The sequence below is a fragment of the Paenibacillus aceti genome (assembly GCF_003614185.1).
GTDB lineage: Bacteria > Bacillota > Bacilli > Paenibacillales > Paenibacillaceae > Fontibacillus > Fontibacillus aceti.
Window position 1 is genome coordinate 779,707 of sequence record NZ_KZ987724.1, and the last position, 51,054, is coordinate 830,760.

General features: G+C 49.9%; 53 protein-coding genes and 1 pseudogene. 53 read left to right on the plus strand and 1 reads right to left on the minus strand.

Features of this window, described 5'->3' with window-relative positions; translation table 11 throughout:
• The 3 genes and pseudogenes from BFJ94_RS03515 to BFJ94_RS03530 all read left to right on the plus strand — a co-directional run.
• Positions 1 to 705, plus strand: a pseudogene (locus tag BFJ94_RS03515) (flagellar hook-length control protein FliK); the annotation flags it as partial.
• Complete coding sequence (locus BFJ94_RS03520) at positions 702 to 1,007, plus strand: EscU/YscU/HrcU family type III secretion system export apparatus switch protein (RefSeq protein WP_120461243.1); 306 nt, start codon at positions 702 to 704, stop codon at positions 1,005 to 1,007. The pseudogene BFJ94_RS03515 and the gene BFJ94_RS03520, both read left to right, overlap by 4 nt.
• Positions 1,008 to 1,794: 787 nt before the next feature.
• A complete protein-coding gene (locus BFJ94_RS03530) occupies positions 1,795 to 2,190 on the plus strand; it encodes a YraN family protein (protein WP_120461249.1) in 396 nt (131 codons plus the stop codon).
• A gap of 32 nt (positions 2,191 to 2,222) precedes the next feature.
• Here the strand turns inward: BFJ94_RS03530 and BFJ94_RS03535 are convergent, their stop codons facing one another.
• The gene (locus BFJ94_RS03535) at positions 2,223 to 3,815 is read right to left on the minus strand and encodes a YifB family Mg chelatase-like AAA ATPase (protein ID WP_120461251.1); all 1,593 of its coding nucleotides are present in this window, start codon (positions 3,813 to 3,815) and stop codon (positions 2,223 to 2,225) included.
• A gap of 574 nt (positions 3,816 to 4,389) precedes the next feature.
• Here BFJ94_RS03535 and sucC point away from each other — a divergent pair.
• From sucC to BFJ94_RS03785, 50 genes are all read left to right on the plus strand, one after another.
• Positions 4,390 to 5,550 (plus strand): ADP-forming succinate--CoA ligase subunit beta, encoded by a 1,161-nt coding sequence (sucC, locus tag BFJ94_RS03540; RefSeq protein WP_120461253.1) that lies wholly within the window; start codon positions 4,390 to 4,392, stop codon positions 5,548 to 5,550.
• A gap of 36 nt (positions 5,551 to 5,586) precedes the next feature.
• The gene (gene sucD, locus BFJ94_RS03545) at positions 5,587 to 6,516 is read left to right on the plus strand and encodes a succinate--CoA ligase subunit alpha (RefSeq protein WP_120461255.1); all 930 of its coding nucleotides are present in this window, start codon (positions 5,587 to 5,589) and stop codon (positions 6,514 to 6,516) included.
• A gap of 163 nt (positions 6,517 to 6,679) precedes the next feature.
• Positions 6,680 to 7,768 carry a DNA-processing protein DprA gene (dprA, locus tag BFJ94_RS03550; RefSeq protein WP_188831419.1) on the plus strand — a complete coding sequence of 363 codons (1,089 nt, stop codon included), beginning with the start codon at positions 6,680 to 6,682 and terminating at the stop codon, positions 7,766 to 7,768.
• A 67-nt stretch (positions 7,769 to 7,835) separates the two neighbouring features.
• The gene (topA, locus tag BFJ94_RS03555; RefSeq protein WP_120461259.1) at positions 7,836 to 9,935 is read left to right on the plus strand and encodes a type I DNA topoisomerase; all 2,100 of its coding nucleotides are present in this window, start codon (positions 7,836 to 7,838) and stop codon (positions 9,933 to 9,935) included.
• 61 nt (positions 9,936 to 9,996) lie between these two features.
• On the plus strand, positions 9,997 to 11,319 hold the full coding sequence (gene trmFO / locus BFJ94_RS03560; RefSeq protein ID WP_120461261.1) for an FADH(2)-oxidizing methylenetetrahydrofolate--tRNA-(uracil(54)-C(5))-methyltransferase TrmFO: 1,323 nt from the start codon (positions 9,997 to 9,999) through the stop codon (positions 11,317 to 11,319).
• Positions 11,320 to 11,704: 385 nt separating this feature from the next.
• Positions 11,705 to 12,247: an ATP-dependent protease subunit HslV gene (gene hslV / locus BFJ94_RS03565; RefSeq protein WP_120461263.1), complete on the plus strand. Its 543-nt coding sequence runs from the start codon at positions 11,705 to 11,707 to the stop codon at positions 12,245 to 12,247.
• Positions 12,248 to 12,264: 17 nt separating this feature from the next.
• The gene (gene hslU / locus BFJ94_RS03570; RefSeq protein WP_120461265.1) at positions 12,265 to 13,671 is read left to right on the plus strand and encodes an ATP-dependent protease ATPase subunit HslU; all 1,407 of its coding nucleotides are present in this window, start codon (positions 12,265 to 12,267) and stop codon (positions 13,669 to 13,671) included.
• Between the two features lie 390 nt (positions 13,672 to 14,061).
• A complete protein-coding gene (flgB, locus tag BFJ94_RS03575) occupies positions 14,062 to 14,469 on the plus strand; it encodes a flagellar basal body rod protein FlgB (protein WP_120461267.1) in 408 nt (135 codons plus the stop codon).
• A 6-nt stretch (positions 14,470 to 14,475) separates the two neighbouring features.
• A complete protein-coding gene (flgC, locus tag BFJ94_RS03580; protein WP_120461269.1) occupies positions 14,476 to 14,925 on the plus strand; it encodes a flagellar basal body rod protein FlgC in 450 nt (149 codons plus the stop codon).
• 46 nt (positions 14,926 to 14,971) lie between these two features.
• Entirely contained in the window at positions 14,972 to 15,268 is a 297-nt protein-coding gene (fliE, locus tag BFJ94_RS03585; RefSeq protein ID WP_188831420.1) for a flagellar hook-basal body complex protein FliE, read from the plus strand.
• A 33-nt stretch (positions 15,269 to 15,301) separates the two neighbouring features.
• On the plus strand, positions 15,302 to 16,900 hold the full coding sequence (gene fliF, locus BFJ94_RS03590) for a flagellar basal-body MS-ring/collar protein FliF (RefSeq protein WP_120461273.1): 1,599 nt from the start codon (positions 15,302 to 15,304) through the stop codon (positions 16,898 to 16,900).
• An 11-nt stretch (positions 16,901 to 16,911) separates the two neighbouring features.
• Positions 16,912 to 17,928: a flagellar motor switch protein FliG gene (gene fliG / locus BFJ94_RS03595; RefSeq protein ID WP_120461275.1), complete on the plus strand. Its 1,017-nt coding sequence runs from the start codon at positions 16,912 to 16,914 to the stop codon at positions 17,926 to 17,928.
• The gene (locus BFJ94_RS03600) at positions 17,921 to 18,757 is read left to right on the plus strand and encodes a FliH/SctL family protein (RefSeq protein ID WP_120461277.1); all 837 of its coding nucleotides are present in this window, start codon (positions 17,921 to 17,923) and stop codon (positions 18,755 to 18,757) included. Before fliG ends, BFJ94_RS03600 begins: the two co-directional genes overlap by 8 nt.
• Before the next feature lie 11 nt (positions 18,758 to 18,768).
• Positions 18,769 to 20,088 carry a flagellar protein export ATPase FliI gene (fliI, locus tag BFJ94_RS03605; RefSeq protein ID WP_120461279.1) on the plus strand — a complete coding sequence of 440 codons (1,320 nt, stop codon included), beginning with the start codon at positions 18,769 to 18,771 and terminating at the stop codon, positions 20,086 to 20,088.
• 11 nt (positions 20,089 to 20,099) lie between these two features.
• The gene (gene fliJ / locus BFJ94_RS03610; RefSeq protein WP_120461281.1) at positions 20,100 to 20,543 is read left to right on the plus strand and encodes a flagellar export protein FliJ; all 444 of its coding nucleotides are present in this window, start codon (positions 20,100 to 20,102) and stop codon (positions 20,541 to 20,543) included.
• 48 nt (positions 20,544 to 20,591) lie between these two features.
• A complete protein-coding gene (locus tag BFJ94_RS03615; protein WP_120461283.1) occupies positions 20,592 to 21,527 on the plus strand; it encodes a MotE family protein in 936 nt (311 codons plus the stop codon).
• Positions 21,528 to 21,573: 46 nt separating this feature from the next.
• On the plus strand, positions 21,574 to 23,016 hold the full coding sequence (locus tag BFJ94_RS03620) for a flagellar hook-length control protein FliK (protein ID WP_120461285.1): 1,443 nt from the start codon (positions 21,574 to 21,576) through the stop codon (positions 23,014 to 23,016).
• Between the two features lie 18 nt (positions 23,017 to 23,034).
• Complete coding sequence (locus tag BFJ94_RS03625; protein ID WP_120461287.1) at positions 23,035 to 23,601, plus strand: flagellar hook assembly protein FlgD; 567 nt, start codon at positions 23,035 to 23,037, stop codon at positions 23,599 to 23,601.
• Complete coding sequence (locus tag BFJ94_RS03630; RefSeq protein ID WP_120461290.1) at positions 23,594 to 23,980, plus strand: TIGR02530 family flagellar biosynthesis protein; 387 nt, start codon at positions 23,594 to 23,596, stop codon at positions 23,978 to 23,980. The genes BFJ94_RS03625 and BFJ94_RS03630 overlap by 8 nt, the downstream gene beginning before the upstream one ends.
• Before the next feature lie 89 nt (positions 23,981 to 24,069).
• Positions 24,070 to 24,891, plus strand: coding sequence for a flagellar basal body rod protein FlgG (gene flgG, locus BFJ94_RS03635; protein ID WP_120461292.1), 822 nt, complete (start codon positions 24,070 to 24,072; stop codon positions 24,889 to 24,891).
• A 108-nt stretch (positions 24,892 to 24,999) separates the two neighbouring features.
• Positions 25,000 to 25,224 (plus strand): flagellar FlbD family protein, encoded by a 225-nt coding sequence (locus BFJ94_RS03640; protein ID WP_120461294.1) that lies wholly within the window; start codon positions 25,000 to 25,002, stop codon positions 25,222 to 25,224.
• Positions 25,221 to 25,697 (plus strand): flagellar basal body-associated FliL family protein, encoded by a 477-nt coding sequence (locus BFJ94_RS03645; RefSeq protein ID WP_120461296.1) that lies wholly within the window; start codon positions 25,221 to 25,223, stop codon positions 25,695 to 25,697. The genes BFJ94_RS03640 and BFJ94_RS03645 overlap by 4 nt, the downstream gene beginning before the upstream one ends.
• Positions 25,698 to 25,764: 67 nt before the next feature.
• Complete coding sequence (fliM, locus tag BFJ94_RS03650) at positions 25,765 to 26,763, plus strand: flagellar motor switch protein FliM (RefSeq protein ID WP_120461298.1); 999 nt, start codon at positions 25,765 to 25,767, stop codon at positions 26,761 to 26,763.
• The gene (gene fliY, locus BFJ94_RS03655) at positions 26,753 to 27,991 is read left to right on the plus strand and encodes a flagellar motor switch phosphatase FliY (protein ID WP_120461300.1); all 1,239 of its coding nucleotides are present in this window, start codon (positions 26,753 to 26,755) and stop codon (positions 27,989 to 27,991) included. The genes fliM and fliY overlap by 11 nt, the downstream gene beginning before the upstream one ends.
• Before the next feature lie 27 nt (positions 27,992 to 28,018).
• Positions 28,019 to 28,384: a response regulator gene (locus BFJ94_RS03660; protein WP_120461302.1), complete on the plus strand. Its 366-nt coding sequence runs from the start codon at positions 28,019 to 28,021 to the stop codon at positions 28,382 to 28,384.
• A 9-nt stretch (positions 28,385 to 28,393) separates the two neighbouring features.
• A complete protein-coding gene (locus tag BFJ94_RS03665; RefSeq protein ID WP_120461304.1) occupies positions 28,394 to 28,933 on the plus strand; it encodes a flagellar biosynthetic protein FliO in 540 nt (179 codons plus the stop codon).
• Between the two features lie 11 nt (positions 28,934 to 28,944).
• Positions 28,945 to 29,691 carry a flagellar type III secretion system pore protein FliP gene (fliP, locus tag BFJ94_RS03670; protein ID WP_438803686.1) on the plus strand — a complete coding sequence of 249 codons (747 nt, stop codon included), beginning with the start codon at positions 28,945 to 28,947 and terminating at the stop codon, positions 29,689 to 29,691.
• 84 nt (positions 29,692 to 29,775) lie between these two features.
• Positions 29,776 to 30,045: a flagellar biosynthesis protein FliQ gene (fliQ, locus tag BFJ94_RS03675; RefSeq protein WP_120461308.1), complete on the plus strand. Its 270-nt coding sequence runs from the start codon at positions 29,776 to 29,778 to the stop codon at positions 30,043 to 30,045.
• 12 nt (positions 30,046 to 30,057) lie between these two features.
• Positions 30,058 to 30,846, plus strand: coding sequence for a flagellar biosynthetic protein FliR (fliR, locus tag BFJ94_RS03680; protein WP_120461310.1), 789 nt, complete (start codon positions 30,058 to 30,060; stop codon positions 30,844 to 30,846).
• A 15-nt stretch (positions 30,847 to 30,861) separates the two neighbouring features.
• Positions 30,862 to 31,950 carry a flagellar biosynthesis protein FlhB gene (gene flhB, locus BFJ94_RS03685; RefSeq protein ID WP_120461312.1) on the plus strand — a complete coding sequence of 363 codons (1,089 nt, stop codon included), beginning with the start codon at positions 30,862 to 30,864 and terminating at the stop codon, positions 31,948 to 31,950.
• Positions 31,951 to 31,972: 22 nt separating this feature from the next.
• Positions 31,973 to 34,009: a flagellar biosynthesis protein FlhA gene (flhA, locus tag BFJ94_RS03690; protein ID WP_120461314.1), complete on the plus strand. Its 2,037-nt coding sequence runs from the start codon at positions 31,973 to 31,975 to the stop codon at positions 34,007 to 34,009.
• Entirely contained in the window at positions 34,006 to 35,382 is a 1,377-nt protein-coding gene (flhF, locus tag BFJ94_RS03695) for a flagellar biosynthesis GTPase FlhF (RefSeq protein WP_120461316.1), read from the plus strand. The genes flhA and flhF overlap by 4 nt, the downstream gene beginning before the upstream one ends.
• Positions 35,379 to 36,266: a MinD/ParA family protein gene (locus tag BFJ94_RS03700; protein WP_120461318.1), complete on the plus strand. Its 888-nt coding sequence runs from the start codon at positions 35,379 to 35,381 to the stop codon at positions 36,264 to 36,266. The genes flhF and BFJ94_RS03700 overlap by 4 nt, the downstream gene beginning before the upstream one ends.
• Before the next feature lie 40 nt (positions 36,267 to 36,306).
• Complete coding sequence (locus BFJ94_RS03705) at positions 36,307 to 37,728, plus strand: protein-glutamate methylesterase/protein-glutamine glutaminase (protein ID WP_120465070.1); 1,422 nt, start codon at positions 36,307 to 36,309, stop codon at positions 37,726 to 37,728.
• Between the two features lie 26 nt (positions 37,729 to 37,754).
• On the plus strand, positions 37,755 to 39,821 hold the full coding sequence (locus BFJ94_RS03710; protein WP_120461320.1) for a chemotaxis protein CheA: 2,067 nt from the start codon (positions 37,755 to 37,757) through the stop codon (positions 39,819 to 39,821).
• Positions 39,822 to 39,876: 55 nt separating this feature from the next.
• Entirely contained in the window at positions 39,877 to 40,338 is a 462-nt protein-coding gene (locus BFJ94_RS03715; RefSeq protein ID WP_120461322.1) for a chemotaxis protein CheW, read from the plus strand.
• Positions 40,339 to 40,360: 22 nt separating this feature from the next.
• Positions 40,361 to 40,969, plus strand: a complete 609-nt coding sequence (locus tag BFJ94_RS03720; protein ID WP_438803687.1) for a chemotaxis protein CheC — start codon at positions 40,361 to 40,363, stop codon at positions 40,967 to 40,969.
• Positions 40,962 to 41,459, plus strand: a complete 498-nt coding sequence (locus BFJ94_RS03725) for a chemotaxis protein CheD (protein WP_120461326.1) — start codon at positions 40,962 to 40,964, stop codon at positions 41,457 to 41,459. Before BFJ94_RS03720 ends, BFJ94_RS03725 begins: the two co-directional genes overlap by 8 nt.
• Before the next feature lie 3 nt (positions 41,460 to 41,462).
• Positions 41,463 to 41,885 carry a hypothetical protein gene (locus tag BFJ94_RS03730; protein WP_120461328.1) on the plus strand — a complete coding sequence of 141 codons (423 nt, stop codon included), beginning with the start codon at positions 41,463 to 41,465 and terminating at the stop codon, positions 41,883 to 41,885.
• 15 nt (positions 41,886 to 41,900) lie between these two features.
• Complete coding sequence (locus BFJ94_RS03735) at positions 41,901 to 42,689, plus strand: FliA/WhiG family RNA polymerase sigma factor (protein WP_120461330.1); 789 nt, start codon at positions 41,901 to 41,903, stop codon at positions 42,687 to 42,689.
• 48 nt (positions 42,690 to 42,737) lie between these two features.
• Positions 42,738 to 44,147, plus strand: a complete 1,410-nt coding sequence (locus BFJ94_RS03740; RefSeq protein WP_120461332.1) for a flagellar assembly protein A — start codon at positions 42,738 to 42,740, stop codon at positions 44,145 to 44,147.
• An 18-nt stretch (positions 44,148 to 44,165) separates the two neighbouring features.
• A complete protein-coding gene (locus tag BFJ94_RS03745) occupies positions 44,166 to 44,483 on the plus strand; it encodes a hypothetical protein (RefSeq protein WP_120461334.1) in 318 nt (105 codons plus the stop codon).
• A gap of 63 nt (positions 44,484 to 44,546) precedes the next feature.
• Positions 44,547 to 45,173 (plus strand): DUF6115 domain-containing protein, encoded by a 627-nt coding sequence (locus tag BFJ94_RS03750; RefSeq protein WP_120461336.1) that lies wholly within the window; start codon positions 44,547 to 44,549, stop codon positions 45,171 to 45,173.
• Positions 45,173 to 45,796 carry a hypothetical protein gene (locus BFJ94_RS03755; protein ID WP_120461338.1) on the plus strand — a complete coding sequence of 208 codons (624 nt, stop codon included), beginning with the start codon at positions 45,173 to 45,175 and terminating at the stop codon, positions 45,794 to 45,796. Before BFJ94_RS03750 ends, BFJ94_RS03755 begins: the two co-directional genes overlap by 1 nt.
• 267 nt (positions 45,797 to 46,063) lie before the next feature.
• On the plus strand, positions 46,064 to 46,762 hold the full coding sequence (gene rpsB / locus BFJ94_RS03760; RefSeq protein WP_120461340.1) for a 30S ribosomal protein S2: 699 nt from the start codon (positions 46,064 to 46,066) through the stop codon (positions 46,760 to 46,762).
• Between the two features lie 132 nt (positions 46,763 to 46,894).
• The gene (gene tsf, locus BFJ94_RS03765) at positions 46,895 to 47,545 is read left to right on the plus strand and encodes a translation elongation factor Ts (RefSeq protein WP_120461342.1); all 651 of its coding nucleotides are present in this window, start codon (positions 46,895 to 46,897) and stop codon (positions 47,543 to 47,545) included.
• Between the two features lie 244 nt (positions 47,546 to 47,789).
• Positions 47,790 to 48,518: a UMP kinase gene (gene pyrH, locus BFJ94_RS03770; protein WP_120461345.1), complete on the plus strand. Its 729-nt coding sequence runs from the start codon at positions 47,790 to 47,792 to the stop codon at positions 48,516 to 48,518.
• Positions 48,518 to 49,072, plus strand: a complete 555-nt coding sequence (frr, locus tag BFJ94_RS03775) for a ribosome recycling factor (RefSeq protein WP_120461347.1) — start codon at positions 48,518 to 48,520, stop codon at positions 49,070 to 49,072. The genes pyrH and frr overlap by 1 nt, the downstream gene beginning before the upstream one ends.
• 71 nt (positions 49,073 to 49,143) lie before the next feature.
• Positions 49,144 to 49,932 (plus strand): undecaprenyl pyrophosphate synthase, encoded by a 789-nt coding sequence (uppS, locus tag BFJ94_RS03780; protein ID WP_120461349.1) that lies wholly within the window; start codon positions 49,144 to 49,146, stop codon positions 49,930 to 49,932.
• A gap of 19 nt (positions 49,933 to 49,951) precedes the next feature.
• A complete protein-coding gene (locus BFJ94_RS03785) occupies positions 49,952 to 50,752 on the plus strand; it encodes a phosphatidate cytidylyltransferase (RefSeq protein WP_120461351.1) in 801 nt (266 codons plus the stop codon).
• Positions 50,753 to 51,054: the final 302 nt, after the last annotated feature.

Below are 51,054 nucleotides of genomic sequence, written 5' to 3' on the forward strand. Positions count from 1 at the left end.
GGCGGCAGCGGGCCTATGGCCGCGCCGCAGGAAGGGCCCGCGCTGCCGCATAGCGGCGCGGGCGGGGCAGCGCCCGGCGTGCAACAAGCCGCCGGGGCTGCCGGGCTGGCGCAGCCGGAAGCCATGGCTGCGGCTGCGCATAAGAGCAGCCCCCTCATCGTCAATGACACGCTGAAGGGGCTGCTGATGCAGGTGCTGTCGCAAGACGATGCTCCAGCACCATTGCTGGACACTGCCCGCCAACTGGCCAGCCAATTGACCGGCCAGCAGCTATTGCTGACGACCGATCGCACGGCTCCGTTCGCGCAGGTGACGCTGTTCCTGCCCTTCATCGGGCCAGATGGCGAGCAGACGGCATCGGTGCATATCGAGTCAAGGCGCGGCCGCAGAGGCATGCTGGATGCAGACAATTGCCGCCTCTGGTTCGATTTGCAGATGAAGGCCCTCGGCCAGATCATGGTCGATGTGCATGTAGCTGACAAGAAGGTTCTACTTAAAATATATAGCGAAAATGAGCTCACCGGAACATTCCTTGAATCGCGACAGGATGAGATCAGAGCTTCCTTGGATGCGGCGGGCTACCGTTTATTAGCCTTAAATGCTGAGCCGTTAATTAAAGAGGATCAAGAGGAGGGAGCTAGTGATCTAAGCTTATCTCAGACTTATTCGCCCAGCTCATATAGAGAGGTGGACTATCGGATATGAGTGGCGATAAATCCCAAGAGCTTCCGCTGTCCATGAAAAAGGCGGTCGCCTTGAAATATGAACCATCCAAGGATGCTCCGGTTATAGCGGCTAAAGGCAGAGGCATGCTGGCTGAGCGGATACTGGAAACGGCTCGGGAGCACGGGGTTCCGGTACAGGAAGACCCGGCCCTGGTCGAAGTATTATCCAAGCTGGATTTAGATCAACAGATTCCTCCTGAGCTCTATAATCTAGTCGCAGAAATCCTGACCTTCATCTACCGTTCCGACAAACAGGCAGAGGAAGATTGGTACTTCGACTAGATTCGGAGGTGTTTTGCCACGGATCGCGTGATCACGTTTCGTTAGAGTTCCAAGAGCTTGCGGCACAGCTTCAGTTACTCCAAGAGTTTGCAAATATCAGGCTGTTTGTTGAAAGCATCGGCAAGTTTCCCGGAGCTCTTACGAAACACCATATCGTTATTAGCGCAAAATCAGTACCCACTCCAATCTAACGAAACGCCATGACGCTATTAGAGTGAAAACACGTCGTCTAGCCCCTTTTCTGCCGCAATAGCGATACCAAGTTTCGTTAGAAGTCTAAATTGCTCCTTTTGCAGCAAATAGCGATACGTTACAATCCAGAGTAGCCGCTGATTCAAAGTCCTCGAGGCCATGTGTAAAAGCCATGCGTCCTCAAAGCCTGCAAATATGCAGGAATTCGCCAGTAATTCCAACTCACAAGAGCAAATTCCTGCGAAAATGCATCTTTTTCCTCCTTATCGACCTGGTTTTGCAGAAAAAGGGGAAAAAGCCTGCACTTTCGAAGGCTTTTCCTAAAAACAGCTGATGTGGAGCGAAAAGCCTGCATTTATGCATCTTTTTAGTGACAATAGTAGTCCATCTCAGACTTCAGACCGATCCGCATCCATCCGTGCCAATCCGCACGCACATCTCAGTCCCATCAACTTGAATGAGTATCTAGAAATTTTAAATGCAACGTCGGTGCTGTACACGTCGGGAATATCGTCCTTTTGCGGCAGCAGCACCCTAATTTAGCGAGCAAGATCAAACATGGCGTCGATATCAGTCTATGTCAGGAGCCGATAATATGAGCAGTCCAGGAAATCAAAGAGGGGCAGGAACGGATGAGCGCAAAGCGCGAGGTCAGCGAGCAGAGAGGCTGGCAGCAGAATATTTGTCAGCTCAAGGGTATTCGATACTATCCACCAATTGGCGTTGTCGCAGCGGAGAGCTGGATTTGATCGCCGAGCAGGATGGGGGCATCGTGATCATCGAGGTGCGCAGTCGCAGTAGTCATGCGCTCTCCTACGGCCTACCTTCCGAATCTATAACTCCCCGCAAAATAAGAAAGGTACGTGCGACGGCAGCGGTCTACCTGCAGCAATCCGGGAAGCTGACAGCCCCGGTTCGCTTCGATGTAATTACTGTATTGTTCCAAGCGGATGCTGAACCGAAGCTGGAGCATATAGAGGCGGCGTTCTAGTCGCCGACTGCACCACGACTATCGCAGGCTTCTTAATTCAACTTCACCTGGTGCTGATCTAACTGACGATACTGGATGGCCTCGGCGATATGGGTGGATAATACGCGGTCTGATCCCTCCAGATCGGCGATCGTGCGGGCCAGCTTGATGATGCGGTCATGGGCGCGCATGCTAAGGCCAAGCGCGTCGAAGGAGGCGTGCAGCAGATGGGCGGCTGCGGGATCAAGGGGAGCAAATTTGCGCAGCAGGCGGCCGGATAATTCACTGTTGCGGTTGAATGAGCAATGACGGTAACGGTTGAGTTGGATGGCTTCGGCAGCTTCTACCGCAGCGCGCATTTCAGCCGAGGATAAGGGCTGGGCATCACTTTGCCAATTGGCTGGGCGCGGTACCTCGACATGCATATCGATACGGTCCAGCAGGGGCCCGGATATTTTCTCGCGATATTGGGCGACTCTGGCCGGGCTGCAGGTACATGCAGGAAGCGGCGGTTCGGCCCCGAGATAGCCGCACGGACATGGATTTAATGAAGCGGCGAGCAAAAATCGGGCGGGAAACGTAAAGGAAGCCCGCGCTCTACTGATGGACACGAACCCTTCTTCCAAGGGCTGTCGCAGCACCTCCAGCACGCCTCTTGAGAATTCAGGCAGCTCGTCCAGGAATAACACGCCGTTATGAGCCAGACTGACCTCTCCCGGCTTCGGGATGCTGCCGCCGCCAATCAGCCCCGCTCCAGATATCGTATGATGCGGCGAGCGAAAAGGACGCGCGTTCATTAAACCGCCGCCGCTTGCTTTTAATTTGCCTGCCGAGCTGTAAATCTTCGTCACCTCCAGAGCCTCTTCCTGAGAGAGCGAAGGGAGGATGGAGGGGAGCCGACGAATCAGCATAGTCTTGCCGGTACCGGGCGGCCCGATCAACATGATATTATGTAAGCCAGCGGCTGCGATCGTCAATGCCCGCTTGACATGTTGCTGCCCGAGTACATCGCTGAAATCCTCGCTAGGCGATGGGAATAGCGCAGGCTCGACAAGATCAATCGGCTCCTCTTTATGTATGCGTAAGTGCGTTAAAGAAAGCGGCTGTACAGGGGACGGCGCATCCTTATCATCAGCTTGCTGCCCTGTTTTCAGCTCCTTCAAATGCCTTAATCCGTACACTCTGATTCCGTCCAGTAGCAGCGCCTCAGGTGCATTGTCCACAGGCAGAAGCACTGAATCGAAGCCCTGCTTGATCGCTAGATCCACCATAGCCAGCACTCCGGGAACTGGCCGGAGCGTCCCGTTAAGCGATAGCTCCCCAAGGATCAATAGCCGCTCGATATCCGGCAGTCTGATCTGTCCGCTGGCGGCTAGAAGCCCTAGCGCGATCGCCAGATCGAAGGCGCTGCCCGCCTTGCGCAAATCGGCTGGAGCGAGATTGATCGTAACCCGCTGCAGCGGGAAGGCATAGCCGCAGTTCTTGATCGCTGAACGGACCCGTTCCACCGCCTCGCGAACCGCCGTATCCGGCAGCCCCACCAGATTTACCTGGGGGATTCCGGAAGACAGATCCACTTCGACTTCAATCAACACCCCATCGATACCGTATAGACAAGCGCTATAGAGTTTACTGTATTTTGACATAGAGAAAAACACCCCTTTTCCGTAACCCAATCACAGATTCAATAAGCCAGGCTAGACGAATGAGCCATATCGCTTATGAAGGAAAAAAGGTGCTTCCATATTTTCCGGGAAACTATTCTTTGATCGTATCGTAGAATTTAGTCAGTGAAATGTCAAGGGGGCAAACTTAATTTTCAACCAAAAATATCACATCTTAATATTTGGCGAATGTTTAATATATAGAAGATAAATCAGCTTGTTTTGCGATCGTTAACCTGGATATAATTGGTGTTTAACACCTGCGGATGTATGACGAAAAAGCTCGTAACTATAAATATTTTGCAGTAATATGACGATTTTTGTATAAGGGGAAATATGGCTCTGTAGAAAACCCGAAAAATCCTTGACTTATCTCGAAATGAGATCAAACCGATATCAAAAAGTTGTGTATAATTCATGAACTTTTTAAGGTAAGCGTTTCAAAAACATGATACAATGATTGGGGTTTCAACGATTTGGCCATACCTGTAAGCTTCGAGACTTAGGGTTATGGAACAACTTCTAATACCGCCTGTTGATAGGAGGATTCTAAAGCATGAATATCCATGAATATCAAGCAAAAGAAGTGCTGAAGCAGTATGGAGTGGCTGTTCCGAGAGGACAAGTTGCCTTCACGGTTGATGAGGCCGTTGAGGCAGCGACTGCGCTAGGCAGTCCGGTCGCCGTCGTCAAGGCGCAAATCCATGCTGGCGGACGCGGTAAGGCTGGCGGCGTCAAGGTCGCGAGAGGTTTGGAAGAAGTGCGGGCTTATGCGGAGGAGATCCTTGGCAAGGTGCTGGTCACACATCAGACCGGACCGGAGGGCAAGGAGGTCAAACGTCTGCTGATCGAAGAAGGCTGCGACATTAAGAAGGAGTATTACATAGGTGTTGTGATCGATCGCGGAACTGGCAGAGTTGTTATGATGGCGTCGGAGGAAGGCGGCACGGAGATTGAAGAGGTAGCAGCCGCTACGCCAGAGAAGATTTTTAAGGAAAATGTTGATCCGGCCCTAGGTCTTCAGACCTATCAGGCGAGAAGGCTGGCGTACGCCATTAACATTCCGAATGAACTGGTTAACCAAGCGGTTCAATTCATGATGGCGCTCTATACGGCCTTTGTCGAGAAGGATTGCTTCATCGCGGAGATCAATCCGCTCGTAGTTACGGGAGATGGCAAAGTGATGGCGCTGGATGCCAAGCTGAATTTTGATTCAAATGCTCTGTACCGACACAAGGATATACTGGCGCTGCGCGATTTGGAAGAAGAGAATGAGAAGGAAATCGAAGCCTCGAAATTCGATCTTAGCTACATTGCCTTAGACGGAAATATCGGCTGTATGGTTAATGGGGCCGGGCTCGCGATGGCGACGATGGATATTATTAAATATTATGGCGGAGACCCTGCCAATTTCCTCGATGTAGGGGGCGGGGCGACAGCTGAAAAAGTTACAGAAGCGTTCAAGATCATCCTCTCGGATGATAAAGTTAAGGGGATTTTCGTTAATATTTTCGGCGGAATTATGAAGTGTGATGTCATCGCTGCAGGTATTGTCGAAGCAGCTCATCAAGTCGGGCTTGACCGCCCGTTAGTCGTGCGCCTAGAAGGAACGAATGTGGAGCTAGGCAAGCGGATTCTGGCCGAGTCGGATCTGACGATCGTATCGGCAGATTCGATGGCGGATGGTGCGCAGAAGATCGTCGCGCTCGTATCCTAATGTAATCACCTTATCCATAAAGGGGAGGCTTGAAGTATGAGTATTTTGATCGATAAGAATACAAAGGTTATCACCCAGGGCATCACGGGGAAAACTGCGTTATTCCATGCCAAGGGCGCATTGGATTACGGGACGCAAATGGTTGGAGGAACATCTCCGGGGAAGGGTGGAACTACGGTCGACATCGAACTGGAGAATGGGCAAACGGTGAGCTTGCCGGTATTTAATACAGTAAGAGAAGCTAAGGAAGCTACTGGGGCGACTGCTAGCGTTATTTACGTCCCGCCTGCGTTCGCAGCCGACTCGATCCTCGAAGCGGTGGAAGCGGAGCTTGAGCTTGTGATTTGCATTACGGAAGGAATTCCGGTGCTGGATATGGTGAAGGTGAAGCGTTATATGGAGGGCAAGAACACGGTATTGATCGGGCCGAACTGTCCGGGCGTGATTACGCCGGGAGAATGCAAGATCGGCATCATGCCGGGGTATATTCACTTGCCTGGTCATGTGGGCGTAGTGTCGCGTAGTGGCACATTGACCTATGAGGCGGTTCATCAACTGACGACCCGTGGTATCGGTCAGTCTAACGCTGTCGGGATCGGTGGTGATCCGGTCAAGGGCTCGGAATTTATCGATATTTTGCGGCGTTTTAATGAGGATGACAATACCCATGCAGTGATTATGATCGGCGAGATCGGCGGTACAGCTGAAGAGGAAGCGGCGGAATGGATCGCTGAGAATATGACGAAGCCTGTTGTCGGTTTTATCGGCGGGGTAACTGCGCCTCCGGGCAAGAGAATGGGCCATGCTGGGGCGATTATTTCGGGCGGCAAAGGTACTGCCAAGGAGAAGATCGCCAAGCTGGAGCAATGCGGTATTAAGGTTGCGCCAACTCCTGCTGAAATGGGAGCGACCTTGGTCAGTGTACTGGAAGAGCGCGGTCTATTAACCCTCTGCACAACCCATTAAGAGGAAAAGTTAGCTGCTGTAAACGGTTATTCATATCTTTCAAGCGATGGTAAGTTAGCGTATTTTGGGCGAATTTTTAGGTAAGCAACCTTCTGAGCTAAATGGCTGGGGGGTTGCTTTTTTGTCGTTTTTTCAAGTTCTGGATGAATGGGAGGGGTAAATGGTGGATAGGAATGAAGTATTGATCGGATTGCATGCTGTGAACGGCCTGGGCTGGAGAAGAATAGAGGATATTATCAAGCGGGATGATACTTGGGTCGAGGCTTGTCGATTTAGCGCAGCGGATTGGATGGACAGAGGACTTGAGGCGGAAATGGCGCTGAAAATGACAGAGCAGTTCACCGCCGGGTGGATCGAAGCAAGACTGGAGCAAATGGCGCGAAAACGGGTGAAGCCGGTTACGATCTATGACGAGGAATACCCGCTATTAATGAAGGAAACAGTTCGGCCGCCCTGGGTTATGTATACGGTGGGAGATATTCATTTACTATCTGCTCTGTCTGTAGCCATGGTTGGGACACGTTTGCCTACCGCATACGGACGCAAAGTCGCTACCAGTCTAACAGAAGGCTTATGCGCTAGAGGAGTCGCTGTCGTCAGCGGTATGGCGCGCGGGATAGATGGGATCTGCCATGAAGCAGCGCTTGGCTGCGGAGGCGCGACGATTGCCGTCTTAGGAACGGCGATTGATATCGCATACCCTCCTGAACACAGCTCTTTATATCGCAGAATCGCCGAGAAGGGACTGATCATATCGGAATATCCGATCGGGATGAAGGGGCATCCCGGCCTGTTTCCTCAGCGAAACCGGATTATCGCCGGAATTTCCCGGGGGACGGTCGTTGTTGAGGCGGATGCTCGTAGTGGATCATTGATTACAGCTGATGCTGCACTGGAGGAAGGCAGGGATGTCTTCGCGGTACCAGGGCCGATCACCTCGCCCAAGAGCCGGGGAACGCTTGGACTTATCAAGCAGGGAGCCAAAATAGTGACGGAAACAGCCGATATTTTAGAGGAATATGAGTCCCTTTTGCCTTTTCAACGTACTATCTTAAAGCAAGGAATTGAAGTTTGTGAGTTGACAGATGAGGAGCGGCGCATTTACGATATGTTGCAGCAGGGAATAAATCATTTCGATGATCTATTGCTGCAAACGTCATGGGATTTTGGACTTTTACATTCAGTTCTGTTATCTTTAATCATGAAAAAAGCGGCGGTACAGCTGCCTGGTTCAGTTTATAAGATTATATAGTCCATTCCTAACGAAGAGTGGCAAAGAATATATGACTATATACATTTGTTGAGAGGAGGATGGATCTGTGGCTGATTCTCTCGTTATCGTAGAGTCGCCTGCCAAGGCGAAGACGATCGGAAAATATTTGGGCAGCAAATATATTGTGAAGGCCTCTATGGGTCATGTTCGCGATTTGCCAAAAAGCCAAACCGGGGTTGATGTGGAGAATGATTTCAATCCCAAATATATAACCATCCGTGGAAAAGGTTCAGTATTAAAGGAATTAAAAGATGCAAGCAAAAAAGTGAAAAATATTTATCTGGCGGCTGACCCCGATCGCGAAGGGGAAGCGATTGCCTGGCATCTGGCCCATGTGCTGGATGTGGATGCCTCGAAGGAATGCCGCGTTGTATTCAATGAGATTACGAAGCAGGCGGTCAAGGATGCCTTTAAAACTCCGCGCAAGATCAATATGGATCTGGTGAATGCCCAGCAGGCGAGACGTATTCTTGACCGTCTTGTCGGTTACAAGATCAGTCCGCTATTGTGGAAAAAGGTGAAGAAGGGGCTGTCCGCAGGCCGGGTTCAATCTGTCGCTGTAAAGATTATTTTGGACCGTGAAAATGAAATATCGGCTTTTGTTCCAGAGGAGTATTGGAGCATTACGGCCACTCTGAAAATCAATAACTCGGAATTTGAAGCGAAATTTCATAAATACCGGGGAGAGAAGCTTGAGCTCACGAATGAGCAGCAAGTGAATGAGATCTTAAAGGCCCTGGAAGGGGCGGAGTTCAAGGTCGGGGATGTGAAGGAGAAGGAACGTCTCCGTCACCCTGCGGCGCCTTTTACAACAAGTTCCCTGCAGCAGGAAGCGGCGCGTAAGCTGAATTTCCGTGCTGCCAAGACGATGTCCGTGGCCCAGCAGTTATATGAAGGTGTTGATCTGGGCAAAGAGGGTACCGTCGGTCTCATCACCTATATGCGTACTGACTCTACACGAATCGCTGCCTCGGCTCAGGAAGAAGCTAAGGAATACATTGTAGCTAAATTTGGCGAGGCCTACGCTCCGGAAACTCCACGGCAATTTTCGAAGAAAGCGGCAGGAGCCCAGGACGCCCATGAAGCGGTGCGACCAACCTCAGCCCTGCGTGATCCAGAGTCGGTCAAATCCTTTATGAGCCGGGATCAGTTCCGCTTATATAAGCTGATCTGGGAACGGTTCATGGCTAGCCAGATGGCTTCGGCTGTGCTGGATACGATGTCGGTCGATATCCCGGCTGGCGAAGTGACGTTCCGGGCGGTCGGCTCGAAGATTCGCTTCCCGGGCTTCATGAAGGTGTATGTGGAAGGCAATGATGACGGAACGACAGAGGACAATAAGTTCCTGCCGCCACTGCAAGTAGGGGATGTACTGACGAAACAGACGATTGAACCGAAGCAGCACTTCACGCAGCCGCCTCCACGCTTTACCGAGGCACGGCTCGTTAAGACCTTGGAGGAACTGGGGATTGGACGCCCGAGTACCTATGCACCGACACTGGAGACGATCCAAAAGCGTGGTTATGTAGCGATTGAAGACAAGAAATTCATTCCGACTGAGCTGGGTGAACTGGTCATCGAGCAGATGGAGCAGTTCTTCCCGGAAATTCTCAATGTGGAATTTACCGCTCACATGGAGGAAGACCTCGACCATGTCGAGGAAGGCTCTGAGGATTGGGTCCGCGTTCTTAGCGAGTTCTACGAATCCTTCGAGAAGCGGCTTGAGGTTGCTGAGAAAGAAATGAAGGAGATCGAAATTGAAGACGAGGTCTCCGATGAAATTTGCGATAAATGCGGAAGACCGATGGTCTATAAATTGGGCAGATTCGGTAAGTTCCTGGCTTGCTCCGGGTTCCCGGAATGCCGCAATACGAAGCCGATCATCAAGGATATCGGGGTAACCTGTCCGAAATGTAAGGAAGGGCATGTCGTGGAGCGCCGCAGCAAAAAGGGCAGAGTCTTCTACGGCTGCGACCGTTATCCGGAATGCGATTTCGTATCCTGGGATAGACCTTCGCCGATCCCTTGTCCGAAGTGCGGATCACTTCTGGTGGAGAAGCGCAACAAACAGGGCGGGAAGCTGCAATGTACCGCTTGTGATTTCGTACAGCCGATCGAGGAGAACGAAGACGCTGCGGGCGAATAAGACCGTTAGATTATAAAGACATATATAGTAGCTACAGCAGCGAATTCTGGGGGGATTTAAGTTGACAGAGTCTAATAGGGTTACCGTCATCGGCGCAGGCTTGGCCGGAAGCGAGGCGGCTTGGCAGATCGCCAGTCGCGGCATACCCGTTACGCTATATGAGATGCGCCCGGTCGTGAAGACACCGGCGCATCATACGGATAAATTTGCTGAGCTCGTATGTAGTAACTCTCTGCGGGCGAATACGCTTACTAACGCAGTCGGCGTATTGAAGGAAGAAATGCGGATGCTGAATTCGCTAGTAATTGGCTCCGCCGACCGTAATGCGGTTCCAGCTGGAGGGGCGCTCGCTGTAGATCGCGATGGCTTCTCTGGAGAGATTACTAGAACACTGCAGGAGCATCCGCTCATCGAAGTCGTTAACGAAGAGATCCGGGAGATTCCGCAAGAGGGCATCGTAGTCATTGCGACAGGCCCGCTGACTTCGCCGGCTCTTTCTGAGCAGATCAAGGCGCTGACTGGGGAGGATTATTTCTACTTCTATGATGCGGCTGCACCGATTATCGAGAAAGAATCGATCGACATGAATAAGGTGTACCTCGCTTCTCGCTATGATAAGGGGGAGGCCGCCTATCTGAACTGTCCGATGACAGAGCAGGAATTCGATGCTTTCTACGAAGCGCTTATCACCGCTGAGGTTGCTCAGCTTAAGGAGTTCGAGAAGGAGATTTACTTTGAAGGCTGTATGCCGATTGAAATTATGATGCGCCGTGGCAAGCAGACGGCGCTATTCGGCCCGATGAAGCCGGTGGGGCTGGTCAATCCGCATACTGGTACGCTTCCTTATGCCGTTGTCCAGCTCAGACAGGATAATGCGGCAGGAACGCTCTATAATATGGTCGGATTTCAGACCCATCTGAAGTGGGGCGAGCAGAAGCGCGTCTTTTCGATGATTCCAGGTCTGGAAAATGCGGAGTTTGTTCGCTATGGTGTCATGCATCGTAACACGTTCATAAATTCTCCACAATTGATGCTTCCTACCTATCAATTGAAGGAGCGGAGAAGTCTTTTCTTCGCCGGACAGATGACAGGCGTGGAAGGCTATGTTGAATCAGCGGCCTCAGGGCTGCTGGCCGGCTTGAACGCGGCTAGAGTCGCTCGGGGTCAGGACGGGATCGTTCTACCTGAAGATACGGCGCTCGGCAGCATGGCCAGATACATTACCACAGCGGATTTCAAGCATTTCCAACCGATGAACGCTAATTTTGGATTATTCCCTAAGCTGGATACGAGATACCGGAAGAAGGCCGAGAAGAACGAGGCGCTGGCCCGGCGTGCGCTGGATAGCCTGCGTTCGTTCATAGATGACGAAGGAATGGCTTGATTAGACTAAGATTTCACCGTGTTATATCATAGAGTTATAGCATAACAATAGCTAATAGCTGCTTAAATACACTTATTTTTCGGAAAATGAGCATTGAAGCAGAGGATAGCTGCGTAAATACAGCTATTTTCTGATTTATGCCTCGATCGACAGCTGATTTGTCCGAGTAGTTGTATAATAGCAGCTATATCCTCGGGGGAAGCCGGAAAGCATCCATATAATTGCATATTTGCACTTATAAGCTGCTGGAGCTGGTTTTCGCCAATGAATGCAGACAATAGCAGCACCCGTTTACGCCCTTCGCAGCTCCACTGGTTCCTGGAGCCAGGCCTGGAGAAGGGAGAAGGCGGGTGCTATAATATCAGATGGAAGGAAGCGGTTGTTCATGGTTCCGACTTTTCATGCTACTACAATTTGTGCCGTTCGACATAACGGGAAGGGAGCGATTGCGGGAGACGGTCAGGTAACGCTAGGTGAAAGCGTTATTATGAAGCAGACCGCCAAGAAGGTTCGCCGACTGTATAGAGGACAGGTGCTGGCCGGTTTTGCAGGCTCAGTAGCGGATGCGATCACATTATTTGAGAAGTTCGAAGGGAAATTGGAAGAGCACCAGGGAAATTTGCAGAGAGCTGCGGTTGAATTGGCGAAGGATTGGCGCCAGGATCGTGTGCTCCGCAAGCTGGAGGCTCTTTTAATCGTTATGGACAAAACGGGGATGCTCATGATCTCCGGCGGCGGAGAAGTGATTGAGCCTGATGATGATATTCTGGCGATCGGCTCCGGCGGCAACTATGCTTTGTCTGCTGCCCGTGCGTTGAAGCGTAACGCCACGCAAATGGAAGCGAAGGAAATCGTACGTGAGGCACTGCAGGTCGCATCGGAAATTTGTGTCTATACGAACAGCAATATTATCGTTGAAGAACTTTGATGCGGGAGGGATTATGGATGACAAATCAGAATTTAACACCAAGGCAAATCGTTGCCGAATTGGATAAATATATCGTAGGGCAGAAGCAGGCCAAGAAATCCGTCGCGGTCGCGCTACGCAACCGTTATCGCCGTAGCCTGCTCAGCGATGAAGTACAGGATGAAATCGTACCTAAGAATATTCTAATGATCGGGCCGACCGGTGTCGGGAAGACGGAGATTGCCCGCCGTCTCGCCAAGCTGGTAGGAGCGCCGTTCGTCAAAGTCGAAGCGACTAAATTTACCGAGGTAGGCTATGTCGGTCGGGATGTGGAATCCATGGTGCGGGATTTGGTCGAGGTGGCCATTCGTACGATCAAGGCTGAACGTACAGAGCAGGTGAAGGATAAAGCCGAGGAATTGGCAAATGAGAGGCTGGTGCAGATTCTCGTTCCTTCAGACCATAAGTCCAAGGGCGTACGTAATCCGTTCGAGATGCTGTTCGGGAATGGTAATCAGAGCTCCGGCTCTGGAACGGAGCCTATGGAAGAGGATAGCACTGAGCTGAACGAGAAGCGCCGCCAGGTGCGCTTCAAGCTGCTGGCAGGTCAAATGGAGGACGACATCGTCGAGATCGACGTCGAGGACAATGCACCGAGCATGTTCGATATGTTTGCTGGTCAGGGCAATGATCAGCTGGGCATGAATATGCAGGAGATGTTCGGTAGTCTGCTGCCGCATCGGACGAAGCGCAGGAAGCTAACGATCAAGGAAGCGAGGAAGGTTCTGACCCAGGAAGAAGCGTCCAAATTGATCGATCATGATGATCTGACCCAGGAAGCGATTAGAAGGGCTGAGCAGTCGGGCATTATTTTCATCGATGAGATCGATAAGGTAGCCAGTCGCGGTCAGGGATCGGGCCCGGATGTGTCCCGGGAAGGTGTTCAGCGCGACATATTGCCTATTGTAGAGGGTTCTACGGTGATGACCAAGTATGGCCCTGTCAAGACGGATTACGTCCTGTTCATGGCTGCAGGGGCCTTCCATATCGCCAAGCCATCCGACTTGATTCCGGAGCTGCAGGGACGGTTCCCGATCCGGGTCGAATTGGACAGCTTGACCCTGGATGATTTCGTCTCGATCCTGACCGAGCCGAAGAATGCCCTGACGAAGCAATATGTAGAGCTATTGCGTACAGAGAATATCGAGATCGAATTCTCGGATGAAGCGATCCGGGAGATCGCGGCGATTGCGGCGAATGTTAATGCGAACACGGAGAATATCGGGGCGAGAAGGCTTCATACGATTCTGGAGAAGCTGCTGGAGGATCTATCCTTCGAGGCGCCTGAGCTTACGTTGGACAGAATGACGATTACGCCGGAGTACGTGCGGAATAAATTAGGAGATATTGTGAAAGATCGGGATTTAAGCCAATATATTCTTTAAAATGATGCATACATGATAGACAAACCCGTTAAAGAGGCCGTAAGACCCAGTGATATTAGGGTTGCACGGCTCTTTTTTTGGGCTCGGAGGAATAAAAGAGGAATCCTCTAAGCCTAGTCGTTGTCGAGATCACTCGAAAAAATAGAAAAAAATTTAATTATTGTCAAAATTAAAGCCAATTATTTCAAAGATAGTGCTTTTTTCTTATTGTAATAAAATCGATTCTCCTAGAAACTTATGTTATATGACATTAAGATGTATTTTTCTACATTAACGCATTTCAATGATATTCTAATATCAGAAAAAATGTCGAAAAAAGAGGGAATGCCATCTGAATGTTGAATACGTACACTTAGGTAAAATATGCGAAATAATAAAGGGGGCGAAATAATGCAACTATTGAACGGAATGGGGTTCAACCGACTTGAGACAGCGGTGGAGGCGGCGAATATGCGCCAAAGCGTGCTGGCGAATAATATAGCCAATCAGGAGACCCCTTATTTCAAACGTTCAAACGTTTCTTTTGAGAGTTTGCTGCAGCAAGCAACGGAAGGTGACATGCCTGCTTTACAGGGCATACGTACCAATAATAGGCATTTTGTCATAGGTCCATCCTCCGCCATACCTGCGCCTATGGTTACGACAGACAGAACGACAGCGATGAATAATAACATGAATAATGTCGATGTAGATAGTGAAATGTCACAACTCGCTGAGAATCAATTGAGATATAACACCTACATAGAGCAAATTAATTACCAAATCAAAATGAAGCGGAATGCGATCGAAGGGAGATAACGGAAGTTGAACATCAGCAACAGCTTTAGTATCAGTTCTTCCGCGCTGACGGCGCAGCGTCTGAGGATGGACGTTATATCGGCGAATATTGCAAATGCGGAGACGACAAGGGCTCAGGTTGTTAACGGCAAAGCGGTTCCTTATCGGAGGAAGATGGTTGTGCTGGAGCCTAAGCAGCAGAGCTTTGGACAAGCGCTGGATACAGCGCTGGGCGATACGAAGATGGGTCAAGGGGTCAAGGTCACGCAAATCAAAGAAGACAGCGCACCTTTCAAGCCGGTCTATAATCCAACGCACCCCGATGCGGACAGCGAAGGATATGTGTATATGCCGAATGTGGATATTCTCAAGGAAATGGTAGACATGATCGCAGCGACTAGGTCCTATGAAGCGAATGTGACCGCGTTAAATGCGAGCAAGGCGATGGTTACCAAGGCTTTGCAGATTGGCAAATAGAATCTTTATCTAGTCGAATAAGGAGTGTTGATCGTTGATACAGAGTATGAATCTTAATACTGTAAAGCCCTTGGAAGGAGTAGAGCAGAACAGTACAGCTAACGGGAAGACTCCCGGAGAAGCTATCAAGAGCTTCGGCTCTTTTTTATCAGATGCACTTGATAATGTAGCCGCGCAAGAACAGAATGTTCAGGTTTTGAATGACAAGTTCCTGGTCGGTGAAGTGAATCCCGATCAGGTGATGATCGCCTCGGAGCAGGCCTTGTTAAGTTTGCAGTTAACTACGCAAGTGCGAAATAAAGTGATAGAGGCATATCAAGAAATCATGCGTACGCAAATTTAATGAAAACTAGCAAGCTTTGGATGAGGTGACGTCGTGAATGAGAGAATTGCCCAGTACCGGGATAAGCTGACCGGATACTGGAACCGTTTCAGCAAGAAACAAAAAATAATGTTGATTTCTACAGTTTCGATTATTTTGCTGGCGATTATTCTGCTTACGGTCCAATTTTCTAAAACGGAATATGATGTCGCTTTTACGAATCTGGATTCCACGGATGCGGCTGGTATAATCACGTATCTGGAATCAAGCGGAGTCCCGTATAAGCTGAGCCCGGATGGGTCAAGCATCTCGGTACCGAGCAAGAATGCTGCCAGGGTAAAAGTCGATATCGGTTCACAGGGCATTGTTCAGAACGGCTCGATTGGACTTGAGTCCTTCAACGAGAGCTCCTCGTTGATCGGTATGACAGATAATGAGTTCAGTGTGAAATACAAAAAGGCATTGAACGGCGAGGTTGAGCAATTGCTGAAGAACATGAAGGGCATCAGCAATGCAAAAGTATTGATTAACCTGCCAGCTGAGAATGTATTTGCAAGTCCTTCCGAGCAAGAGAAGGCATCGGCATCTGTTGTCGTTACCTTCAAGCCGGGCTATCGTCCGACTCAGGAGGCGATCGATGGATACTTCAACCTGATTAAGACCTCTGTGCCTAATCTGCCGCTTGAGAATATTACCCTGACCTCCAGTGATGACAGTGTACTGCTGGCTTCGGGAGAAGGCGGAGGCAATGGCAAAACGGCTTCGCTAACGACGGCAGTCCAGGAAAATATGGCGCTGCAGAAAAAGTTCGAGAGCGATGTGCGCCAGAGCGTCAAGCAGTTCTTGTCCAAGCTGACCGGACCTGAAAAGATCGAGGTGCTGGTAGGATCGACGCTGAATTTTGACCAAGTGATTCAGAAGGATAATCTAGTAACTCCGGTGGATACGGAGAACATGAAGGGCATCGAAATTAGCGCCCAGAAGATCCAGAAGAGCTACACCGGCCAGTCCAATGCCGAAGGCGGCATAGCTGGAACGGGTGAACAGGATGTGCCGGGATATCCGGCAGCGGGAACAGGAAACGGTTCTTCATCCGAGGAATCTTCTTCTACGATCAATTATGAAGTAAATCGGATTACCAAGGATATCGTTGCCAGTCCATATGTGGTTAAGGATTTAACCATCAATGCAGTGGTCGAGCCGCCAAATGGGGAGCAGTCTCTGGACCCTGCAACCGAATCAGCGATACGGACCATCCTGGCTAATATTGTAGGATCGTATCTAGCAGATTCAGGTACTACATATACAGACGCAGATCTACAACGAAAAGTTGCTGTGATTTCGCAACCATTTCATGGAACAGAACAAAAAACTTCTGGCTTAAGCCTGTCTAGCCCATTGGTATGGGGAGTTGGGGCAGCTGCATTGCTGGCGATTGCAGGTATTGTCTTCCTATTGGTCCGCCGCAACAGAAAGCAAGAGGAAGTCATGGAAGAAGAAATTCCAATGCCGCCGCTGACGCCGGAGTTTCCTTCCATCAATATGGAATCAGTTACGAACGAGAACCAAGTGCGCAAACAGCTTGAGACACTGGCCAAGAAGAAGCCGGATGAATTTGTCAACTTGCTTCGCACCTGGCTGGCTGAGGAATAGAGGTGAACGCATTGTCAAAGGGAAACTCAGGGATGCTGACAGGAAGACAAAAAGCGGCGATTTTGTTAATTACTTTAGGCCCGGAAGTGTCCGCAGAAATTTTCAAACATTTGCGTGAGGAAGAAATTGAACAGCTCACGCTGGAAATAGCAAATGTACGTAAGGTCGATAGTGCAGATAAAGAAATGATCATGACAGAATTCCATCAGATTTGTCTGGCTCAGGAGTACATTTCTCAGGGCGGTATCAACTATGCCAAGGAGATTCTGGAGAAGGCGCTTGGCGAGAGCAAGGCTCAGGATATTCTTAACCGATTGACTGCAACCTTGCAGGTAAGACCGTTCGACTTCGCTCGTAAGGCCGATCCGAATCAAATTCTTAACTTCATTCAGAATGAGAACGCGCAGACGATTGCATTGGTGCTGTCTTACCTGCAATTTGAGCAAGCTGCCGCGATTCTGTCCTCGCTACCCCAAGAGAAACAAGCTGAGGTGGCACGTCGGATCGCGATGATGGATAGTACTTCGCCTGAGGTCATTTCCCAGGTGGAGCGTGTGCTGGAGCAGAAGCTGTCGGCTACAGTAACTCAGGATTACACCAGCGCCGGCGGTATAGAATCGATTGTACAAATCTTGAATGGTGTCGATCGTGGTACAGAGAGGACGATTCTGGATTCTCTGGAAATTCAGGACCCGGAATTGGCCGAGGAAATCAAGAAGCGCATGTTCGTATTCGAGGATATCGTCAACATCGACAATCGTTCGATTCAACGGATTATCCGCGACCTCGAGAATGCCGATTTACAGCTTGCGCTTAAAGTGGCAAGCGAAGAGGTACGCGAAGCGGTTTTCCGCAATATGTCCAAACGGATGTCCGATACATTCAAGGAAGAAATGGAGTATATGGGGCCTGTGCGGTTGCGTGATGTGGAAGAGGCTCAGACTCGCATTGTAGCTACGATACGTAGACTGGAAGAAGCCGGTGAGATCATTATTGCTCGTGGCGGAGGGGATGACATCATTGTCTAATTTGATTAAGGTGTCGCAGTACGTACCGGTAGATGTTCTTAAGCAATTGGATCTAGCCAAATCCTATGCCGTGGCCGAAGAGCCGGTAGTTGAGCAGGAGATGGAGCCGATCCATGAAATTGAAGCCAAAGCCAGATCGGAAGCAGATCTCGCAGCTGAAGAAGCCAGACAGCAGATGCTAGCCGATGCCAAGGAATTCGCCGAGCAGCAAGTTAGGGCTGCCTCAGAGGAGGCAGAGGCCTTGCTCGCTGAAGCACGAGGACAGATTGAGGCTTGGTGGCAGGAGAAACGAGAACAGGATGAACATCTTGTCGAGGCCGTCAAATCGGATGGCTTCAGCCAAGGATATGAAGAAGGCAAGCTTCAGGCTGAACAGGAGCTGAAGGAGAAGGTTGATCGAATGATGCAGGAGGCGAGCGCAGTATTGCAGCAGGCTTATGTCGAGAAAGAACGGATCATTCAAGAATCCGAGCCATTCCTCGTCGAGCTAAGTTGTGCGATCGCCGAGAAGATCATCGACAAACAGCTGTCTCTGGAGCCGGAATATACGGTAGAGCTCATTAAGAGCAGCCTTGCCCGCAAGAGAGAGCAAGGGGAGATTACGTTATGCGTAGCTCCAGCCCAATTTGCTTTTGTACAAGCAGCCAGAGAGGAATTGACGCTTGCGATCGATTCCCAGGCTGAATTGCAAATTCTGCCCGATCCTACGGTGAAAGACCGCGGCTGCGTCATTCGCTCGGCTTACGGTAGTATCGATGCCAGAATTGATACCCAGCTTGCGGAGATCAAGAAGGAACTAGTGCGCATCTCGCTGCAAACTGAGGAATAGGGGACGAAGAAATGACAACCATTAATTCATCGCGTTATATCGAGCATCTTAGACAACTTGATCCTGTGCGTGTTAATGGCAAAGTCACACAAGTCATCGGCCTGATGATTGAGTCCGAGGGACCGGATGCAAGCATCGGCGATGTCTGTTACATATATCCGAATAAATCTTCCCAGCCGCTCTTGGCAGAAGTCGTCGGATTCCGCGACAATAAGGTACTGCTGATGCCGCTTGGAGAGCTGCAATCGATTGGACCAGGCTGTGATGTTGTCGGGACCGGCAAGCCACTTACAGTGCAGGTCGGGTCTGAATTGCTCGGCAAGGTGCTGGACGGGCTGGGGCAGCCGCTGGATGGATCGATGCTTCCTTCAAGATTAGGGCATTATTCCACCTTCGCCAAACCGATTAATCCGCTTAGCCGCCCACGGGTCGCAGAGCCGATCAGCATTGGAGTCAGAGCGATCGATGGGTTGCTTACCATCGGCAAAGGACAGCGCGTTGGTATCTTCGCTGGTTCGGGGGTCGGGAAGAGTACATTGATGGGCATGATTGCCCGGAATACTTCAGCGGACGTTAACGTTATCGCACTGATAGGGGAACGCGGTCGCGAGGTAATGGACTTTATCGAACGTGATCTGGGGCCTGAAGGGCTTGAACGCTCGGTGGTCATCGTAGCCACTTCCGATCAGCCGGCATTGATCCGGATGAAGGGTGCATTGATCGCTACGACGATTGCAGAATATTTCCGTGATCGCGGCCTCAACGTCATGCTGATGATGGACTCGGTCACCCGTTATGCTATGGCCCTGCGTGAAGTCGGGCTTGCAGTCGGAGAGCCTCCGGCGATGCGCGGCTACACCCCTTCGGTGTTCGCTGCTCTGCCGAAGCTGATGGAACGGGCGGGAACCGGTCCGGCCGGTTCGATTACGGCCTTCTACACTGTATTGGTGGATGGCGACGATATGAACGAGCCGATCGCCGATGCTGTACGGGGGATTCTGGATGGGCATATCGTTCTGAACCGGAGCATCGCCAATAAAGGGCATTTTCCGGCGATTGATATTCTGGCCAGCATCAGCCGGGTAATGAAGGATATCGTGACTAAGGAACAGAATGAGGCAGCTGAGAATTACAAACGATTGCTTGCAGTGTATAAGGAATCCGAGGATTTGATTAATATCGGCGCTTACCAGCAAGGCTCCAATGCGGAGATCGACGAAGCGATAAGCTTTATCCAGAGCATCTGGGCTTTTTCGAAGCAGAAGGTAGATGAGAAGGTAGTGCTGTCCGAAGCACAGGAACGTTTAATTTCCGAATTTACTAGGGAGTGACAAATACAACGATGAAGTTCCGTTACGCATATCAGAAAGTCGTTGATTTGAAGTCGAATGAGAAAACTCAGGCTGAATGGATGCTATCTGCTGCTGTGGGCGAGCTTCAAGCCCAGCAGCGCTCCTTGGAGCAGCTGTTCCTGGATCGTTCCAATGCTATGGCTGAAATTCAGTCGGAAATGGCGAATACGGCTTCGGTAGTGAAGCTGCAGGAGCTCCAATATTATATGGATTATTTAGAAGTATGTATTTTGCGGAAAACCGGCGATGTGAAACGGGCTGAAGTCAATGTCGATAAGAAGAAATCGCATTTGACCGGCAAGATGCTTGATGAGAAGGTTTGGCTGAAAGCCAAGGAGAAGGCCAAGCAGAAATTCCAGCACGAGATGCTTCTTCGGGAACAAAACGAACTGGACGAGATGGCTACGGTCCGGTTCGCCATGAAGGCCCGCTAAAAGAGAAGTGGGCAAAGCTATGGATGGTTAACGAAGGAGGGGATATGGATGGCAAAAGATGAAATAGAGCTGGATGAGCAGATGGAGGAATCGGGCGGAGGGTTCTCGAGATTTTTATTCTTCGTCACGCCGATCATTTTCTTGATCGTAATGCTCACAGTGCTCATGGCTTTATTCAATATGAATTTCCGCGATACGCTGTTTGACTTCGGCAAGCAAATACCGATCGTCAAAAATTGGATTCCTGATTCAGAGTCAGATACGCCGAAGGAGAAGAAGGAGCAGGAGACCAAGCTGCAAGAGAAGAGCTCGGAAGCGACGATCAAGCAGCTGAAGGAACAGCTGACGAAGCAGCAGCTTCAGCTCCAGGAGGCTGACGCGAAGGCGAAGGAGCAGGAGGACCAGGTTAAGAAGCTGCAGACTGAGCTGAGCAGCCAGCGCGAGGTGACCGCTAAGGCGGCTCAGGAAGAGGAAGCGGCGAATTATCTGAAGGAAGTTAAGAAGCTGTCGAAAATCTATGCGGATATGAGTCCTAGCAAGGCGGCGGCGATCTTCGATAAGCTGACCGAGGAAGAGACACTGCAAATGCTCAGTGTCATGGGCAATGAGAGCAAGATAGCGATCCTGGAGAAGATGGACCCACAGAAGGCGGCGGACATTTCCATTCGCTTGAAGGATGTAAAGCCTTCCGAGGATTTGGCCATCGCTGCACTGCAATCCAGATTGAAGAAGGATTCGGAGACGGAGGCGCTCTCCGTTACGAATAAAACGCTGGACGATGAACAACTAGGCGCAACATTTGCTGCCATGTCAACAGATTCGGCAGCCAAGCTGATTCTGCAGACCTATAAAATCAGTCCGGACAAATCGCTGAAGATATTGCGGGCGATCGATGATACGACACGCTCGAAGATTATGTCTAAGATGACCGACGAGGATGATAAGCTATCTGTCAAAATATTGAATCAGCTAGTGGCGAAATAGCGTTTAGTGGTTCAATAGTGAATCTTGAAAGGAGGTGAAAAAAAATATGACTCAAGCGGTAACTAATTTATTCACTGGCAATCAGGCAAGCTCTGTTCTATCCGCCGGAGGCGGCAAGGGAGCAGCTTCTGTAGATCCATCCCAATCATTCAGTCAGGCTATGCTCAATTTGATGGGCGGAGGCGGTCAATCCCAGCAAGTACAGCTCTTAACTCAATTGAATGCTCTGTTAGGCGGGGCAGCTGAGATGGCTGGCGAGGAAGTGCAGACGGATTCTCAGACGGAGGCGCTGGACAATTTAATGGATAGCTTGCTTCAGCAGCTAGAACAGTTGGATGATGCATTGGTCGACAATCCGTCGCTTCTGTCAGCACTGCAAAGCTGGATCATTCAGGCACAGCAGTCGCTGCAGCCTAACGAAGCAGCTTCAGGCATGGATACAGCGGTTCCCGCTGAGGAGCAATTGCCTGTACTGGCACAGCATGCAGAGACGATCAAATTCTCGCTGCATGACACATTGCTACAGCTGGCGGCCACGCATATCGAGTCGAAGGCAGCAGGTGCAACTGCAGGAGCTAACGCTCAGCCCTTTGAACATATGCTCGGATCTCTGAAGAGCATTCTGGACGCTACAGGAGTAAAAGCTGAAGTGAAGGACACTGCTGCGGAATCTTCTCGCTCCATAGCTGGGAATAAGGGGACGGACGTGCTTCTTCATCTGACTGCTAACAAGGTCTTGGGCACCGAAAACGGGAAAGCCGTGAGTGCGAGGCAAGAGGTTGTACCTGCCATTCATTTAGCTGGTAAGACTGGCTTATCTGCATCAGAAGCTCTGACATCAACTGGCAATGTACAACAGCTGGAGGGAATCGAGAAGTCTGGTTCCGCTTCAAGCGCGGATGATATGCCATCCTTGCAATTCGGACAGGTCGTCACGGCGGGTCAGCTCGCTCTGCGTGATGCAGGGGCAGCGCAATTGACAGTTAAGGCTCCGCCCGTACCTGTAGAGAACTTCGGCAAAGAAGTAGGACAGTTCCTGATTAATAAGCTGGATATTATTAAAGCCCATGGAATGTCTGAAGCGAGAATCTCCTTGAATCCTCAGCATCTGGGCAGTGTCGATGTACAGATCAAGATGCAGGGTGGGCAACTGGTAGCGCAGTTTATTACTGAGCATGCCTTTGCCAAGGAATCTCTTGAAGCACAAATGTCACAGCTGCGTTCTGCATTACAGGCTCAAGGACTCCAGGTGAGCAAGCTCGAAGTAACGCAGAATACTTCTCTCTCTTCACATATGTATCATGACGGAAGGCAGCAGCCAGGCAGTGGAACCGGTCAGCAGCAACAAGGCAAACGGCGTGATGTAACCACCGGTACTGAAGAGGAATTATTGTCTGTCTACGATCTTAATGAAGAATGGAATGACTGGGTTAGCGAGGTTAGAGCCAGTGCCATGAACTTGGGCAGCTCCTTCGTAGCCAGAGCATAGGGAGAGGAGGTAAGCATTATGGCAGATGTCGTTACACCAAAGGTCATGTGGCCGAATTACTCGGCTGAGAATGTAGCCACCGCGAGCAAGCTCGATAACACCTTGGGCAAGGATGCCTTCCTCAAATTGCTGATTACGCAAATGGGGAATCAGGACCCGTTATCCCCGATGGACAATAAGGATACAATCGCTCAATTGGCACAGTTCTCATCGGTAGAGCAATTGGTCAAAATTTCCGATCAGATCGCCGTGATGAACCAGTCGCTCGGCAACACTTCTGGACTCATCGGCAAGGCCGTCAGTTGGAATAAATCAACTACTACCGGAGAATACGATATCGCGACCGGGAAGCCTGTAATTATCTCAGATAAAGCGGGTGGAATCGTTGAAGCGGTGATCGTTCGGGATGGTCAAATGTATGTCAGAGTCGGAAATCAGGACATTGAGGTGTCCAAGATCGAGAGAGTGGAGAATCCACCGGAAGTCGAGGAGCCTTCTGATCGGCCTTCCGAGGAAATCCAGCCTCCTGCAGAGACTGCTCCGGAGGAACCGCCGGTAGATCAAGGGGCGAAGACCGATGAATGAGCCAGTACGCATAGGTAATCTGTACCCAGGCATCGCCCGTCCGGGTGCGCTTCAGCAGCCGAAGAATAGTGCTGGAATCCAGCCGCAGGCGGGGAATTCCTTCGATGAATTGTTCCAGAAGGAGTTAATTCGTCTGAGCAACCACGCCGTCAAGCGTATGGAGCAACGGGGAATTGAGCTTAAGCCTGAGCAGATCAGCAAGATCAATTCAGCCATCGACAGCGCGGCTGCCAAGGGAGCCAAGGATTCCTTAATTCTGATGAAGGATATGGCGCTGATCGTCAATGTGCAGAACCGTACGGTCGTTACGGCGATGGACAAGAGCAGTATGCAGGATAATGTATTTACTCAAATCGATAGTGCAGTTATTATTTCTTAATTTGGCTGGCCCGGATTCGGAGAGCCAAGCAGATGCCGCAGATCGACTGAAGCGGCTCTAACAACTATCAAACGGGAGGAATAGAGCAAATGTTAAGATCAATGTACTCTGGCGTGTCCGGGATGCGCGGGTTTCAAACGAAGCTTGACGTAATCGGTAATAACATCGCCAACGTTAATACCGTTGGTTTTAAGTCTGGACGAGTTATGTTCAAGGATATTATGAGTCAGACCGTCTCCGGTGTTACCGCACCTGCAGAGGGTGAGAGCGGCGGTGTGAATGCCAAGCAAATCGGCCTCGGCGTATCCATCGGATCGATCGATACGATACACACGGGCGGCAGCGCGATGACGACGAATAATCCGCTTGATTTACGGATCGATGGGGATGGATTCTTCCTTGTAAAATTATCCGGTGATCAAGAGGTTCCTTTCCTGACAAGAGCAGGGGATTTCCACCTGGATGCCGCTCGTCAGCTGGTTACCTCCGACGGCTTGCTTGTATGTGATGCCGGAGGTGAGGTTCTCGAACCGATCGGTGAGGATGTAACAGCCTTCTCGATCGCTGCAGACGGAACGATCATCCAGAAGATGAGTACCGGTGAGACGGAAGCGGGCGCACAAATCGGGCTTGCCAAGGTAATTAACCCGGAAGGGCTTGAGAAGATCGGCGGCAATCTGTATCGGGTGACGCTGAACGCGATTGGCGATGGCGGGCTTGAACCGACTACTGCGAATAATACCGAGGCTGGTACAGGCTCTATTGTCGCAGGACAGCTCGAAATGTCCAATGTCGATTTAACTGGCGAATTCACAGAGATGATTGTAGCGCAGCGCGGATTCCAGGCGAACTCCCGGATTATTACGACTTCTGATGAAGTGCTGCAGGAAGTCGTTAACCTGAAACGATAAGCCTAACAGTTAGCGGGGGAGGGCTTCCCCCCTCCCGCTATTGAGGTCTGTGTGGCAAGCTCAGGGAGAATGCAGACGACTTACTGTTGTTAAGACGGGAGGTTAATAATGATTTCTGTTACGAAATTGAACGGCTCGCAGATGTGGCTTAACGCCCTGATGATTGAGGCCGTAGAGGAAACACCTGATACATACGTAACCTTGGTTACTGGTAAGCGTATTATAGTGCTGGAGAAGGCGGCCGAGATCATTTCCATGGTGAAGGAGTATTACAGTGAAATCGGCATCCACGCAGCAACCATTAAAGTGCAACAGACGGAGGAATGGTCATGAAGAAGATGGCGCCTTGGCTCATTACAATTTTGCTGGCAATCACACTGATCGTGCTGGCCGCCTTCCTGCTTATGAATCAACTTACGAATTCTGACCGGGGCAGTGAAGTGAAGCAGGCAGTCAGCGATGTAGCGGTTCCCAAAAATTTTTCTGCGGATGAAATTGTATCGGTAACTTCCACAATCGAAGGCATCAAGACGAATTTGTCGGACCCAAGCTATGTTGTCGGCATGGATTTCGCGTTCCAGCTCGACACGGCGATGACGAAGGAAGCTTTTGACAAGATCAAGGATTTTAAAGTGAAACCGATCATTATCAAAACTTTGGCAGACACCAAACCGGATGAATTGACCGGGGCAAAGGGCAAGGATAATCTGAGCTCCAAGCTGCTGAATTTGATCAACAAATCACTGCCAGAAGGGAAGTTAGTTCAGATCGATATCACTAATTTTATTATGCAACCTATCTACTAATATAGGTTCGCTGACTACCACTACTAGTTGATATTGATAGATTACTTTTCTTGAGGGGGTGAGAGGTTTGGTAGATGTACTATCGCAAAATGAGATTGATGCATTGCTTGCGGCTCTATCTTCGGGCGAAATGGATGCCGAGGAATTGAAGAAGGAAGAAACACAGAAGAAAATAAGATCCTATGATTTTAAGCGGGCCGTCCGGTTCTCAAAGGATCATATTCGCAGCTTGACCCGTATTCATGAAAATTTTGCCCGATATCTTACCACCTATTTTTCGGCGCAGCTCCGCACTTTTGTGCAGATCAACGTGGTACAGGTTGAACAGCTACCTTATGATGAGTTTATTCGTTCAATACCGAAGATGACGATCCTTAACATTTTTGAAGCGGAACCGCTGGAAGGCAGAATGGTGCTGGAGGTTCATCCTAACGTCGCCTTTGCTATGCTGGACAGATTGCTAGGAGGTATGGGGGTCGCTCCGTCCAAGATCGGATCATTAACCGAGATCGAGACGATTATTATGGAGCGGATCTTCAGCCGGGCATTCGATAGCCTGCAGGAGGCATGGAAGACTGTAATCGATATTCAGCCTCGGATGGAGGGGCTGGAGACGAACCCGCAGTTTATGCAGATTGTGTCGCCTAACGAGACGATCGCACTGATTTCATTGAGCACGAAGATCGGCGATACTTCCGGAATGATCAATCTATGTATTCCGCATGTGGTCATCGAGCCGATTATGCCGAAGCTGTCGGTTCATCACTGGTTCGTGTCACAGAAGAAATCCCGTGTTCCAGAGGAAGTCGATGCACTGCGCAACCGGGTCAGCAAGGCCAATCTGCCGATCATCGCCGAGCTGGGTGAGTCGAATATTACTGTGCGGGAGTTCCTGGAATTGTCCGTAGGTGATGTGATCTCACTGAATAAGTCGGTCGATCAAGGGTTAGCGATCCGTGTCGGAGAGAGATTGAAATATATCGGCAGCCCGGGAACCCTGAAGGATCGGGTAGCTGTTCAAATTGATGAAATTGTCAGCGAAGGAGTTGAGGAGCTTGACGAGTAAAGATTATTTATCCCAGGAAGAGATTGACGCCTTGCTGAAGCAGGCTAATCAGGATACAGCCTCGGAGCCAACCGTATCGGATTATCTGACCCCGCTGGAGCAGGATGCGCTGGGCGAAATCGGTAATATTACGTTTGGAAGTGCGGCCACTGCGTTGTCCACACTGTTGAGCAAGAAGGTCGATATAACGACCCCTAAGGTATCCATTATAAAACGTTCGGAATTTGAGTCCGAGTTCCCGAAACCGCATGTTGCTGTACATGTACAGTATGTTGACGGATTTGAAGGAATGAATTCTTTAGTCATCAAAACCCGGGATGCGCAGGTTATAGCTGATCTGATGCTGGGCGGAGATGGGAATCCGGCGGACGAAGAATTGAACGATATTCACATTAGTGCGGTTCAGGAAGCGATGAACCAGATGATGGGGTCGTCGGCGACATCGATGTCGACTATCTTCAATCGGTTCGTGAACATCTCGCCGCCAGGTATCGATATTCTGAATATGTCCAGCGGCACTGGAGTGAACAGCCTGCCGGGGGATGAGATATTAATCAAGGTATCATTTCGGCTTACGATCGGCGATCTGATCGACTCGACGATCATGCAACTGCTGACCGTGAAATTCGCCAAAGAGATGGTGGAGAGCCTGATCAACAGCTCTGTGTCTGAACCGGCTAAGCAGGAGACTGCCGCCGCCGCAGCACCGCCGGCACCGCCAGCACCTGCTTATGAACCGCCAGCGCCAGTCCAAGAGCCACCAGCTCCTACATATACGGCACCGCCAGCGGCGCAGATGCCACAGATGCCGTCTGAGCCGATGCCACAGCAGCAGGGGTACTATTATCCGCCGCAGGAACGGCCGATGGCTGAACCACAGCATTTCGGAGGAGTGCCAGGTCGTCATCTGAATGTTCAACCGGTGCAGTTCGCTAACTTTGGGAATCCAGCTTTAGGTCATATCGACGAAAATAATTTGAACTTACTGATGGACATTCCCCTTAAAGTCACCGTAGAATTAGGGAGGACCCAAAAGCAAATTAAGGATATCTTGGAATTGTCGCAAGGCTCGATTATCGAGCTTGACAAGCTTGCCGGCGAACCAGTGGACATTCTGGTGAACAACAAGCTGATCGCGAAAGGTGAAGTTGTGGTCATCGATGAAAACTTTGGCGTTCGTGTCACAGATATCGTTAGCCAATGGGATCGAATACAAAATTTACAATAAGTAGAGCTTAGGGAGGATTTTAAATCAATGGCAAACCGAATTCTTATCGTAGACGATGCAGCATTTATGAGAATGATGGTCCGTGATATTTTAACGAAGAACGGGTTCGAGGTTGTCGGTGAAGCCCAGGATGGGGCACAGGCTATCGAAAAATATAAGGAATTACATCCCGATCTAGTAACTATGGACATTACCATGCCGGAAATGGACGGCATCGCAGCACTTAAGGAAATTAAACAGATCGATCCGAATGCGAAAGTAATCATGTGCTCGGCTATGGGCCAACAAGCGATGGTTATCGACGCGATCCAAGCCGGAGCCAAGGACTTCATCGTCAAACCATTCCAATCTGATCGGGTTATCGAAGCGATCAATAAAACTTTGGGAATATAGGTATCTAGTATGCTTTTGGCACAGACGGATTCCCAGTTACCAGGCGGCGATTTCAACCTTTGGCAAAATTTAATTACAGTTGTCCTTGTTCTGGCCGCCATTATAGTGTTAATCATTGTATTAATCCGTTTTCTAGGCAGGAAGAACCGCTATTTGTCGCAAAGTCGATCGATCCGTACACTGGGAGCTATCGGTCTGGGACCGAATAAATCGCTGCAGGTTATTGAAATCGGCGGCAGTATTTATTTGGTGGGTGTAGGCGAGAACATCTCCATGGTCGATAAAATTAAAGACCCTGAAGATGTGATGCTTTTGCAGCAAGCATTTGAAGAAGAGGGGACGGAGTTTGCCGGATTTGCTTCAGTCTTTTCTGGGCTCGTCTCCCGCTTCCGTAAACAGAACGTGCAGCAGGAAGAAGAGCTGGATGAATCTGATTTTCACGAACTGTTTCATGCCCAGCTGCAGAAGATGCCGAGCCGTAAACGGCAAATGCAGGAGCTGCTGGAGGATCAGCAGCAACAATCTACAGATCGGTTGAGGGATTCATGAAGAACAAAGTTATGATTATAAGCTTGGCATTGATGCTCTTGAGCATCTTTGCTGTGACTGTGGCTTCCGCCGCTCCGACCGATCCGATTCCGAATGTGAACATTCAGATCGGGAATTCCGAAGGCGAACCGAGTACAAGCTCTTTATCGATCATTTTACTCATTACGGTCATAAGCATCGCTCCGGCGATCCTAGTTCTGATGACCAGCTTTACGAGAATTGTGATTGTGCTTGGTTTTGTACGTAACTCACTTGGAACACAGCAGATGCCCCCTAACCAGGTATTGGTCGGGCTGGCGCTTTTTTTAACACTATTTGTAATGAGTCCCACCTTGACGACGATCAATGAGGTAGCTCTACAGCCCTATATGAAGGGTGAAATTTCACAGACAGAGGCGCTGGACAAGGCAGCTGTACCCATGAAGAAATTCATGTACTCGCATACCCGTCCGAAGGATCTGCAATTATTCATGAGCTATACGAAGACGGCTAAGCCGGAGAAATACGAGGATATCCCGATAAGCGTTATGGTGCCAGCTTTTGCGATCAGTGAGTTGAAGACTGCGTTTCAGATGGGCTTCCTGATATATATCCCGTTTCTGATCATCGATATCGTAGTTGCCAGCGTCCTCATGGGGATGGGGATGATGATGCTTCCTCCGGTCATGATCTCGCTGCCGTTCAAGATATTGCTGTTCGTTCTAGTCGACGGATGGTATTTGGTCATCAAGTCGCTATTGACCAGCTTCGTTACATAGCAAGATTTCATAGATTACCGCACTTACGGCAGTGGCTGGGAGTGAATCCCGCCTGGTATACGAGTAAAAGAGGGGGGACGGTTGATGAGTTCGGAATTTATTATCGGTTTGGCCGGACAAGCCGTGTATACCGTTCTGAAGGTTAGCGCGCCGATGCTTCTGATCGGCCTCCTGGTCGGGCTTATCGTCAGTATATTTCAGGCGACGACGCAGATTCAGGAGCAGACGCTGGCCTTTATTCCAAAAATCGTGGCCATTCTAATCAGCTTGCTCATATTCGGACCATGGATTCTATCAACTCTGCTTGATTTCACCTATGGGATATTGAACAATCTAGCCAATTATATCAGTTAGGCCGAGACGATCATGGACATTATTTTGCAAAGTGCTTCAATTTACATGTTGATTTTTTGTCGAATGACAGCCTTTTTTGTAGTTTCACCGATCTTTTCATCCCGCGGCGTACCGAATAGCTACAAGATCGGATTGTCAGCCATCATCGCCGTCTTCATCTTGCTGATTCAAGGCACGAATCAGGTAATACCGAGCGACCTCAGTTATTTACTGGTCGTGATTCGCGAAATTTTGGTCGGCCTCTTAATGGGCTATGTGGCCACCTTGATGTTCATGGTGATTCAGATGGCAGGCTCTTTCATCGATATTCAGATCGGGTTCGGGATCGTTAACGTGCTTGACCCGATTTCGGGTACAAGCGTCCCTGTACTTGGTAATCTGAAGTATGTGTTTGCGACGCTGATATTTTTCAGCATGAACGGCCATCACTATTTGCTGGATGCGGTGATTCGCAGCTATAACTGGATTCCGCTATCCAATGATGTATTTCAGAGAATTTATAATGGCAATCTGTCAGAATTTCTAATTACGACGTTCAGCCAAGCGTTTACACTCGCTTTTCAAATGGCTGCACCGCTCGTAGTGGCCTTATTCCTGACGGATGTAGCGCTCGGGTTTCTGGCTCGCACAGCGCCTCAATTCAATGTGTTTGTTATCGGCATCCCGCTCAAGATCCTCGTTGGTCTGGTGATGCTGCTTCTCCTGATTCCCAGCTTCATCTATGCGTTCGAGCATTTGTTTGAAGTGATGTTCAAGGCGCTGCATAATTTATTTGCTACCATCGGAGAGGTGCCGAAGTAAGGGGGAAAATCGAAGGTGGCGTATCGGTTAAAGCTGGATTTGCAGTTGTTTTCCGGTGAAAAGACAGAGAAAGCGACTCCAAAGAAGAAGCAGGATGCAAGAAAGAAAGGGCAAGTCGCAAAAAGCCAGGACTTATCAGGAGCGGCCATTCTGCTCTCTGCATTCCTGAGCCTGCTTATCTTTGGCGGATACATGAGGGAACGGATTGTGTATATGTTCTCGGATGTGTTCCATCATCGATTGTTGATGAATGTGACGAGAGAAAATGTAATGATCATGTTCACGGATTACGCTATTCAGATTCTGTTAACGCTGGCCCCGATATTCCTGGTTGCGATCGTCATGGCGATCATCGTCAATTATGCGCAGGTCGGTTTCCTGTTAACCGGTGATCCGTTGAAAATGAAGTTCAGCAAGATCGATCCGATCAAGGGCTTCAAAAATATTTTCTCGATGCGCTCGCTCGTTCAATTTCTCAAATCGATATTGAAGCTGTGTATTATCGGCTTTCTCGTGTATTCCACGATTTGGGGAGCCAGAGATCAAATTTCAGCGCTCGGTCATCTCTCGGTTCAGGATGCCTTTCAGTTTACCGCGAAATTGACGATGAATCTCGGCTTGAAGATTGCCTCAGCTCTGTTTGTGCTTGCAGTTCTGGACTATATTTATCAGAAATACGAACATGAGAAAGGCCTGAAAATGTCCAAGCAGGACATTAAGGATGAATATAAGAAAATGGAGGGCGATCCGCTCGTCAAGGGGAAAATCCGCGAGCGACAAAGACGGATGGCCCTGCAGCGGATGATGCAGGAAGTGCCGAAGGCGGACGTCATTATTACGAACCCGACGCACTTTGCTGTAGCGCTCAAGTATGATGGAACGCAGATGGATGCACCGAGGGTTATAGCTAAAGGGCAGGATTATGTAGCTCTGCGTATTAAGGAGATTGCCAAGGAACATGGCGTAATTACGATGGAAAACAAGCCGCTGGCACGCGCCCTTTTCCATAGAACAGAAATTGGCGACTCCATTCCTGCGGATCTATTCCAGGCCGTAGCTGAAGTGCTGGCGTATGTATATAGATTACAAGGTAAAGTGAAATAAGCTCGGGATCGGAGGAAGACCGGTGAAGAAGTTCAAGGATCTATTCATATTATTAGGGGTAATCGGTATCGTTCTATTGATGATCGTTCCCATCCCGACATGGCTGCTGGACATTCTTCTGATTATTAATATATCGCTCTCACTTACGATTTTGCTGGTAGCGATGACTACGAAGGAAGCACTACAATTCTCCATCTTCCCGGCGATGTTGCTGATCACGACTCTGTTCCGGCTCTCGCTCAACGTATCGACGACCAAATTGATTCTGGGGCAGGCCAAAGCCGGCCATGTGGTTGCTACATTCGGTTCCTGGGTTGCCCAAGGGGAACCGGTTGTCGGTTTTGTCGTCTTCCTGATTCTGGTTGTCGTGCAGTTTATCGTTATTACCAAGGGCTCGGAACGGGTTGCGGAAGTGGCCGCCCGCTTTACCCTGGACGCTATGCCAGGGAAGCAGATGAGTATCGATGCTGACCTTAACGCGGGTCTGATCAATGAGCAGCAGGCCCGCGAGCGCCGCCGCAAGATCGAACGCGAGGCGGATTTCTACGGAGCGATGGACGGTGCCAGTAAATTCGTCAAAGGTGATGCGATCGCCAGTATTATTATCCTGCTGATCAATTTGATCGGCGGATTTATTATCGGGATGACGATACATAAGATGGATTTTCAGACGGCATTAGGGACTTACTCCTTGTTAACAATCGGTGACGGTCTGGTGAGCCAGATTCCGGCGTTGCTGATTTCAACGGCGTCCGGCTTGATCGTTACGCGCGCTTCTTCGGAAGGAAATCTTGCAGATGATATTACGAGCCAGCTGTTTACATATCCGAAGCTGATCTACATTGTGGCGGGCACGATTGCGGTGCTCGGGCTATTTACGCCGATCGGCCCATGGACAACGCTACCGTTCGCGGCTTTCTTACTAATCGCGGCTAGACGGATGCAGAAGAATATGGATAAGAAGCAGATCGAGCAGGAGCAAGAGGAGGAGGAACAGCAAATCGAAGAGGTTCGCAGTCCGGAGAGCGTCATCAACCTGCTCCAGGTCGATGCGATTGAATTTGAATTCGGGTACGGGCTGATTCCGCTGGCGGATACGGCGCAGGGCGGCGATTTGCTCGACCGGATCATCATGATCAGGCGGCAATGTGCATTAGAAATGGGTCTGATCGTCCCGGTTATCCGAATTCGCGACAATATTCAACTAAAACCGAATGAATATGTCATTAAAATTAAAGGAAATGTCGTTGGTAGTGGTGAATTATTACTTAATCACTATTTGGCAATGAGTCCGGGGATGGATGATGATTCCATCACAGGGATTGAGACGAAGGAACCAGCCTTTGGGCTGCCAGCCTTATGGATTAATGAAGCTACCAAGGACCGTGCTGAATTGGCGGGGTATACGGTTGTGGATCCGCCATCCGTTGTAGCTACGCATCTGACCGAGCTGATTAAAGGACATGCTCATGAATTGCTGGGACGTCAGGAGACGAAGACATTAATCGACAACTTGAAAGAGAATTATGCGGTTCTTGTCGATGAATTGATCCCTTCGGTATTATCGGTAGGCGAGGTTCAGAAGGTGCTGGCTAAGCTGCTGAGAGAGAAAATATCGATCCGCGATCTGGTGACGATCTTCGAGACCTTGGCTGACTACGGAACCTATACGAAGGACCCAGAGATTCTGACCGAATATGTCAGACAGGCGCTGTCCCGTCAGATTACTCAGCAGTATGCGCAGCAGGGTGAGACGATGCGCGTCATTACTGTAGGACCTTCGCTGGAGAAGAAGATCGCCGAGAGCGTACAGCAGAGCGAGCATGGCAGCTATCTTGCAATGGACCCGGCCTCCAGCCAGACTCTCTTCCAGAGATTGTCCGAGCAGGTGAACCGCTTGATTCAGTCCGGTCAACAGCCGATTGTGCTGACGTCCCCAACGATCCGTATGTATCTGCGACAGATCATTGAGCGGAGTATGCAGGATATACCGGTATTGTCCTATAGCGAACTGGAACCGAATGTTGAAATTCAAAGCGTCGGAGTGGTGAACTTATGAGAGTGAAGCGGTATGTGGTTGATACGATGCCTGATGCTATGCAGAAAATACGGGATGAGCTTGGGGCGGACGCCGTCATCCTGAGCACGAAGGAAATGAAGATCGGCGGTTTTATGGGGATGTTCCGAAAGAAGAAGATCGAGGTCGTCGCAGCTTCAGAGGGAAGCGATACCAGCCCGCCTAGACAGGCTGCAAGTCGTGTCCCGGCTGCTCCGGTTAAGCCGGCGCCGCGATCCTTCGTATCGGATGTTTATATGAAATCTAGTGAATCATCGCCGGCTTCAGGCGGGAGCGCTCAGCAGCGCCCGCGGCTGCCGGCAGAAGCAGACAATCCGGTTCTGAGCAAGGCCTTCGATGTTCTCCATGAAGCGAGCGTGTCATCCGCGCAGCGCGAAGAGGCAGTCGCTGTCCAGACCCGGGTGCCCGAGCCGAGGCTGACGGAGGAGCATCGCCCTTCCTCGGCCTCAGCCGGATTATATACATCAACAAGCCCTAGGGAAGAACGGCTGCTGGATGAAATTCGTGAAATGAAGGCTTGGCTGGAGCAGTTGGCCAAGCAGCAGAAGGAGAGCCGCGAATTGCCCGAGCCGCTTATGGTGTTCCGAGAGCGCCTGCTGCGTAAGGAATTCTCGCCGCAGCTCGTTGAAGCCTGGGTGGACAAGGTCTATGACAAATGGCTGGAGTCCAAGGAGTCGCTATCAGAGGCTGAGCTGGTCGAGGACATGCAGCGCTGTGTATCCAGCTCTTTGGAGGGCCGGATCGACGGCGGGATTGGCGAACATACGCGCATTGTCTATATCGCCGGACCGACCGGGGTCGGCAAGACGACGACGATCGCCAAGCTGGCGGCGGATCAGATCTTCCGGGCACATAAGAAGGTCGGCTTCATAACGGCGGATACTTACCGGATATCAGCGGTCGAGCAGCTTAGAACCTATGCTTCGATATTGAATGTGCCGATCGAGGTCGTTCAATCGCCGGGCGATGTACAGCGGGCCATGCAGACGCTGGAGCATTGTGATCTCATCCTGATGGACACGGCGGGGCGCAACTACTTGAATGAAATTCATGTAGCGGAATTACATAGTCTGCTCAGCGCAACAGAGGACAGCGAGACTTATCTGGTTCTTAGCCTGACCTCCAAGACGCAGGATATGGAGAGAATCACCGAGCACTTCAGCAGGTACGGGCTGAAGAAGGTGATATTCACGAAGCTGGATGAGACCGAGAGCGTAGGACCGATGTTCAATTTACTTCAGGATTTCCCGGTCGCTATTTCATATATTACGAATGGCCAGAATGTACCCGATGATCTGCTGGTCGCTGATTCCAAGTTCATGATCGATCTCGTCATGGGAGCTGGCAAGTCATGAATGATCAAGCCCAGGCATTAAGACAGCTAGTATCTTCTTACAGGGCTGCGATGAAACCTGATAACAACCAGCGCTCGGCGCGTGTCTTGACAGTCAGCAGCGGCAAAGGGGGCGTGGGCAAATCCAACTTTACCCTCAATTTTGCACTCGCCTTGAAATTACTAGGCCGAAAAGTTCTGGTGTTCGATGCTGATATCGGTATGGCCAACATTGATGTACTCATGGGAGCTAGGCCGAAATACAGCCTCTATCATTTACTAAGGGGCGAGAGGGATATTTCGGAAATTGTCGAGCTAGGGACGCTGGGGCTGCCCTTCATCGCGGGGGGCTCGGGCTTGGCGGATCTATTTACTTTATCGGAGGCTGATCTCAATTATTTCACATCACAGATTGAGAGTATGGCCGAAGAAATGGATTTTATTATTTTTGATACAGGAGCCGGACTTTCCAAGGAAACATTGAAATTTATTACTGCGGCGGACGAATGTCTGGTTGTAACTACACCGGAGCCAACTTCAATCACCGATGCTTATGCGTTGATCAAGGTGGTGCATGGCCTGGACGAGCAAGTCAATTTCCGGCTGGTGGTGAACAGGGTAAACGGTGAGGCTGAAGCCCGGCAGGTGGCCGATAAAATTTCACTAGTCTCACACAAGTTTCTTGAAATGGATATTCCGATGCTGGGTTATTTGAGGGATGACACTCATGTAATGCAGGCAGTAAAAAAACAGGCTCCATTTATTACGGCTTTTCCCGCAAGTGCAGCTGCGCGTGATATTCAGCGCCTCGCAATGACGTATTTGAATGTTCCACAGAATAAACCGAGTGATACTTTATCAGGAATCAAGGGATTTATGCATAGGTGGTTAAGACGTGATAAATGATTCTGAAAAAGAAGCAGAAGGTGGATGCGGGATGCGAGAAATGTCTTATCGGGTGATGGTGGTTGACGATTCGGGATTCATGCGCAAGATTATATCCGATTTGATTGAGCTGGACTCGTCATTTCAAGTCGTGGCCACAGCCACTAACGGACGCGAAGCGATTGAGAAGGTAGCAGAGCTCAAGCCGGATTTGGTCACGATGGATGTTGAAATGCCGGAAATGAACGGACTGGAATCCTTAAAAGTGATTATGAAGGAGCATCCTCTGCCCGTAATCATGCTCTCTGGCATTAACGAAGAGGGAATGCGAGAGACGATCATGGCCCTGGAGCTGGGCGCCTTCGACTTTATCCGCAAGCCATCGGCCTCGACGAGCTCGTATGATATCGGGCAGGTCGGTAAGGAATTGCGGGAACAGATGAAGGCAGCGATGCTGGCCAAGGAGAGACGGGAGCTTAGACAGGCGGCGCTCGAGGCGAAGCTTCAGGAAGCAATGCCGCCGCTGCCGGAGATCCCGGCCGCTCCGCCAAGCCGGCAGCCGAAGCCTGAACTGGAGCGGCGGACGGCAGGCAAGCCAGATAGCACGGCTAAGGTTAAGCCGGGTTCCAAGCCGGTAGCTGGCAACCGCGCTGACAAGCCAGCAGCTTCGGCTAGGCAGAAGGGTCCTCAGAAGCCAGCCTTCGTGAAGAGTAGTGAATTGACGATAGCGACTCCAGAGCCAGCGGAGCTTCCGCAGCAGTTAATTGCCCCGGTAGCCGCCTCGAAGGAAGCTCCGGTGAAACCAGGGCCTGCGAAGGTGACGAAGGAGAGCAAACTGCCGAAGTCTTCATTGCCGAAGCAGGAGCCAGTGGATTTGGAGCGGCTGCTGACCCGAGCGAAGACCGGTTATACCGATCTGGTGGCCATCGGTACTTCCACCGGTGGACCAAAAGCATTAAAAGCGGTGCTGGAGAAGCTTCCGGCCGACTTTCCAGCTCCGATCATCATCGTGCAGCATATGCCGCCCAATTTTACGAAGTCTCTGGCTCAGCGCTTAAATACTTTAAGCGCCTTGAATGTTATGGAGGCCGAAGCTGGGATGGAACTGCTCCCGGGCAGCGCTTATGTAGCTCCTGGCGGGCTGCATATGCAGGTGGTACCTCGGGTAGGGGGAGGCTATCAGATAGCCCTCTCGCACTTCGAGGCCCGCAACGGGCACCGGCCATCGGTCGATGTGATGTTCGAATCGCTCTTGCCGCTGCAGGGTCTGAAGAGGCATCTCGTGCTGCTGACCGGGATGGGGAGCGATGGCGCAAGGGCGATGAAGCGTCTCTACGATGCAGGCGTTACATCGACCATTGCGGAGAGCGAAGAGTCCTGTGTCGTCTATGGCATGCCTCGGTCGGCCATCGAACTGGGCTGCGTCAGTCAAGTCTTGTCGCTGGAGCAGGTTGGTCCTAAGCTTGTACAGATTGTGAAATAACGGAATCTCGAAGGAGGTGCCTCACCATGGACATGAACCAATATTTATCCATGTTTATCGATGAGTCGAATGATCATTTGCAAGCATTAAACGAAAATATGCTAGAGTTGGAGCAAGCCCCCGATGATATCGGGATCGTACAAGTTATCTTCAGGTCAGCTCATACCCTTAAAGGGATGGCGGCTACGATGGGGTTTGAGGATCTGTCGTCCTTAACCCATCAGATGGAAAATGTGCTCGATCTGGTTCGTAATGAAAAGCTGAAGATGCAGGATTTTATCTTCGATACGCTATTCAAAGCTCTCGATGCCCTGCAAGATATGGTGGAGGACATTACTGAAGGCGGTGAAGGCAAGTCTGACGTCAGTTCGATCGTAGCTTCATTGCAGTCGATCGTGCGGGGTGATTTCGCATCGGGCGGTGCGGCGGAGACCAGCGCAGCAGCGCCAGCTGCTGAACAGGCTGCCAGCAGCGCCGGGATCAGCCTTGACCAATACCAGTATTCTGTATTGGAACAGTCGATCAGTGAAGGTCATAGTGTTCTGTATATCAATGTAAGCATTCGTGAGGACAGCCAGCTCAAAGCGGCGAGAGCGTATATGGTCTTTGACCTGCTGGAGCGTTATGGCGATATCGTTAAGTCGAATCCTTCAGTGCAGGATATTGAGCAGGAGAAATTCGACCGTAGCTTCTCGTTGTATTACATAACTCAGAAGGAAGCCGATGAGCTGCAGAGTATGATTATGAATCTCTCAGAAATCGAATCTGCGGATGTAACGCAGCTCGATCATGAGACGCTGGAGCAGCTTGCCTCCGCCCCCAAGGAAGCCGCAGCAACAGTCGCAGCTGAACCGGAGCAGAAGAAGGCTGAAGGCAAGGACGCAGCACCAGCCAAGGCGGAGCAGAAGAAGGCGGCTGCTCATCATCACGGTTCAGCGATGCCTTCGCGAACCATCCGCGTTGATATCGACCGGCTGGATGTGCTGATGAACCTGCTGAGCGAATGGCTGATTGACCGTGCGCGTCTGGAACAACTGGCCAGTGAAGTGAGACGGTCGGATTTGATCGAGACTGTAGAGCATATGAGCCGGGTCGGTAGCGACTTGCAGAACATCGTGCTCAAGCTAAGAATGGTGCAGATCGATACGGTATTCAACCGATTCCCACGGATGGTGCGCGACCTGGCCAAATCGTTGGATAAGAAGATTGATTTGATCATTACCGGGGCTGAGACCGAGCTGGACCGTACAGTAATCGATGAGATCGGTGATCCGCTCGTTCACTTGCTGCGTAATGCGGTTGACCATGGCGTCGAATCCACATCGGAACGGATTGCTGCCGGGAAGCCGGAGACCGGTACGGTCAACCTACGGGCCTTCCACAGCGGGAATCATGTGTTTATCGAAATCGAGGATGACGGTCACGGTATCGATCGTGACAAGATTCTGAAGAAGGCGATCTCCAAGGGCGTAGTGACTGAGAGCGAAGGGGCTGCGATGAAGGACGAAGAGGTCTTCATGCTGCTGTTCGCTTCAGGCTTCAGTACTGCCGAGGTGGTCTCCGATATTTCGGGCCGTGGCGTCGGGCTGGATGTCGTCAAGACGAAGATCGAGTCCCTCAGCGGTGTCGTATCAGTAGAATCCAAGCTGGGCAAAGGGACGAAGTTCTCCGTTCAACTTCCGCTTACTTTATCGATCATCTCTGCGATGCTGATCAAGGTCGGCGCTGAGAAATATGCGATTCCATTATCGTCGATCGTGGAGACCGGACTTATTCAACGTAGCCAGATCCGTCAGGTTCATGGCTACACGATGATTCCGTACCGGGATGCGCATATTCCGCTGTTATCGCTGGCGAGCCTGTTCGATGTACCGGATTACGATGAGAATGCGGAGGAAGAATCCGAGATCGTCGTCGTTCGCAAGGGGGATCGCCTGGCTGCGGTCAGCGTTGAAGACTTCATCGGTCAGAGTGAAATTGTTATTAAGAACCTGGGTAAATATCTTCCGGCCATACAGGGGATTGCAGGAGCAACTATTCTGGGAGATGGCCAGGTTGCCCTGATCATTGATCCGAACGCCTTCATTAAATAAGAGGTAGTTCAAAAGGTCAGGAGGTAGTTCAGCCATTATTTAAGGAGGAATTTCCATGGGAGAGGAATTGAAAGTAATCGTATTTAAGCTGGGTGAAGAGGAATACGGTATCGAGGTGGACAAGGTACAGACGATCGAACGTATGATGCCGATTACTCGCGTTCCCAAGACGTTCTCATTCGTCAAGGGCGTCATTAATCTGCGCGGGGTAGTCATCCCTGTCATTGATCTGCGCGGCCGCTTCGGACTGCCAGAGAGCGAATATACCGATCAGAGCCGGATTATTATCGTCACTGCGAACGATATGGAGGTCGGCTTCATCGTGGATTCCGCGAATGATGTCATCGACATTAATAGCGATATTATCGATACTCCACCCGATGTGGTAGGCGGGGTCAAAGCTAAATATTTGCGAGGAGTAGCCCGTATTTCTGAAGAGCGCCTGTTAGTGATGCTGAACCTGTCTGAAGTATTGAATCGCAGCGAGATTATTCAGTTGGAAAGTTTAGAGGGTTAAGCCTGTGGACTTATTCAATCATATGGAAGAGTTCAAAATGGATGTGCTTAAGGAGGTCGGCAATATCGGAGCGGGAAATGCGGCTACGGCCCTTTCTCGCTTGCTGAACAAGCCGATCGACATGGCGGTTCCCAAAGTACAGATGCTTCCGTTCGAGGCGATATCGGAACAAGTAGGCGGTGCGGAGCAGGTTGTGCTGGCTATCTTCCTCCGGGTGGAGGGGGATGCTCCTGGCAATCTGTTCTTCATTCAATCTCCGGAGGCTGCCAAGAAGCTATTGCATCGATTAGCAGGCTTCGAGGTTGAGGGCGAAGACAGCTTCTCTGAAATGGAATGGTCCGCTCTCTCGGAAATCGGCAATATCCTGGCAGGTTCATATCTATCCTCGTTGGCCGATTTTACATCCCTGCAGATGACGCCGACAGTACCTGCTCTTGCGTTGGATATGGCTGGAGCTATTCTCAGCTATGGTCTGCTGCAATTCGGAGAAATGGGCGACTCCGCCCTCTTGATCGATACGACTTTTATTGAAGGCCAGCATGAAGTTGAAGGCCAGTTTTTCCTTATCCCGGACCCGGAATCTTTCGCTAAAATATTCGCCGCGTTGGGAGTACCGTTGGAACATGATTGATGAGCAACGGGTTGTCAAGGTCGGCATGGCCGATTTGAATGTCATTTCCGGGCATGGACTGATCCGGACAACCGGTCTTGGCTCCTGTGTAGGGTTAACATTGCATGATCCGTTGAAGAAGGTAGCGGGTCTGGCGCATGTGATGCTTCCTTCCTCTGAGATTGCCCGGGAGGGAGCGCTGAACGTAGCGAAGTATGCTGACACGGCAGTGCCTAAGCTGCTGGAGGAAGTGCTGGCTCTGGGAGCTTGTAAGAGTCGTCTTGTCGCCAAGATGGCGGGGGGAGCGCAAATGTTCACTTTTGCCAGGGCTACGGATACGATGCGGATTGGACCGAGAAATGTGGAGGCCTGCAAAGCGAAATTGCAGGAACTGGGGATACCGTTAATTGCAGAAGACACGGGTGGAAATTATGGGCGTACGATTGAATTGGATTGTGAGACGGGCACTTTATTTATACGAAGTGTACAAAAGGGTGTAAAGGAACTGTAAGCTATGGCAGGAAAAATCCGTTATTTTTTATTGTTTGGCTTTATCGGCTTTTTGATCACTTACGCGGTTTCCGCAGGCAATAATCTGTTCGCTACAAGCCTGATCCGGTCGATCGTGGCGTTCGCGGTATGGTTCGCCCTGTCCTGGGCGGGAAGCTGGATGATCAACTTCCTCAAGGAACTTCCGCCGGATGTAGAGACTCAGGAGGAAGCGGCGCTGGCTGCGGAACCAGAGAAAGGTGGCAATTTGGATTTAACGACTCCTGATGAGAGTGAGGAGATCGGTGACTTATTGAAGCAGACCCCGGAGGGAGACTTATCGGAGCAAGAGTTCACACCGCTTAATCCGCCAAGATTAGTGAAGACTACTGACGATAAAGCTCCTGAGGAGTTAGCGAAAGTCGTTCGTCACCTGACAGAACAATAAGGAGGGTGAGGGCAAATGCACGAGCGGAAGGCATCCACTCTGAGTTATGCTGATGTTTGGGAGCGTTGGAAAGAACATAGCGATTTAGAGGCAAAGAAACAGCTTATCGAGCAATATCTGCATATAGTTGACTACGTTTCGGGACGTCTTGCCGTCGGTTTGCCGAAGAACGTCTCTAAGGATGATTTGTTCAGTAATGGGGTTATGGGATTGATCGATGCGGTCGAGAAATTCGACTACAAACGTGGACTTCAGTTTGAAACCTATGCTTCATGGAGAGTAAGAGGAGCGATACTGGACGGGCTTCGGCAAGGCGACTGGGTTCCTCGTTCCGTCAGAGAAAAGGCCAAAAAAATAGAAGAAGGCTATCAGCATCTGGAGCAGCAATATCTGCGTTCGGTAACGGATGCGGAAATGAGTGAGTATTTAAACATAAGTGAGAAAGAGTTTCAAACGATGCTTCAAGAAGTAGCAGTTATGACGCTTTGCTCTCTCGAAGACCCGATTCGGGAAGAAGAATCTGAGACAAGACTTACATTACTCGTTGACGAGAAGGCTAAAAACCCGGATTATAAGGTACGGGAGTTCTTTTTGAAGGATTCGCTTACAAAAGGGATCGAGAAGTTGACTGAGAAGGAACGGACGGTTGTCTCTTTGTTGTACTATGAAGATTTATCATTAAGTGAGATCGCGGAGGTGATGTCATTATCTCCTTCGCGTATATCACAGCTTCATTCCAAGGCGATCCTAAGACTTCGCGGAACACTGGAAAAGCAGCGGGATTTGCTCATGTGTAATGATTGAGAAATGTCATTTTCCACAGGGTAAATGGATTTCGGAGAGGAGCGGCTAATGGACTATTCAGGTGATTTGGGACAAATTCTCGGAGTTAGTATCAATGAGGACAAGACAGTTGCCTATTTGCAATTTCTGAAGAAAGAAGAGGAATTTAGCTGCACGGAGGATGCCCTGCTGCATTATCTGCGCAGTGAGGGCGTTAAATACGGAATCCAGCACGATATTGTTAAGCGCTTCGTTGTGAACCCGAAAGAGTACTTCTATAGTAAGACTCCGATTGCGATCGGTGAAGAGTCGCAGCAGGGTAAGGATGGAAGGATCAAGTATTATATTTCGCTTGATGATGATCAGCGTATGAGACCGGCGGAGTCAGAGGATGGCAAAGTGGACTATAAAGATGTGATGCGTCTTAACAATGTCCGCAAGGGGCAGATGATTGCAGAGCTGATCCCGCCGGTTCCTGGTAAGCAGGGGATGGCGATCACCGGTGAACCGATTCCTTATAAGGAAGGCAAAGCAGCTAGATTCAAGGTGGGTAGGAATGTAGTGCTGAACCCGGAACAGACGGCGATGTATGCAGCTATAGATGGCTTGATCACGCAGACGGATAAAGGCAAGATCAATGTATTCCCGGTATATGAAGTCAATGGGGATGTTGATTATAGCACCGGCAATATCGATTTTGTCGGAACCGTCGTGATTCGTGGAAACGTTCTTACAGGCTTCAAAGTAACGGCCTCCGGTGATATTCGCGTCGTCGGCGGAGTTGAAGGAGCAGAGCTGTATGCGGACGGCACGGTAGAGGTAACCGGAGGAATCATCGGTTATAACAAAGGCCTTATTAAAGCCGGTCATAATGTGAAGGGCTCTTTCATCCAGGATGCTAATGTGATCGCTGGTGAAGATGTAATCGCTACACAGAGCATCATGCATTCGAATATTCGCGCTGCCAGAGACGTGATCTGCAACGGTTCCAAAGGCCTTATCGTCGGGGGGACTATTCAGGCTGGCGAGCGGGTCGTTGCGCGTATCATCGGAAATCCGATGTCGACCACTACCTCGATAGAAGTTGGTGTAGTGCCGGAGCTTCGTAATGAGCTGCAGATTTTAAGGCAGCAGATTAAAGATATTATGGTCAATATGGACAAGACGGATAAAGCGCTGACTCTGCTCGATCAATTGGCATCTATGGGCAGGCTGACGCCGGATAAAGTGGCGATGCGCTCGAAGCTCGGACTGACTAAGAAATCAAACCTCCAGGAAATCAACGATATTAAGGAACGGATACTCGATATTGAGAAGGCTCTGGAAGATACGGGCAAGGCTCGTGTGGATGTGCTGAAAATGATATACGGCGGGTCAAGGGTCGTTATTGGACGTTATACGAAATACATAAAAGATCCGATCTCGCGCATGTCTTTCTACTATAGTGAAGGGGATATTACGATGTCACCTTATATTTAGAGGAAGAGAGGCGATCCCATGGATTTGAAACCTATTGAGTTGCAAATTGCGGTTCCACGGACTAGTGAAGCAGGACGTGTACAGCACGAGGGACAACATAGGCCTCAGATCGACCAAAGCTTGCTATCAGCTCAGAATATCAAGGAAAGTGAACTCCAGAGACAACGCAGCACCGAGGTGGATGAAGGCGCACTTAGCTCACAGGTGAAGCGTGATGAGGGATCGGCTGCTGGACAGCAGCAGGGCGAATCATCAAGCGAGCATCAGGATGAGAGTGAGAAAGAGAAGCCGGCGGAGCATCCATATAAAGGGCATCATATAGATTTGTCTTTATAATAGATAGACTGGAATTATATATAAGAAAACTATTATTTTTACAGCAAAAAGGTGAGGGTAACATTGTCATTAAGTGATCCGTGGTTCTACATCGTGCTCCTTGGATTGGCAGCGCTCGTATATGCCCTGTTTCTTCCCGAGCGGAAATCGGCTGCGCAGGCGAAGGCTGGTGCGAATCATGAGTTGGAAGCAACCTTAGAGCATTTTATGTCAGATATCGAACAAGAGAATAACGAACTCATTGAGCTTGTATCGCAAATGAAGCAGGATTTTGTCTCTAAGCAGCTGGCGCAGCAGGAGCAGATTGCGGAACTAAGACAGCGGGTCATTGGGATAGAGCAATCAGCTCGGGAGTTTCATCCTTCGACGGGACAAGTTGATGTCCCGGCTTCCAGCGCAGAGGCGCCCCCAGCTGCCCCTGTTCAGACGCTCCCGGCTGAAGATGTACAGGTTCAGTGGGATGATGCGGCGAATGAGGCGGCTGTGGCACAGGAGCTTGCTCCAGAGTCGGAGCCGATCGTTGAAGTGGAGCCAGAGCCAGAAGTCTCTGAGACGGTGCGGGACCGTTATCCGCAGTTGTTCGAATTATACGCTAGAGGCAAATCGATGGATTCAATCGCTAAATCCCTCGGTATTCCGCGTGGAGAGGTTCAGCTTATTCTCCAGCTAGCCAAGAGGGAGGAAGCCTGATGTTCAAGAATCGTCATTTCATGATGGGACTTGGGATTGGCCTGATTGTCGGAGCACTGCTGCTCCAGCTTATGACGTTCTCCCAGGGCGGCAGCAAGAAGCTATGGACGAAGGAACAGGTTGAACAGGCAGCCGAGCTGCTCAATCTGAAGGTCGTCGAGCATGATCAGGAGCTGCTTACAGAAGAAGAATGGGAAGCGAAGTCTGCGCAGACAGGACAAGCTGAAGATGCTGATCAGGCATCGAAGCCGGGGACTGATCCTGAGGCAGAGAAGGCGGAGGCTCCTGCCGAGCCGGAGACTCCTGCTGCTCCAGCTGCGGGGGGAGACCAGGCGGGCGATGTCTCCAAGACAGCTGAGCCTAAGAAGCCCGAGACGGACAGCCCCAAGGAGCCAGACAAACCGGAGGCCGCTGAAGTACAGTATAAGATTACTTATGGAAATACATTGACCAATGTCGCTGACGGGCTCTATAAAAAGGGGGTTATCGATGATAAGGAAGGGTTCCTTAAGAAAGCCAGGGCGCGCAAAATCAACGCTAAAATACGTACTGGCACCTATTCCTTCCAGGTTGGAGAGGATTATGATTCGATTATCGATAAGATCATCGCTCCTAAAAAGTGACAACCCTAAAGTCAATCATTCTATTTATTGAAGAAGCTCCTGAATGTAGGGAGCTTTTTGCATGAAGTGCATTTTTTCGAGAAAAGCTGCAGCGATTTGTTGCATCCACATTTTACTTATGGTATATTAATTGACGGTGTTATAACGCACGCTGACTGATTTCGCGAAGGGTGCTCCTATCATGGGTACAACTCATGGGGAGTCTTGGCGGGAAATGACGTTGGCGGAGGAAGCATCAAAAAAACCAAACTTAGGAGGTGCGTGAAGATGGCAGTAATCTCCATGAAACAACTGCTTGAAGCAGGGGTACACTTCGGACACCAAACACGTCGTTGGAATCCGAAAATGGACAAATATATCTTCACTGAAAGAAACGGAATTTACATCATTGACTTGCAAAAGACAGTCAAGAAAGTGGAAGAGGCTTATAACTTCGTTAAGGGCATCGCTGGTGAGAACGGAACAATCCTGTTCGTAGGTACTAAGAAGCAAGCTCAAGACTCTGTTAAAGAAGAAGCTGAACGCGCTGGTCAATTCTACATTAACCAACGTTGGCTCGGCGGAACTCTGACCAACTTCCAAACGATTCAAAAGCGGATCGACCGCTTGAAACTGCTTGAAACTTGGGAAGAAGACGGAACTTTCACTGTATTGCCTAAGAAGGAAGTTATAATCCTTCGCAAAGAGAAAGATCGTCTTGAGAAATTCCTCGGCGGGATCAAGAACATGAAGGGCTTGCCTAGCGCGCTGTTCATCATCGATCCTCGCAAAGAGCGTATCGCTGTTGCTGAAGCTCGTAAACTCGGTATCCCAATCGTAGGTATCGTTGATACAAACTGCGATCCGGACGAAATCGATTATGTAATTCCTGGTAACGACGATGCGATCCGTGCAGTTAAATTGCTTACTAGCAAAATGGCTGACGCTGTTATCGAAGCTAACCAAGGCGAAGAGACTACAGCTTAATTCAGCTTTTATAGGGAAATGATAAATTAAATGAAAAAGGGTGGTTAGTAGGTGTTAAACCTCTCGCTACCCTTTTTTTAAAGGAAGCTTTATCAAACTATCTGCTTAAATCGATATGGAGGGTAATAAACAATGGCTGTTGATGCAAAATTGGTAAAAGAACTACGTGAAAAAACTGGCGCAGGGATGTTGGATTGTAAAAAAGCTTTGGAAGAAGCGAATAATGATCTGACGAAAGCAATTGAATTGCTTCGTGAAAAAGGTCTGGCTGCTGCTGCTAACAAAGCAGGCCGTATCGCTACCGAAGGTGTTGTAGAATCCTACATCCATGCTGGCGGACGTATCGGTGTATTGGTTGAAATTAACTGCGAAACTGACTTCGTAGCTAAGACCGATCAATTCAAGGAATTTGCTCGTGACATTGCTATGCATATCGCAGCGATGAGCCCTCGCTATGTTCGTCGTGAAGAAGTACCTCAAGAAGAAATCGAGAAGGAAAAGGAAATCCTGCGAGCCCAAGCCTTGAACGAAGGCAAGCCTGAGAAGATCGTTGATAAAATGGTTGAAGGCCGCATTAACAAATACTACGAAGAGTTCTGCCTGCTTGAGCAAACTTTCGTTAAAGACCCAGACAAGACGATCGCTAACCTCGTAAGCGAGAAGATCAGCACGATCGGCGAGAACATCTCGATCCGTCGTTTCGTTCGCTATGAGCTTGGAGAAGGTCTGGAGAAAAAAGTGGATAACTTCGTAGAAGAAGTTATGGCTCAAGTTAAGAACTAAATTAACGCATCGTTGCATCGTATAGTATAATCGAATTACATTACAAAAGTGGGAACACACGGTGTTCCTTCTTTTATAACATCAGATCAGGATGGAATCCAAAAGGGTATTTCCGTATACACAAAACGGTTATATCGTTTGGCTTGACCTAAGCCCTGCGTGAGAGCGCGTATATATCCTTTGAGCTGAGTGTGGACAGGGTATATACGATGCCTCATGAAGGATGATTGTGGAGGGTATGCATTTGAAACAGCCAGTTTATAAACGTATTGTCTTGAAAGTCAGCGGTGAATCGCTCGCCGGCCAGAATGGATATGGTATTGATGGGGAGACGATTTCTTCGATCGCTGAACAGGTGAAGGAAGTTGTCGAGCTTGGTGTGGAAGTAGCGATCGTATGCGGTGGCGGCAACATTTGGCGCGGCATCGCCGGCAGTGCCAAAGGGATCGACCGGGCGACGGCCGATTATATGGGCATGCTAGCTACGGTCATGAATTCACTGGCTCTGCAGGATGCATTGGAGCAGATCGATGTGCCAACCCGGGTTCAGACTTCGATTGCGATGCAGCAAATCGCTGAACCGTATATTCGTCGCAGAGCGATTCGCCACCTGGAGAAAGGCCGCGTCGTTATATTCGCAGCTGGTACGGGGAACCCATTCTTCTCAACAGATACGACAGCAGCTCTTCGCGCAGCAGAGATTGAAGCTGAAGTCATTCTGATGGCTAAGAACAAGGTGGATGGAGTGTACTCGGCGGATCCATTCGTAGATCCGACAGCTGAGAAATTTGAAGTCCTGACTTATCTTGAGGTACTTAACAAGAACCTGGGCGTAATGGATTCTACAGCTTCATCGCTTTGCATGGACAATAACATTCCGCTCATCGTGTTTGCTATTACAGAACAAGGTAATATTAAGCGCGTCGTCCTGGGTGAGAAAATCGGGACGATCGTCAAAGGGAGTGTAGATTAATGCCAGGAACGATCAAGAAGCATGCTGAAGAACGCATGGAAAAGGCCATTCAGGCGCTGAAAAGAGATCTTGCTACTCTACGCGCAGGCCGAGCAACTCCAGCGTTGCTAGACCGCATTCAAGTAGAATATTACGGGTCGCTGACTCCGCTGAACCAATTGGCTAACATCAATACGCCGGATTCCCGTACCTTGATGATCCAGCCTTGGGATAAATCATCATTGTCCGACATCGAACGGGCGATCATGAAATCGGATTTGGGCTTAACGCCTGCTAATGATGGCACCAACATCCGGTTGTCGATTCCGCCGCTGACCGAGGAACGCCGGGTTGAGCTGGTGAAGATGACCAAGAAGTACGGGGAAGAATCCAAAGTCGCCATCCGCAATATTCGCCGCGATGCTAATGATGACATTAAGAAACTTGAAAAAACGGACATTTCCGAGGATGAATCTCGTAGACATCAGGATGACATTCAAAAAATGACTGATAAATATATCGCGGAAGTGGACAGAGTGCTTGCAGCTAAAGAAAAAGAGATCATGGAAGTTTAAGAGACGAAAAGCGGCCCCTCCAATTACGGTGGGGTTTTGTCTCTTTTTCATCACCTACTGGAGGAAAAGAAATGATCAAGCTATTTCAATCCTGGTGGAAAAAAGGGGATAGACCCGCGTCATCTGAGAATCTGTCTGTTGCAGATCTCTTAGAGAACAATATTCCCGAGCACGTTGCGATCATTATGGATGGTAACGGGCGCTGGGCGCGTAAACGGGGAATGCCGCGGAATATGGGCCACCGTAGCGGGATGAAGGCTGTAAAACGGGCTACCATAGCAGCCGATGAATTAGGCATATCTGTCTTGACGCTATATGCGTTCTCTACAGAGAATTGGAAACGTCCTAAGGAAGAAGTAGACTATCTGATGGCTATTCCACAAGAGTTTCTGGCTTTGGAATTGGATGAACTAGTGCAGAAGAATGTACGAATCCGTATGATGGGCTATACGAAGGAGCTTCCTGATCATACGATCGCTGCGATGAAGGAAGCGATTGAGAGGACCAAGAATAACACAGGACTTATTTTGAACTTCGCTCTGAATTACGGGAGTAGACGAGAAATTACAGAGAGTGTGAAGGAGCTTGCCCACAGTGTGCAGGCAGGTGAAATCTCTGCTGAGGATATCACTGAAGAGATGATTCAGTCCAGGCTGTTGTCTTCCGGTCTGCCGGACCCGGATCTATTGATCCGGACGAGCGGAGAGCTTAGACTTAGCAATTTCATGCTGTGGCAGACCGCCTATAGTGAGCTATGGTTCACGGATTTGTATTGGCCTGATTTCGGACGTGAGCATTTATTCGCTGCAGTAGCAGAATTTCAACGGCGAACACGCCGGTACGGCGGGTTATCCAAGTGAAGAGGGGTGGTGCAGACCAGTGAAACAACGATTGATCACGGGAATTGTAGCGGGAGGCTTCTTCCTCGGGCTTTGCTTGCTCGGCGGAATTAGTTTTCATCTATTAATTTTGCTCATGGCCTTGATTGGTTTCTATGAGTTTGTACGAATGATACAGTTGCCTTCTTTCAGTGTGCCTGCCATACTAGGCTATCTGGGTGTACTCTATGCCCTTTTCCCATGGGGACCGCTCGGGCTCGAGATGCCTTGGGAGCTGATGCGCGTATTTGCTCTGCTGATGCTATTATTGCTGGTCGTTACGGTGATCACGAAGAATGAGATTCCGATCGCTACGGTGTCCTTACTGTTCTTGGGAATGGTGTATATCGGCATCGGTTTCTCTTCGATCGTAGCAACCCGAAATACGCAGGATGGTCAAGGCTTGTTCTGGACCTTCCTGCTGCTGATTTCGATCTGGAGCAGTGATGCCGGGGCTTATTTTGTCGGACGCAGATTTGGGAAGAACAAGCTCTGGCCAGCGATCAGCCCGAACAAGACGGTGGAAGGAGCGATCGGCGGCATCGTGTTATCGGTGCTGGCTGCCGTTATTTTCGCACTTGCTTCCGGAGGGTTGCTGTCGGTTGGACGAGCTATCGCTTTGGGAATTATAGCGGCTGTGGTCGGACAGATGGGGGACTTGATTCAATCGGCTTATAAGCGGGCTTATGGAATCAAGGATTCCGGTACGATTTTACCGGGACATGGGGGCATTCTTGATCGGTGTGATAGTTGGGTTGCAGTATTTCCGTTCATACATATCCTCCTCCTCCTCCCCTACTAGAGGAAGTTCAATGAGTACCTTTTGATCACGAGGAATATTCTTAAGGAGCGGATTCGACATCGAATCTTGAATTCAGCCGGGCCTTCCGGTGCTCACGTACCCAAAACGTACGCTCCGCTTCCTCAGACCCTGCTTCATCCAACCTTCTCGGTGCTGAAAAGTCACTCATTGAACCTAGATTGGAAGGGAAGTTCAATGAGTACCTTTTGATCACGAGGATTATTCTTAAGGAGCGGATTCGACATCGAATCTTGAATTCAGCCGGGCCTTCCGGTGCTCACGTACCCAAAACGTACGCTCCG

What these genes read in the sequence shown, in the direction of transcription:
- uppS (WP_120461349.1), top strand. Translation starts at nt 49,144, where the DNA reads ATGATCAAGCTATTTCAATCCTGGTGGAAAAAAGGGGATAGACCCGCG.
- fliQ (WP_120461308.1), top strand. Translation starts at nt 29,776, where the DNA reads ATGAGTTCGGAATTTATTATCGGTTTGGCCGGACAAGCCGTGTATACC.
- BFJ94_RS03665 (WP_120461304.1), top strand. Translation starts at nt 28,394, where the DNA reads ATGCTTTTGGCACAGACGGATTCCCAGTTACCAGGCGGCGATTTCAAC.
- fliE (WP_188831420.1), top strand. Translation starts at nt 14,972, where the DNA reads ATGAATCTTAATACTGTAAAGCCCTTGGAAGGAGTAGAGCAGAACAGT.
- fliR (WP_120461310.1), top strand. Translation starts at nt 30,058, where the DNA reads ATGGACATTATTTTGCAAAGTGCTTCAATTTACATGTTGATTTTTTGT.
- BFJ94_RS03715 (WP_120461322.1), top strand. Translation starts at nt 39,877, where the DNA reads ATGGGAGAGGAATTGAAAGTAATCGTATTTAAGCTGGGTGAAGAGGAA.
- hslU (WP_120461265.1), top strand. Translation starts at nt 12,265, where the DNA reads ATGACAAATCAGAATTTAACACCAAGGCAAATCGTTGCCGAATTGGAT.
- BFJ94_RS03710 (WP_120461320.1), top strand. Translation starts at nt 37,755, where the DNA reads ATGGACATGAACCAATATTTATCCATGTTTATCGATGAGTCGAATGAT.
- flgG (WP_120461292.1), top strand. Translation starts at nt 24,070, where the DNA reads ATGTTAAGATCAATGTACTCTGGCGTGTCCGGGATGCGCGGGTTTCAA.
- BFJ94_RS03630 (WP_120461290.1), top strand. Translation starts at nt 23,594, where the DNA reads ATGAATGAGCCAGTACGCATAGGTAATCTGTACCCAGGCATCGCCCGT.
- sucC (WP_120461253.1), top strand. Translation starts at nt 4,390, where the DNA reads ATGAATATCCATGAATATCAAGCAAAAGAAGTGCTGAAGCAGTATGGA.
- fliP (WP_438803686.1), top strand. Translation starts at nt 28,945, where the DNA reads ATGATTATAAGCTTGGCATTGATGCTCTTGAGCATCTTTGCTGTGACT.
- BFJ94_RS03700 (WP_120461318.1), top strand. Translation starts at nt 35,379, where the DNA reads ATGAATGATCAAGCCCAGGCATTAAGACAGCTAGTATCTTCTTACAGG.
- BFJ94_RS03755 (WP_120461338.1), top strand. Translation starts at nt 45,173, where the DNA reads ATGTTCAAGAATCGTCATTTCATGATGGGACTTGGGATTGGCCTGATT.
- tsf (WP_120461342.1), top strand. Translation starts at nt 46,895, where the DNA reads ATGGCTGTTGATGCAAAATTGGTAAAAGAACTACGTGAAAAAACTGGC.
- BFJ94_RS03725 (WP_120461326.1), top strand. Translation starts at nt 40,962, where the DNA reads ATGATTGATGAGCAACGGGTTGTCAAGGTCGGCATGGCCGATTTGAAT.
- BFJ94_RS03520 (WP_120461243.1), top strand. Translation starts at nt 702, where the DNA reads ATGAGTGGCGATAAATCCCAAGAGCTTCCGCTGTCCATGAAAAAGGCG.
- BFJ94_RS03705 (WP_120465070.1), top strand. Translation starts at nt 36,307, where the DNA reads ATGTCTTATCGGGTGATGGTGGTTGACGATTCGGGATTCATGCGCAAG.
- hslV (WP_120461263.1), top strand. Translation starts at nt 11,705, where the DNA reads ATGGTTCCGACTTTTCATGCTACTACAATTTGTGCCGTTCGACATAAC.
- flhF (WP_120461316.1), top strand. Translation starts at nt 34,006, where the DNA reads ATGAGAGTGAAGCGGTATGTGGTTGATACGATGCCTGATGCTATGCAG.
- BFJ94_RS03720 (WP_438803687.1), top strand. Translation starts at nt 40,361, where the DNA reads ATGGAAGAGTTCAAAATGGATGTGCTTAAGGAGGTCGGCAATATCGGA.
- rpsB (WP_120461340.1), top strand. Translation starts at nt 46,064, where the DNA reads ATGGCAGTAATCTCCATGAAACAACTGCTTGAAGCAGGGGTACACTTC.
- BFJ94_RS03625 (WP_120461287.1), top strand. Translation starts at nt 23,035, where the DNA reads ATGGCAGATGTCGTTACACCAAAGGTCATGTGGCCGAATTACTCGGCT.
- BFJ94_RS03735 (WP_120461330.1), top strand. Translation starts at nt 41,901, where the DNA reads ATGCACGAGCGGAAGGCATCCACTCTGAGTTATGCTGATGTTTGGGAG.
- BFJ94_RS03745 (WP_120461334.1), top strand. Translation starts at nt 44,166, where the DNA reads ATGGATTTGAAACCTATTGAGTTGCAAATTGCGGTTCCACGGACTAGT.
- BFJ94_RS03640 (WP_120461294.1), top strand. Translation starts at nt 25,000, where the DNA reads ATGATTTCTGTTACGAAATTGAACGGCTCGCAGATGTGGCTTAACGCC.
- BFJ94_RS03660 (WP_120461302.1), top strand. Translation starts at nt 28,019, where the DNA reads ATGGCAAACCGAATTCTTATCGTAGACGATGCAGCATTTATGAGAATG.
- flgB (WP_120461267.1), top strand. Translation starts at nt 14,062, where the DNA reads ATGCAACTATTGAACGGAATGGGGTTCAACCGACTTGAGACAGCGGTG.
- sucD (WP_120461255.1), top strand. Translation starts at nt 5,587, where the DNA reads ATGAGTATTTTGATCGATAAGAATACAAAGGTTATCACCCAGGGCATC.
- BFJ94_RS03740 (WP_120461332.1), top strand. Translation starts at nt 42,738, where the DNA reads ATGGACTATTCAGGTGATTTGGGACAAATTCTCGGAGTTAGTATCAAT.
- BFJ94_RS03530 (WP_120461249.1), top strand. Translation starts at nt 1,795, where the DNA reads ATGAGCAGTCCAGGAAATCAAAGAGGGGCAGGAACGGATGAGCGCAAA.
- BFJ94_RS03615 (WP_120461283.1), top strand. Translation starts at nt 20,592, where the DNA reads ATGGCAAAAGATGAAATAGAGCTGGATGAGCAGATGGAGGAATCGGGC.
- BFJ94_RS03535 (WP_120461251.1), bottom strand. Translation starts at nt 3,815, where the DNA reads ATGTCAAAATACAGTAAACTCTATAGCGCTTGTCTATACGGTATCGAT.
- BFJ94_RS03645 (WP_120461296.1), top strand. Translation starts at nt 25,221, where the DNA reads ATGAAGAAGATGGCGCCTTGGCTCATTACAATTTTGCTGGCAATCACA.
- BFJ94_RS03730 (WP_120461328.1), top strand. Translation starts at nt 41,463, where the DNA reads ATGGCAGGAAAAATCCGTTATTTTTTATTGTTTGGCTTTATCGGCTTT.
- fliJ (WP_120461281.1), top strand. Translation starts at nt 20,100, where the DNA reads ATGAAGTTCCGTTACGCATATCAGAAAGTCGTTGATTTGAAGTCGAAT.
- frr (WP_120461347.1), top strand. Translation starts at nt 48,518, where the DNA reads ATGCCAGGAACGATCAAGAAGCATGCTGAAGAACGCATGGAAAAGGCC.
- BFJ94_RS03620 (WP_120461285.1), top strand. Translation starts at nt 21,574, where the DNA reads ATGACTCAAGCGGTAACTAATTTATTCACTGGCAATCAGGCAAGCTCT.
- fliI (WP_120461279.1), top strand. Translation starts at nt 18,769, where the DNA reads ATGACAACCATTAATTCATCGCGTTATATCGAGCATCTTAGACAACTT.